At 63.9% G+C, this 54,785-nt stretch carries 56 protein-coding genes and 1 pseudogene; 31 read left to right on the forward strand and 26 right to left on the reverse strand.

Features of this window, described 5'->3' with window-relative positions; translation table 11 throughout:
- The 5 genes and pseudogenes from GKC28_RS19060 to GKC28_RS19080 all read right to left on the reverse strand — a co-directional run.
- Positions 1-979: tyrosine-type recombinase/integrase (locus tag GKC28_RS19060; RefSeq protein WP_174148585.1), on the reverse strand; the 979-nt coding region annotated here is incomplete at its 3' end.
- Complete coding sequence (locus GKC28_RS19065; RefSeq protein WP_174148586.1) at positions 976-1,881, reverse strand: tyrosine-type recombinase/integrase; 906 nt, start codon at positions 1,879-1,881, stop codon at positions 976-978. The genes GKC28_RS19065 and GKC28_RS19060, both read right to left, overlap by 4 nt.
- The gene (locus GKC28_RS26495) at positions 1,881-3,113 is read right to left on the reverse strand and encodes a tyrosine-type recombinase/integrase (protein WP_254604312.1); all 1,233 of its coding nucleotides are present in this window, start codon (positions 3,111-3,113) and stop codon (positions 1,881-1,883) included. The genes GKC28_RS19065 and GKC28_RS26495 overlap by 1 nt, the downstream gene beginning before the upstream one ends.
- A gap of 396 nt (positions 3,114-3,509) precedes the next feature.
- Positions 3,510-3,710: pseudogene (locus GKC28_RS19075) on the reverse strand (transposase zinc-binding domain-containing protein); the annotation flags it as partial.
- Positions 3,711-3,723: 13 nt separating this feature from the next.
- Positions 3,724-4,611, reverse strand: coding sequence for a site-specific integrase (locus tag GKC28_RS19080; protein ID WP_174148587.1), 888 nt, complete (start codon positions 4,609-4,611; stop codon positions 3,724-3,726).
- Between the two features lie 756 nt (positions 4,612-5,367).
- Here GKC28_RS19080 and GKC28_RS19085 point away from each other — a divergent pair.
- Positions 5,368-5,682: a hypothetical protein gene (locus GKC28_RS19085; RefSeq protein WP_174148588.1), complete on the forward strand. Its 315-nt coding sequence runs from the start codon at positions 5,368-5,370 to the stop codon at positions 5,680-5,682.
- Positions 5,683-6,121: 439 nt separating this feature from the next.
- Here the strand turns inward: GKC28_RS19085 and GKC28_RS19090 are convergent, their stop codons facing one another.
- From GKC28_RS19090 to GKC28_RS19120, 7 genes are all read right to left on the reverse strand, one after another.
- Complete coding sequence (locus GKC28_RS19090) at positions 6,122-6,628, reverse strand: DUF2165 domain-containing protein (RefSeq protein ID WP_174148589.1); 507 nt, start codon at positions 6,626-6,628, stop codon at positions 6,122-6,124.
- Positions 6,629-6,689: 61 nt separating this feature from the next.
- Positions 6,690-8,354, reverse strand: coding sequence for an ABC transporter substrate-binding protein (locus GKC28_RS19095; RefSeq protein ID WP_174148590.1), 1,665 nt, complete (start codon positions 8,352-8,354; stop codon positions 6,690-6,692).
- 92 nt (positions 8,355-8,446) lie between these two features.
- Complete coding sequence (locus GKC28_RS19100; RefSeq protein ID WP_174148591.1) at positions 8,447-9,331, reverse strand: TauD/TfdA family dioxygenase; 885 nt, start codon at positions 9,329-9,331, stop codon at positions 8,447-8,449.
- Positions 9,332-9,342: 11 nt separating this feature from the next.
- Positions 9,343-10,752: an FAD-binding oxidoreductase gene (locus tag GKC28_RS19105; protein WP_174148592.1), complete on the reverse strand. Its 1,410-nt coding sequence runs from the start codon at positions 10,750-10,752 to the stop codon at positions 9,343-9,345.
- On the reverse strand, positions 10,749-11,990 hold the full coding sequence (locus tag GKC28_RS19110; protein ID WP_174148593.1) for an amidohydrolase family protein: 1,242 nt from the start codon (positions 11,988-11,990) through the stop codon (positions 10,749-10,751). Before GKC28_RS19110 ends, GKC28_RS19105 begins: the two co-directional genes overlap by 4 nt.
- Positions 11,987-12,778 (reverse strand): creatininase family protein, encoded by a 792-nt coding sequence (locus tag GKC28_RS19115; protein WP_174148594.1) that lies wholly within the window; start codon positions 12,776-12,778, stop codon positions 11,987-11,989. Before GKC28_RS19115 ends, GKC28_RS19110 begins: the two co-directional genes overlap by 4 nt.
- Positions 12,775-13,470, reverse strand: coding sequence for a glutamine amidotransferase (locus GKC28_RS19120; RefSeq protein ID WP_174148595.1), 696 nt, complete (start codon positions 13,468-13,470; stop codon positions 12,775-12,777). Before GKC28_RS19120 ends, GKC28_RS19115 begins: the two co-directional genes overlap by 4 nt.
- Before the next feature lie 128 nt (positions 13,471-13,598).
- Here GKC28_RS19120 and GKC28_RS19125 point away from each other — a divergent pair, with 128 nt between their 5' ends.
- On the forward strand, positions 13,599-13,985 hold the full coding sequence (locus tag GKC28_RS19125) for a RidA family protein (RefSeq protein ID WP_174148596.1): 387 nt from the start codon (positions 13,599-13,601) through the stop codon (positions 13,983-13,985).
- 80 nt (positions 13,986-14,065) lie between these two features.
- Here the strand turns inward: GKC28_RS19125 and GKC28_RS19130 are convergent, their stop codons facing one another.
- Complete coding sequence (locus GKC28_RS19130) at positions 14,066-15,763, reverse strand: sigma 54-interacting transcriptional regulator (RefSeq protein ID WP_174148597.1); 1,698 nt, start codon at positions 15,761-15,763, stop codon at positions 14,066-14,068.
- Between the two features lie 203 nt (positions 15,764-15,966).
- Here GKC28_RS19130 and GKC28_RS19135 point away from each other — a divergent pair, with 203 nt between their 5' ends.
- The 10 genes from GKC28_RS19135 (at position 15,967) to GKC28_RS19180 (ending at position 26,772) form a co-directional block, all read left to right on the forward strand.
- The gene (locus GKC28_RS19135; RefSeq protein WP_174148598.1) at positions 15,967-17,625 is read left to right on the forward strand and encodes an FAD-dependent oxidoreductase; all 1,659 of its coding nucleotides are present in this window, start codon (positions 15,967-15,969) and stop codon (positions 17,623-17,625) included.
- Positions 17,626-17,638: 13 nt separating this feature from the next.
- Positions 17,639-18,943, forward strand: a complete 1,305-nt coding sequence (locus tag GKC28_RS19140) for an ABC transporter substrate-binding protein (protein ID WP_174148599.1) — start codon at positions 17,639-17,641, stop codon at positions 18,941-18,943.
- A gap of 77 nt (positions 18,944-19,020) precedes the next feature.
- The gene (locus GKC28_RS19145; RefSeq protein ID WP_174148600.1) at positions 19,021-19,917 is read left to right on the forward strand and encodes a branched-chain amino acid ABC transporter permease; all 897 of its coding nucleotides are present in this window, start codon (positions 19,021-19,023) and stop codon (positions 19,915-19,917) included.
- On the forward strand, positions 19,917-20,876 hold the full coding sequence (locus GKC28_RS19150; RefSeq protein ID WP_174148601.1) for a branched-chain amino acid ABC transporter permease: 960 nt from the start codon (positions 19,917-19,919) through the stop codon (positions 20,874-20,876). The genes GKC28_RS19145 and GKC28_RS19150 overlap by 1 nt, the downstream gene beginning before the upstream one ends.
- Entirely contained in the window at positions 20,869-21,675 is an 807-nt protein-coding gene (locus GKC28_RS19155) for an ABC transporter ATP-binding protein (protein ID WP_174148602.1), read from the forward strand. Before GKC28_RS19150 ends, GKC28_RS19155 begins: the two co-directional genes overlap by 8 nt.
- The gene (locus GKC28_RS19160; RefSeq protein ID WP_174148603.1) at positions 21,668-22,312 is read left to right on the forward strand and encodes an ABC transporter ATP-binding protein; all 645 of its coding nucleotides are present in this window, start codon (positions 21,668-21,670) and stop codon (positions 22,310-22,312) included. The genes GKC28_RS19155 and GKC28_RS19160 overlap by 8 nt, the downstream gene beginning before the upstream one ends.
- A 38-nt stretch (positions 22,313-22,350) precedes the next feature.
- Positions 22,351-23,340 carry an enoyl-CoA hydratase/isomerase family protein gene (locus tag GKC28_RS19165; protein WP_174148604.1) on the forward strand — a complete coding sequence of 330 codons (990 nt, stop codon included), beginning with the start codon at positions 22,351-22,353 and terminating at the stop codon, positions 23,338-23,340.
- A 187-nt stretch (positions 23,341-23,527) separates the two neighbouring features.
- On the forward strand, positions 23,528-23,986 hold the full coding sequence (locus tag GKC28_RS19170) for a (2Fe-2S)-binding protein (protein WP_174148605.1): 459 nt from the start codon (positions 23,528-23,530) through the stop codon (positions 23,984-23,986).
- Positions 23,987-23,989: 3 nt separating this feature from the next.
- Entirely contained in the window at positions 23,990-26,134 is a 2,145-nt protein-coding gene (locus GKC28_RS19175; protein ID WP_174148606.1) for a xanthine dehydrogenase family protein molybdopterin-binding subunit, read from the forward strand.
- 14 nt (positions 26,135-26,148) lie between these two features.
- Positions 26,149-26,772, forward strand: coding sequence for an Isoquinoline 1-oxidoreductase subunit (locus GKC28_RS19180; RefSeq protein WP_254604314.1), 624 nt, complete (start codon positions 26,149-26,151; stop codon positions 26,770-26,772).
- 90 nt (positions 26,773-26,862) lie between these two features.
- Here GKC28_RS19180 and GKC28_RS19185 read toward each other — a convergent pair whose 3' ends face one another.
- Entirely contained in the window at positions 26,863-27,666 is an 804-nt protein-coding gene (locus tag GKC28_RS19185; protein ID WP_174148607.1) for an MBL fold metallo-hydrolase, read from the reverse strand.
- 99 nt (positions 27,667-27,765) lie between these two features.
- Between GKC28_RS19185 and GKC28_RS19190 the strand changes: the two genes are divergently transcribed.
- The gene (locus tag GKC28_RS19190; protein WP_174148608.1) at positions 27,766-28,683 is read left to right on the forward strand and encodes a GlxA family transcriptional regulator; all 918 of its coding nucleotides are present in this window, start codon (positions 27,766-27,768) and stop codon (positions 28,681-28,683) included.
- On the opposite strand, the gene GKC28_RS19195 is transcribed toward GKC28_RS19190, so the two are convergent.
- The 9 genes from GKC28_RS19195 to GKC28_RS19235 form a co-directional block, all read right to left on the reverse strand.
- Entirely contained in the window at positions 28,652-29,374 is a 723-nt protein-coding gene (locus GKC28_RS19195; RefSeq protein WP_174148609.1) for an HAD family hydrolase, read from the reverse strand. The two genes, GKC28_RS19190 and GKC28_RS19195, sit on opposite strands and share 32 nt — an antisense overlap.
- 70 nt (positions 29,375-29,444) lie before the next feature.
- Positions 29,445-30,101 carry a DsbA family protein gene (locus tag GKC28_RS19200; protein WP_174148610.1) on the reverse strand — a complete coding sequence of 219 codons (657 nt, stop codon included), beginning with the start codon at positions 30,099-30,101 and terminating at the stop codon, positions 29,445-29,447.
- Between the two features lie 4 nt (positions 30,102-30,105).
- The gene (locus tag GKC28_RS19205; RefSeq protein WP_174148611.1) at positions 30,106-30,816 is read right to left on the reverse strand and encodes a glutathione S-transferase family protein; all 711 of its coding nucleotides are present in this window, start codon (positions 30,814-30,816) and stop codon (positions 30,106-30,108) included.
- A gap of 10 nt (positions 30,817-30,826) precedes the next feature.
- Positions 30,827-32,743 (reverse strand): monovalent cation:proton antiporter-2 (CPA2) family protein, encoded by a 1,917-nt coding sequence (locus GKC28_RS19210; protein WP_174148612.1) that lies wholly within the window; start codon positions 32,741-32,743, stop codon positions 30,827-30,829.
- Positions 32,743-33,357: an NAD(P)H-dependent oxidoreductase gene (locus tag GKC28_RS19215; RefSeq protein WP_174148613.1), complete on the reverse strand. Its 615-nt coding sequence runs from the start codon at positions 33,355-33,357 to the stop codon at positions 32,743-32,745. Before GKC28_RS19215 ends, GKC28_RS19210 begins: the two co-directional genes overlap by 1 nt.
- Positions 33,358-33,424: 67 nt before the next feature.
- Positions 33,425-34,141, reverse strand: coding sequence for a glutathione S-transferase family protein (locus GKC28_RS19220; protein ID WP_174148614.1), 717 nt, complete (start codon positions 34,139-34,141; stop codon positions 33,425-33,427).
- A gap of 58 nt (positions 34,142-34,199) precedes the next feature.
- Positions 34,200-35,003 (reverse strand): SDR family oxidoreductase, encoded by an 804-nt coding sequence (locus tag GKC28_RS19225; protein WP_174148615.1) that lies wholly within the window; start codon positions 35,001-35,003, stop codon positions 34,200-34,202.
- 15 nt (positions 35,004-35,018) lie between these two features.
- Positions 35,019-35,372, reverse strand: coding sequence for a cupin domain-containing protein (locus tag GKC28_RS19230; protein ID WP_174148616.1), 354 nt, complete (start codon positions 35,370-35,372; stop codon positions 35,019-35,021).
- Between the two features lie 41 nt (positions 35,373-35,413).
- The gene (locus tag GKC28_RS19235; protein WP_174148617.1) at positions 35,414-36,025 is read right to left on the reverse strand and encodes an NAD(P)H-dependent oxidoreductase; all 612 of its coding nucleotides are present in this window, start codon (positions 36,023-36,025) and stop codon (positions 35,414-35,416) included.
- A 305-nt stretch (positions 36,026-36,330) separates the two neighbouring features.
- On the opposite strand from GKC28_RS19235, the gene GKC28_RS19240 reads away from it, so the two are divergent.
- On the forward strand, positions 36,331-36,705 hold the full coding sequence (locus GKC28_RS19240) for a helix-turn-helix domain-containing protein (RefSeq protein ID WP_174148618.1): 375 nt from the start codon (positions 36,331-36,333) through the stop codon (positions 36,703-36,705).
- A gap of 1 nt (position 36,706) precedes the next feature.
- Entirely contained in the window at positions 36,707-37,573 is an 867-nt protein-coding gene (locus GKC28_RS19245) for a hypothetical protein (protein ID WP_174148619.1), read from the forward strand.
- Positions 37,574-37,694: 121 nt separating this feature from the next.
- On the opposite strand, the gene GKC28_RS19250 is transcribed toward GKC28_RS19245, so the two are convergent.
- The 3 genes from GKC28_RS19250 to GKC28_RS19260 are packed head-to-tail and all read right to left on the reverse strand — an operon-like array spanning position 37,695 to position 40,059.
- Entirely contained in the window at positions 37,695-38,174 is a 480-nt protein-coding gene (locus tag GKC28_RS19250) for a thioesterase family protein (RefSeq protein WP_174148620.1), read from the reverse strand.
- A complete protein-coding gene (locus GKC28_RS19255; RefSeq protein ID WP_174148621.1) occupies positions 38,171-39,058 on the reverse strand; it encodes an amidohydrolase in 888 nt (295 codons plus the stop codon). Before GKC28_RS19255 ends, GKC28_RS19250 begins: the two co-directional genes overlap by 4 nt.
- The gene (locus GKC28_RS19260) at positions 39,055-40,059 is read right to left on the reverse strand and encodes an ester cyclase (RefSeq protein WP_174148622.1); all 1,005 of its coding nucleotides are present in this window, start codon (positions 40,057-40,059) and stop codon (positions 39,055-39,057) included. The genes GKC28_RS19255 and GKC28_RS19260 overlap by 4 nt, the downstream gene beginning before the upstream one ends.
- A gap of 116 nt (positions 40,060-40,175) precedes the next feature.
- Between GKC28_RS19260 and GKC28_RS19265 the strand changes: the two genes are divergently transcribed.
- From GKC28_RS19265 to GKC28_RS19335, 16 genes are all read left to right on the forward strand, one after another.
- Positions 40,176-41,228: an ABC transporter ATP-binding protein gene (locus tag GKC28_RS19265; RefSeq protein ID WP_174148623.1), complete on the forward strand. Its 1,053-nt coding sequence runs from the start codon at positions 40,176-40,178 to the stop codon at positions 41,226-41,228.
- Positions 41,229-41,316: 88 nt separating this feature from the next.
- Entirely contained in the window at positions 41,317-42,561 is a 1,245-nt protein-coding gene (locus GKC28_RS19270; protein ID WP_174148624.1) for an ABC transporter substrate-binding protein, read from the forward strand.
- A 66-nt stretch (positions 42,562-42,627) separates the two neighbouring features.
- On the forward strand, positions 42,628-43,659 hold the full coding sequence (locus tag GKC28_RS19275) for a carbohydrate ABC transporter permease (protein ID WP_174148625.1): 1,032 nt from the start codon (positions 42,628-42,630) through the stop codon (positions 43,657-43,659).
- Positions 43,660-43,669: 10 nt separating this feature from the next.
- The gene (locus GKC28_RS19280; protein ID WP_174148626.1) at positions 43,670-44,590 is read left to right on the forward strand and encodes a carbohydrate ABC transporter permease; all 921 of its coding nucleotides are present in this window, start codon (positions 43,670-43,672) and stop codon (positions 44,588-44,590) included.
- 135 nt (positions 44,591-44,725) lie between these two features.
- The gene (locus tag GKC28_RS19285; RefSeq protein WP_174148627.1) at positions 44,726-45,256 is read left to right on the forward strand and encodes an ester cyclase; all 531 of its coding nucleotides are present in this window, start codon (positions 44,726-44,728) and stop codon (positions 45,254-45,256) included.
- Between the two features lie 10 nt (positions 45,257-45,266).
- Positions 45,267-46,580, forward strand: coding sequence for a histidinol dehydrogenase (hisD, locus tag GKC28_RS19290; RefSeq protein ID WP_174148628.1), 1,314 nt, complete (start codon positions 45,267-45,269; stop codon positions 46,578-46,580).
- Entirely contained in the window at positions 46,577-47,632 is a 1,056-nt protein-coding gene (locus tag GKC28_RS19295) for an ester cyclase (protein ID WP_174148629.1), read from the forward strand. Before hisD ends, GKC28_RS19295 begins: the two co-directional genes overlap by 4 nt.
- Position 47,633: 1 nt before the next feature.
- Positions 47,634-48,401, forward strand: coding sequence for an SDR family NAD(P)-dependent oxidoreductase (locus GKC28_RS19300; RefSeq protein ID WP_174148630.1), 768 nt, complete (start codon positions 47,634-47,636; stop codon positions 48,399-48,401).
- Positions 48,401-49,420, forward strand: coding sequence for a LacI family DNA-binding transcriptional regulator (locus GKC28_RS19305; RefSeq protein ID WP_174148631.1), 1,020 nt, complete (start codon positions 48,401-48,403; stop codon positions 49,418-49,420). The genes GKC28_RS19300 and GKC28_RS19305 overlap by 1 nt, the downstream gene beginning before the upstream one ends.
- Positions 49,417-50,391 (forward strand): ester cyclase, encoded by a 975-nt coding sequence (locus GKC28_RS19310; RefSeq protein WP_174148632.1) that lies wholly within the window; start codon positions 49,417-49,419, stop codon positions 50,389-50,391. The genes GKC28_RS19305 and GKC28_RS19310 overlap by 4 nt, the downstream gene beginning before the upstream one ends.
- Before the next feature lie 156 nt (positions 50,392-50,547).
- Positions 50,548-51,507 (forward strand): cupin, encoded by a 960-nt coding sequence (locus GKC28_RS19315; RefSeq protein ID WP_174148633.1) that lies wholly within the window; start codon positions 50,548-50,550, stop codon positions 51,505-51,507.
- 95 nt (positions 51,508-51,602) lie between these two features.
- Positions 51,603-52,721, forward strand: coding sequence for a cobalamin-independent methionine synthase II family protein (locus GKC28_RS19320; RefSeq protein ID WP_174148639.1), 1,119 nt, complete (start codon positions 51,603-51,605; stop codon positions 52,719-52,721).
- Positions 52,718-53,413, forward strand: coding sequence for an alpha/beta fold hydrolase (locus GKC28_RS19325; protein ID WP_174148634.1), 696 nt, complete (start codon positions 52,718-52,720; stop codon positions 53,411-53,413). Before GKC28_RS19320 ends, GKC28_RS19325 begins: the two co-directional genes overlap by 4 nt.
- Complete coding sequence (locus GKC28_RS19330; RefSeq protein ID WP_174148635.1) at positions 53,410-54,105, forward strand: RraA family protein; 696 nt, start codon at positions 53,410-53,412, stop codon at positions 54,103-54,105. Before GKC28_RS19325 ends, GKC28_RS19330 begins: the two co-directional genes overlap by 4 nt.
- Before the next feature lie 246 nt (positions 54,106-54,351).
- On the forward strand, positions 54,352-54,543 hold the full coding sequence (locus GKC28_RS26190) for a hypothetical protein (RefSeq protein ID WP_217434149.1): 192 nt from the start codon (positions 54,352-54,354) through the stop codon (positions 54,541-54,543).
- A 55-nt stretch (positions 54,544-54,598) separates the two neighbouring features.
- Positions 54,599-54,785, forward strand: a 187-nt coding sequence (locus tag GKC28_RS19335) for a transposase (RefSeq protein ID WP_174148636.1), incomplete at its 3' end; no start/stop codon positions are given.

Genomic DNA, 54,785 nt, shown 5'->3' on the forward strand with positions numbered 1-54,785 from the left:
GTTTGAGGAGCGCAATCAGCTTGTCGGACGGTTGGAACGCGCCGCGCCGCAGATGCGGTGGAACAATCGATTCCATTGCGTCGAGCTTCTCTGTCGGATCCCCACGTGTGTAGATCTCGGTGGTCGTCAGAGTGGCGTGTCCCAACCACAGCGACACTTTGCGGATGTCATTTGTTGCCTGGAGGATGATCATTGCGCATGTGTGCCTGAGCACGTGAGGCGAGATGCGTTTCTTTTTGAGGCCAGGAAGTGCTTGAGCGGCAGTCGCTGCATGCTGTTTGAGCAGATAGGCGAAGCCCCATCGGCTCAGCGGCTCTCCGCGTGCGTTGACAAACACCTCGGGCGCTGGAACCCGCCCGCGAATGGCGAGCCAGGCGCGCATAGCCGCGGCCGTAGTCTTCCACAAGGGGAGCGTCCGTTCCCGCCGTCCCTTGCCCAGGACACGAATGCTCATCGACGCCAGGTCGATGTCCTCGAGCTTCAATCCCGTCAGCTCGGACACGCGCAGACCCGCGCAAACCGCCAGATGCAGCATGGCCCGATCGCGGATGCCATCACGCGTGGTGGGATCCGGAGCGTCGAGCACCGCTTGCAGCTCCTCCCGCAGAAGATAGGGGACCAGACGTTGATCCGTCTTCTTGTATGGGATCGCCAGAACGCGCCGGATATGATCCAAGGCTGCCGGCTGCCTGTATTCGAGAAAGCGGAAGAAAGACTTTATGGCGGCCAGCCGGACATTTCGCGTCACTGGCGCGTTTTTGCGTTTATCCTCGAGATATTCCAGGAAGGCGGCGATGAGGTTGGCGTCGAGTTGCTCCAGCGTCAGCGCCGATGGCGAGACCTTCAGCCTCTTTGCAGCGAATATGAACAACAACTGGAAGCTCAGGGCGTAGGAGTCGCGCGTATGCTGACTGACGCCCCGCTGGCGGGCGAGTGTCTGATCCAGGAACGCTTCGATGAGGGGGGCAATCGGCGTCATGATTGCCTCCCTTCAGTGAGGAAGCCTTCTCCGGCCGCGGCGACATCGCGCATGAGGTCGGCGGTGGCCTCCAGGTACCAGTAGGTTGCATGGATATTGACGTGGCCCATGTAGGTAGCCAGCGCCGCCATATGTGCGCCGCTTCGGCTGCGATCCAGCGGTGTGCCTTGCAGCGCGCGAACCGCAAACGTGTGTCGTAAATCGTGCAAATGTGGACGACGCTTCGTCGCCGGTAATACACCAGCCCCGACGACCAGCCTGTCGAAGGTTTCTTTGACCGCAATGTAGCGCAGCGGCAGTCCTTGCGCGTCAGCGAACACCGGATCAGTCGCTGAACAGGGCCGACGAAGCGTCAGATAGTCCTTCAAGCCCGCCACTGCTGTGTCGTGCAGCGGCACCAGGCGGGTTTTCCGGAACTTGGTCTCACGGATCAGCAGGCCGTCGTGCGTCACGTCGGCGACCATCAACTTCAGAGCTTCGGAAATCCTCAACCCGGTGACCGAGAGCAGCGCGATCAATGTCGCATAGGTCCGTGAACGCAAGCCGCCTTTGGGTCGAAGCCGAAGCGCAGCCTCGATTAGGCGATCGATATCCGCTGCCGTGTAGATATGCGGCATGCGCCGCGTCCTGCGGGCGCCGAAGTGATTTGCCGGCGGCAACTCATGCCGGGCGTCTTCAACCCGGACATGACGTACAAAACGGCAGACGGCTTTCAATCGGGCATCACGTTGCGCGAGAGACGGTCCCAGCGCCGCCCATTCGATTGCGGTTTGCGTGTGAACATGCCTTTGCCCGCGCTTGATCGCGAAGGTGGCAAAGCTTCTGAGCAGGTATTCCGCATTCAACATTGCGAATCCGGTGGAACGGCGGAGTCCCAGATACGCCTCGATGGCCTTCAACATCACAGAACCTCCGGCCAGGGCTGCGCAATCTCCTTCAGGAGCTTGACATCGACCTTGGCATAATGAGCCGTCGTGTCGATGCCTCTGTGCCGCAGAACTAACCCGATCCTCTCGAGCGGAACGCCATGGCGCAGCATCTCGGTCGCCGCCGTGTGTCGCAGGACGTGCGCCCCCTTGACCGGAGCCACAATGCCGGCCCGCTGCATGAGGCGCTTCACCACCGATGAGACGCCATCACCGCTCCGGAAAGGCCGGAACGGCGCAATATTGCGGAGGAATACCTGATCGCTCTGGCATGTCGAAGAGCGGCACGCGAGGTAGGCTGCGATCGCATCCCCGACGTCTTGGGGAAGCGGCAAGCGCACCTCGTAGCGCGACTTGCCCGAGACCCGCAGCGAGCCCGTTTCCCACTCGATGTCGTCGAGGCGGAGCTGTGCCACGTCACCGGCCCGCAGCCCGAGGCGAGCCAGGAGAAGGACGATCGCGCGATCACGTCGACGCCCAGCAACTTCGCCATCGCATGCCGCAATCAGCCGGTTCACCTGCTCTGTAGATAAATATCGTGGCAAATCGGCAAGTCGCCAACGGGCATAGCCGGGAACAGCGTCGACGAGATCTGCCCGGGTGCGGCCTGTGACGGCAAGATATCGCAAAAACGCGCGCAGGCTGGTCGTCATCTTCTCGACGGTTCGATTGCCGCACTGCCTCGCGCGGTCCAGGAAGAAGCGGCGAACGGCAGCTGGTTCCCACCGTTCAGGATCGTCCCCAAGTGCTGCCATGAGGTGGGTGGCGTCACGGGCATAAAGCTTGATGGTGGGATCGGACGCCCCGCGATGCTTGTGCAGCCACACCTTGAAGTCAGCCACGAGAAACGGCTCGGCGTGTTGCAATGCGGGAGCAGCGGATTGGCAAACGCCGATTTCGATAAGGTACCGATGAAAGAGCCTGGCGCCGAAAATGGTGTGGTGGTTGCCTCGCCCTCCCATGGCACGGGGACATCGACAACTGCGCAAATGCTCGCTGAAAACGGCCAGATCAATGTCGCTCGGCATTGTCCCAGCCCGCGCCATGATATGGCCGAGATGCGCTGCCGCCCGCAAATATCTTACCGCCGTGTCAGCGCAATAGCCCTGATGATTGAGCGCGGCGGCAAAACCGTCAAGGTATGGTCCGCTTGGCCCAGCCCGCAAATGCCCCAGCATCTTCGGTGCCGAGAAATAGAAATCCAACATGTTCGTCCCCGTTTGTGACCGGCCATCAGTGGCCGCGTCGACGGAGACACAGGACCGTTCTGTTATGGAGACAAAAAAGCGCTGAAACTCAGCAAAAAACGCACNCTGCCGCCCGCAAATATCTTACCGCCGTGTCAGCGCAATAGCCCTGATGATTGAGCGCGGCGGCAAAACCGTCAAGGTATGGTCCGCTTGGCCCAGCCCGCAAATGCCCCAGCATCTTCGGTGCCGAGAAATAGAAATCCAACATGTTCGTCCCCGTTTGTGACCGGCCATCAGTGGCCGCGTCGACGGAGACACAGGACCGTTCTGTTATGGAGACAAAAAAGCGCTGAAACTCAGCAAAAAACGCACATATTGGCACGCCAACTCCCCATTACCGGATTTGCCCATAATGCAGGAATTGTAGGCGATGTGCCGGTGGCCGCATTTTCCGCACGCAGCGACATGCCCGCCGAGCACCTCGGTCCGGCAGGCCTCGATCGCCGACATCACCTTGAGCTGGGTTAGGCTGACATGCCCGGCATTGGCCCGCCGCCACGCGGGTCCGTGTCTTCGGAAGATGTCAGCAAGCTCCAGTCCCGGCCGCCCGGGCACCCCCGGCGTCCGGTCACTCCAGTCCGCGCCGGAGAGTGTGGTCCTGCAGCTCCTTCAGACGTTCGTACGGGCTGACGGTGGAGCGGATCGTCTTGGTGGCCACATGCGCGTAGCGGGCGGTGGTGCTGAGCTTGGCGTGGCCCAGCAAAACCTGGATGATCCGCACATCCGTCCCCGCCTCCAGCAGATGCGTCGCGAAGCTATGGCGGAGCGTGTGCAGGGTTGCGGGCTTGTTGATCCCTGCCATGTGTTTTGCGGACGTGAACGCCCGGTTCAGTTGCCGCAGTGACAGCGGGTTGATCTTCGGCTTGCCCGGGAACAGCCAGCCCTCCGGCCGCGCCTCGCGCCAATAGTCGCGCAAAAGCTCCAGCAGCCCCGGCGACAGCATCGCCTTGCGGTCCCGGCTGCCCTTGCCGTCCTCGACGTGGATCAGCATCCGGTCACTGTCGATATCCGTGACCTTGAGATTGCAGACCTCGGAGGCCCGCAGACCTGCACCGTAGCTGATACCCAGGGCCGCACGGTACTTCAGCCCGGGTCCGGGCACCGCGGCCATCAGGTCGCCCACTTCTTCGACGCTGAGGACGATCGGCAACTTCCGGGGTTTGCTTCGGAACTGCATGTACCGCTTCATCTCCTCGCGGCCGCATGTGATGCTGAAGAAGAACCGCAGCGATGAGATCCGCACGTTGAACGTCGAGGCCGAGACGCCGGTATCGGTCATATGCAACTGGTAGGCCCGAAGCTCTTCCGGCGTCGCTGTATCGGGCGCATGCCCGAGGTATCCCGCGAAATCCTTGATCGCCCGGATATGGGCTTTCTGGGCGCTCTCGCCCATGGCACGGATGCGCATGTCCTCGATCATCCGCGCGCGCAGCGGCGTGGTTCTATGATCCTTCATGGGACCCTCCTGTCTGTGGATTGAGAAGGTCCCAATCATCAGACAGATCCGGTCATTCCCAAATGCACAGGGGGGTCAGATCAGCGAGGTGCGCCCGCCACAGCCGCCCCTGCCGCGCGAGCGGCTTCGTCCTCCCGCCCGACCTGCATGTGCTGGCCCGCCAGGCTGGTCACCAGGCATGGGGCCGCTTTCGGCTGAGACCGGTCATCAGCAACCATTGAGCCTACGGCAACTTTGTCCGCACTTTGTGAGTTTGCCGGCTCCAGAGCCTCGCGGTCGCAGCGAACGGCAGAAACGGTAGCTCGAACTGATCAAGCGAGCGGCCGCGGGGATCTGCGACGTTCGCTGCCAGACCTGCCACAGCCGGAAGTAACAAGAGGGCGCCGCGGCCCAGGGGGGGACGCTGATCGGCGCAGACCCAGAAGGGGATCCGAATTACCGTAAGTACTCCTGCGCGCCATCGCCCGCGAAGCAGCCCGCGCCGACCACCGGGACGGAAAAGCTCCCGGTTAACATCAAACCACCGGAGAACCGCCAACTCCCAGCCCAAGCTCAGAGCAGCCATCTACGCCCGCTACTCGACAGACCTGCAGCGCGACACCTCTGTCGAGGACCAGATCCGCAACTGCACCGATTATGCCAAGGCCTAGGGGCTTGAGATCGTGGCCACCTATTCCGACCGCGCCATCTCCGGCGCCAGCCTGATGCGCAGCGGCATGCAGAGCCTGCTGCGCGATGCGCAATGCGGACGCTTCGATGTGCTTATCTCAGCTGGAGCACAGCCCTGCCCCGGACACGGTGGTGTTTCACCCGTCGATGGCAGGAGCCTACCGGGAGCGGGTGTCGCGGCTGATCCGGACCCTTGGCTCTGCAGAAGGCATGGAAGACGCCAAGGCGTCGCTGCAGGCGCTGGTGGAGCGAATTGTGCTGACGCCTGCGGCGGAAGGCATCGGCCTGGATCTGACCCTTGAGGGGGATCTGGCCGGGCTGCTGCGGCTGGCGGCGGGTGCGGAAGGCGCGAACACGGAGAAGGCCCCGGATGACTCATCCGAAGCCTTTGATATGTATTGATAATTAGTGTTGGTTGCGGGAGCAGGCAACCGCCGTATCCTACCTGCCCTCTCCGCAATCATATAAACGCATAATAGCGTACGGCCTCAAAAGGCGCCTATGTGAGACATTCCGCTACGGTCTTGCTTTTGTCGGGGCAATCCTCTCGGCGTTGTTCTCAAAGCTGCGTCGTCATGACCAGTCAGAAGCAATATCTGCGATAACGTCTATCTGCCTTGCTTCGTCTCTGATTTGCGGAGTTTGGTGGATGGCAAAAGGCGCGGGCATGCCAAAGCATATCCGGCCTTAGCCTTCCGGCCTGCGTTGTCACCGCAGAAATCTTACGGCCGCCTTCCACAACACAGGCAACCCTTGGGGCCGACAGAAGTTGCAGAAGATTTGATAGGTGCAGCCGGCCCCGCCCGGCAGGAACAGCCGCTCTTCACTTCAACCGCCTGCTTTAGAGAACAACAACGGCGCCGCCGACCAGCAGCACGGCATTGAGCATGCCCCACAGCGTCATCTGGAAATGCGTGTTCTGACCGCCTTCGTGCCCGAACCAGTAGCAAAACCAGTTCCCGACGATCAGAAACCCGCACCAGGTCGCGGTAAACATCAAGGTTCCGGCGAGCCCCAGGGCAATGGCCGTGTCCTGCGCCTGCCACCCGGCGGCGGACATGGCAAGCGCGGCTGATCCGGCCCAGAGCGCTGCAGTGGCCGCGATTTCCCAAACGACAATGCACCGGAACAGGCCCCGGCGCAGCCTGCTGCTGGTGACCCGGCGATAGGCGACAAAGCGGTAGGCTTCCGGGTACTCCTCCCGCATGCGGGTCATGTCCATGACCTCGGCGGTGTAGGTTTCATTCAGAAAGGGATGCAGGAGGTTTTCCAGCGCGCCGATTGTCAGCCAGGCGGCCATGAAGGCAACGCTGACGGCCTGCGCGGCCAGTACGGTGGTTTCCAGCAATGCTCTGCTCTCCGCTGCTGATTGCCCGCCGAATTCGGTCGGCGGGCAGAGTGTTCAAAGGTCAGGCTTCCCAGTACATGTACTGGGGGTACAGCTCGTTGGAGATGTGGATTGCAGCCCCCTTCAGGTTGCTCTTGGAGTGGTTGTAGAGCGACCGCCAGTAGGGCTGAATGATGACACCCTCATCCACCATGATCTGTTCGAGCTTGGCCATAATCCTGCTGCGGGCCGCCGGGTCGGCGGTTGCCAACGCTTGTTCAACCAACGCATCGAACTCGGCATTGGCAAAACCGGTTTCGTTCCAGCCTTGGCCGCTCCGGTAGGCCAGCGCCAGTGTCTGGATGCCCAGCGGACGGTGGTTCCAGTTGGTGACCGAAAACGGGTACTTCGCCCAATCGTTCCAGAATGTCCCGGTTGGATAAACTTTTCGTCTGACTTTGATGCCCGCATCGCGCAACTGCGCGGCGATAGCATCGCCCGTTGCCTTCCAGAACGCGGAATCGAGTGAGATCAGTTCATGCTCGAAGTTCGCCATGCCAGCCTCTTCCAGCAGTTTCAGGGCACCTTCGGGGTCACGCACCGGCGCGCCGATATCGGCATAGTCGGGATGCACAGGCGACACATGGTGGTTCTCTGCCGCGCGGCCTTGGCCGCCATAGGCGATTTCCAGCACCACCGCGTTGTCCACCGCCATTGCCAGCGCCCGGCGCACCCGCGCATCGGCATAAATGGCCGTGCCATCCACCTCGGTAGTCTGGTTGCAGCGGGCCAGAACCGTGGCCGCAGTGGTGACTTCATGCTTGGTCCAGCCGTCCAGCATGTCGAAGGATGCGATATAATCGCCTTCGGTGTCGAAGTTGACGTCGTATTCATCGGCGTCGGCACCGGCAAAAAACGCAGCCGGGTCGGCGCCCAGGTCGAGAAATTCGACCCGGTCCATGTAGGCGCCGTTGCCGGCGTTCCACCATGTGTGGTCCGGGTTGCGCACCAGTGCGGCACTGTCGCCGGTACTGTAGAATTCCGGCAGATAAGGGCCGGTGCCGATCGGATTGTCCAGCATCGTGACCTCGTCGAACGAAGAATGCACGATGGCGGCCGGGTAGTCGGCAAAGCCGGCGATCAGCGAAATATCCGGTTGCGGCAGTTTCAGCCGCACGGTATGGCTGCCGGTCACTTCGACCGCATCCGGCAGCAGTTTTTTTGTTTCCGGGTCGATGATCACCTGCAGCTTGCCGGCCATGGCATTGCCTTCGACGGTGCCGTCGCAGAAGCGTGCGATGTTGGCCGCAACATCTTCGGCGGTGAAGGGGTCGCCGTTGTTCCAGGTCACACCCTCGCGCACATGAAGCACATATTCGGTGGCATCGTCGCTGATCTCCCAGCTTTCCAGCAGGACCGGGGTGAACGTACCGTCCGAATTATACTGCACCAGGTATTCCAGCCAGCCGCGGGTAAAAGTTGCAAGGGAGTTGAAGTCGAACTTGCGCGGGTCGCGCATTGCCACGAGTTGCTGCTGAATGCGGGCGGTGCCGCCCATTTGCGCGTTGACCGCGGCCTGCACGGGCGCAGTCAGGCCCATCATCGCATAGGCGGTTGCGGCAGTTGCACCAAAGGAGCACACCGTTGCCAGGAATTCCCGGCGGCTGACAGGATCAGCTCCGAGGCGGCGGGCCTGCTGTGTAAGCGAATCCGGCAGCGGTTTTCCTGTGCTGGTAAAATAGGTCATTGTTTCCCTCTCTGTTGTGCCGTGAGGCTGGCCGATAGCGCTCTGCGGCGCAGTTTTGCGCTGGCCGGGTACGCGCCCGTCCAACGCGAGATTTAGGCAGGCATGCGGATGCTGCCGATCCCGTCGTCCTCTGTCACCGACGCGCAGATGCTGGACAGGGTGCGTGGCTGTTTGTAGGGCCAGGGCGTGCCGCGGTGCAGCACCGCGCGCTGATCCCAAATCAGCACATCACCTACAGCCCACTGATGAGAATAGGTAAATTCCGGCTGCGTGCAGAACGCCATCAGTTCATCCAGAAGCGCCTGGCTTTCGGTCTCGTCATAGCCGTCGACTTTGAAGGCATGGCTGGCGATATAGAGCGCCTCTCGCCCATTGACCGGGTTCGGCCAGACTGCGTTCCAATGCTGGTCGGGCCATTTGTTGAACATCGGCAATTCAGCCAGCTCAGGAGAGATCTTTCGCCGGGAATGGCTGTAGCGGTGCCAGATACCGCGGCCGCGGATCTTTGCCTTCAGCGCCTCCGGCATCGCCGCCCAGGCGGCGCGGGTGCTGGCCAGTTCAGTGGCGCCACCCTCGCTGGTGACAACCCGGCCGATCAGGATGTTGGTCAACGCGGGCGTAGGCAGGAAAGTGCTGTCCGAATGCCACAGGAAATTGGACTTGAGGTTCAGCGTGTGCAGATCCATCTCGCCCGACGTGGAGCCGTCTTTCTGCACGTTGGACACCTCGGGCACCTCAAATTTCTCGCCGGGCTTGCGCTCGTCCGCCTTGCGGTCCTCGATCGGGCCGAACAGCTGCGCCAGCGCCATATGCTCCGCGTTGCTGATGTCCTGCGCCCGGAACAGCAGCGCTGAATGTTCTTCGAACAGCGCGCGCAGCTCGGCGAAATTTTGCCCCGCGCTGACGGCGGAGAGGTTCATTCCGCTCACTTCGACACCAAAGTTCGGCGTCAGCGGTTTTGTCTGAATGGTCGTCATCTCGGGTCTCCTCAGCCCTTTGCCTTTGCTTCGATTTCTTCAGCGGAGAGATGCTTCACACCCTCCCAGGCCCGTGACTTGCCAGGGTTCAGCAGTCCCTTGGGGTCCATGCGCTTTTTCCACGCGAGGTGCCGGTAGTCGGCGTTCTTCAGCCCGCCGCCCTCGACGAAATAGGTGTGCGCGTCTGCTACGCTGTGTCCGTGCTGCTCGTAGATGCTGTCGATCTCGCGCAACCGCGCCTCGTCCGAGAACCAGATGATCGGCAGATCAAAGGCGACGATGCTGCCGTCCAGCCGGGCAAACTCATGGTGCTGCCAGACGTCATCACCCAAAGCCGCGCCCGCGGCGGCAACTGCATCCGCGTCCGACGGATCCGGCACCCCGATCTGCTGGTATGTGGCCGAGCGGTCCGCCTTCAGCACCTGCAGGGTCGTGTGGTTATACGCGAACTCAAAAACATGCGGCAGCTTTGCCGCCTGCCGCTCGGCATCACTCACCGCCAGATCCAGATGGCCGCCCTGCGCCGCAATGAGCGCGCGGAAGGCATCCATATCCTCCGCCGGGACAAGCGAGACCAGCAGGTGCCTGCCCTCCCGCAGGTGCCCTTTGAGGCGCGGGAAGTAGTCAACGATCCGCGCCTCGACTGTGCTGGCCAGCTTGCAGCCGATGTCCGGCGCAGCCGCCAGCGCATAGCCCGCGGCATAGCAGTCTCGGTAGCTGTCGAAGGTGGCCATGCAGCCGATCCAGTTGCGGTGCGGCACCGTGCGCAGGGTGACTTCGGTGATTACGCCGTTCAGCCCCCAGGCGTGGTGGATCTGCAGCGCCGCTTCAGCGTCAAAAACATGCTCCTGCGGCTCCGCTTCCAGCGACAGCGCCTTGAGCTGGATGATATTGCCCTTTTCCCGCAGGGCGCCGTTGGCGATCGACCCGATCCCGGCCGACCCGCCGGCCACGAAGCCGCCGATAGTGGCAATGTCCTGGGTCGAGGGGAACATCGCCATTTCCCAGCCCTGCTCAATCAGAGCAGCGTTCACATCGGCCATCAGCGCCCCGGCTTCGGCCCGCACATAGCCCTCACCGATCTCGAGGATGCGGTTCATCTTCGTGGTCTCGATGATCAGCCCGCCCTGCAGCGGCACCGCCTGACCGTAATTGCCGGTGCCGCCGCCGCGCAGGGTGACCGGCACATCTGCCGCATAGGCGCGCTGCAGGCAGTGGCGCATTTCATCCGGGGTCTTGGGCACCGCAACCAGATCGCCAAAGCACTTCTTCAGCTGCGCATTCAGAACCGGACTGTACCAGAAAAAGTCGCGCGAGCGTTTCTTCACAAGCACCGGCTCGTCAATCACCTCCACCGGCGACAGGCTGTCGGCAAATGCGGCCCAATCGGTGCGGGGGTGTTCCAGCGGCATCTCTGTCATTGTTGTTCTCCTTGCAAGGCCTCGGTCAAGGAGCGCGGTGCAGCACGACTGCCCAGAATGTCCGTGACCGAGAGAGCGTCGAACAGCTGCAGATCCCCGATTGCAGCCCCGTCGACGGTTACGGGCGCAAGGCCAAGCGCCTTGCGGGCGCCGGTGGTGATCATCGGAAGATGGCTGCCAAAAGGCGGGTCCAGATGCGCGGTCAGTGCCGCCAGCGAGAGGGTCGCCAGCGGATCGTGGCTGCCCAACGGGCAAAATGCGTCACGCACGTTGTCGGTGCCCAGCACCACATTGACACCTGCGGCCTGCAATTCATGGATTCGGGTCAGCCCGCGGCGGTCCGGGGTGCCTGCGCTGCGCCCTTGCAGGTACAGGTTGGTGGCGGGCAGTGCTGCCACCGAAATCCCTGCACGGGCCAGCTTCCCGGCGATACGCTGCACCTCTGCATCGGTGCGGTTCATCAGGCTGCAGGCATGGCCGCACAGAACCGGGCCCAGGAAACCGGTTTCCAGCGCCGCATCGGCGATCATCTCCAATCCGTCGAGGCCGGGCGCAAGGCCCTCGTCGACGTGGAAATCCAGCGCAAGACCGGCTTCCTCCGCGGCCCGGAATGTGTTGAGAATGCCGGCCTGCCGCTCAGGCTGGCCCAGCACGAAGGCGCCCAGAACGCCGCCGCTTTGAGCCACTCGGCGGGCGCAGGCACGGGCATAGCTGATGTCGGCCATCATGTCGGCACCGGTCAGCGCCGCCCGTTGCAGGATCACCCCTACCGGGGCCTCTTCCTTCAGTTCCCGCAGGATGTCCCAGGCTAATGGTGCAGCCGCCGGGTCCGGGCTGATACCCCAATCGACGTGCGTGCGAACAGTGGCACAGCCTGCCGACAGCAGCTCCTGCAGTCCGCGACCCGCCCGCCGATGGATGTCTTCGGCTGTCCATATCCTGCGGTCCTGCGCCTGTGCGGCGATTGCATCACCCAGCCCGCCGCCGATCCCCTGCATCCGGTCAATGGTGTGGCATTTGTCGAGATGCACATGCGGCTCGGTAAACTTGGGCAGCACCAACCGCTCTGGCGGAACCGTGGCCGGTTCAAGTCCAGCCGCCCGTCCGTCCCGCAGCACAAGGTCGCCCGCCAGGCAATCGCCGTACAACTGCCCGCCGAACCGGTCTGCCGCAGCGATCAGTGCAGCCGGGATAAGCACACCGGGCAGGCGCGCATCTGCAGGAAGGGTATCCCTCATGAGCCGTTCCTGTGATCAAAGCGGGCAAACTCCGCAAGAAACAGCGCGAAGTTGCGTCCGGCAGAGGCCAGCATCGCCTCCCCCTTTGCCACGGTGGCCGCGGAGGCATCGCCGCACACCCCCTCGGGGTTTAGATCGCCGGCAATCCAGCCCGGCGCAGCCGGCTGGCCGGTTAGTCCGATAAAACGGAAATTCCCGGCCCAGTCCTCCATTGCGGTGCGGAAATTCTTTGCCTTGCCCATGTCCACTAGATCGGGCCGGGCGGCCAGCATCGCCGAAGTCTCACTGTCGCCCGCGTGCAGGTCCACCGCATAAGCGCCGGGTTCGAAAAGACCCTCCGATTCAGCAAAGCCCGACCATGAGCAAACGGCCACGATCAGTTCGTGGCTGATGCGCAATTCACGCGCTGCCACCTGCAGCAGCGCGGTATTGCCGCCATGCCCATTGAACAACACCAGCCTGGCAACACCTGCACGAGCCACCGAGGCACCGATGTCACGCAGCACCGCCAGCAGCGTTTCCGGTGACAGGCTCAGCGACCCGGCAAAGCGGTCGTGCTCGTTGCTCTTGGTGATAGTCAGCGCGGGCAGCACCAGAACCGATTGCTCAGGGCTGAGATCCGCCAGCATCAGCCTAACCGCCGCCTGCGTCAGGTCCGTATCGACCGACAGCGGCAGATGCGGTCCATGCTGCTCGGTCGCGCCCAGCGGCAGCACCGCCACGCAATCCGCCGGCAAAGCCTGGAAATCCGGCGCTTTCAGCTCAGCCCAATGTCCCTGAACGCTCATGCCGCCTGCCCCAAAAAACTGTCAAGAAACCCGTTGAACCAGCGCGCCTGCTCCGCATCATGAGCCGCCATAAGCCGGTTCTGGGATTGCACGTCCTGAACCCCGGGCCGCCCGTAAACATGCGCCTTGCTGTCCTGCCAGCGGCGGAAGCCGGCCGGTGTCACTTCGGCGTGGAACTGGAAGCCAAAAACGTTTTCTCCATAGCGGAAGGCCTGGTTCGGGTATTCTGAATTTCCGGCAAGCCGGACTGCCCCCGCGGGCAGGTCAAATGTGTGGTAATGCGCCTGGGTAACAACCAGCGGTGCCTCCAGGAACTCTCCGGCCTCCTCAGCGGGTTCAACCGGGTAATAGCCGAACTCGAAAAATTCCCGCTCCGGCGCCCCCGCCCAAGCGCCAAGATGATAGGCGATCTGCTGGCACCCCTGGCAGATTCCGAGCAGCGGGATGCCTTTCTCCAGGCACTGCGCGATCCAGCGGTCTTCCTCCAGCAGGAACGGGTATTCTTCCCTCTCAAAAACGTCGAACAGACCGCCGTAGATCACCGATGCCGCGACCCCGCCCACATCATCCAGGCGGTCGCCCGCAAAAGGTTTCCGGGTCACGGCCTCATAGCCGTTCGCCGCCAGCCAGGTAACCACACGGTCATCGGCAGGCTCATCGCCATGGCGCACCAATAGGACACGCGGTGCCATATTCCCCCTCCTTCAGAGAATTGGTTTTGCGTGGCCCTGATGTTGATCTGTGCCAGAGAGTGTCTTTAGGCTTGCAAACTCTTTTCCCTCTTGCAAGCCTTTTAAGCGATCGGAAAAAAGGACATGAAATGAAAGCCTTAAACCCAACCACTATTCGACCGCCTTTCGCCGCCTATGCGCATGGCACTGAGATTCCGGCGGGGAAACGGGTCATTGTGACCTCGGGGCAGCTTGGCATCCGGGCAGATGATTCGATCCCCGAAAGCAGCTATGATCAGGCCCTCGTCTGCTTCGAAAACATTACGGAAATCCTGCGCGAGGGGGATATGAGGCCCGGTGATACCGCCCATATCTCCGCCTATGTCACCAGCCGCGACCACATGGCCGGCTATATGCGCGCGCGGGATGAATTCCTGGCCGGAACCGGGCGGGTCCCCAGCTCAACCCTGCTGATCGTTTCCGGGTTCACACGCGAAGAGTTCAAGGTCGAAGTAGAGGTCATCGCCGCGAAGTAGGCAGGTTTGCCCGCGGCCTAGGAGCATGATGTGGACCGAAGCCCGCTCTGCTGAAAGGCCGCGCCCGGCGCCAGGCGGGGTCATTCTGACAATTTTGTCCCGGCTGCCACCGAGACCTTCCTCCAGGCAAGCTTCCGCTTGATCGTGGAAACGCTGATACCGGTCGCATCGGCGGCCTTTTGAATACTGCCCGCGCGGGCTACCTGATCGTGCAGCAGATCAGCCTCAAAGGCCCGGACCCTGTCGCGCACTTCTTCGGCTGGCACCCGGCCTGACATCCCACCCTGCGGGATCACCGGATTTGTCGCTCCGGCAAAGGCGTCTTCAACCATGGCCGCTGATATGCGTGCCTCCTCCCCGGTGACAACCATCCGCTCGACCATGGTCCGCAGCTCCCGCACGTTGCCCGGCCAGGTCCAGCGCGCCAAACGGTTAATTGCCGCGCGGTCAAAGTATTTTTCCGCATCGTGCAGCTTGTTGAAAGCTTCCAGGAAATGCTGCGCAAGCCCGGCAATGTCCGCGACGCGGTCTTGCAAAGGCGGAATGCATATCTCAGCAACTGCAAGGCGGTAGTACAGATCTTCACGGAATTTGCCCGCGTTAACCATCGCGCTCAAATCGCCGCGGCTGGTTGCGATCAGCCGCAGGTCCCTGCCTTCGCGGCCAGGGCGTGATTTTCCTGTACGCAGCCAAGAGGACAGCCTTTCCTGAACCCGCGGCGGCATCAGGTCGACCCGCTCCAAGATCATGGTGCCGCCAACTGCCCGCGCCAGCAGACCCTCGTCACGGCCAGCCTCGGCTGCCTCCTTGCCGAACAGCTCCTCCATAACCGCGGCTTCCGGTAAGCCGCCAAATCCGAAGCGCAGCAGCCGCTTGCGGCTGCGCTTGCTGTAACGGAAGATCAAATCCGAGAGCTTGCGTTTGCCAACACCCGACGGGCCGCTGATAAGCACCGCCGCATCTGTGCGCGCCACCCGCATCGCAAGACGGACGGTCTCCTGCATGTCCTCGCTGGCCCAGAACAACTCACCATCCTGCGCCGCGTTCTCGCGGATTTCCCGCAGCTCGCTTTCGTAGTTTCGGATCTCCTGTTCAGCCGCCGTCAACTTACCCTGCATTTCAATCAGCTCAGTCGTGTCGCGCGAATTGATGATGACCCGCCGCACCGTGCCGTCCGGCGCCATCAGCGGGATGCCGGTGGCCAGCACCTTGCGCCCGGATTTCGTTGTTTGCAGCGCGGTCTGGCGCTTTTTGGTGGAGATGATCTTCCAGGTGATCAGCGGATCGAGATAGCCCTCACGCTCCAGCATGCTGGCGTCGCGCCCCAGGAAGTTGCGCGCGCTCAGGCCATAGCAGCGCTCGAAACCGGCGTTCATCCACAGGGTGCGTCCCGCCCCGTCCGCGACGTAGATGCCATCAAAGCAGTTTTCAAAGATCTCGGCGAAATCGTCGAAATTATCCTGCAGCGCCTTCAGCCCTTCGTCGGTGGCCGAGACGAACCAGCTGGGCAGGAAATAATGCTCCACCGCAGTGTCGCGCCGGACGCTGGCTACGCAAAACACCGAGGCGTTGATGGTGATCCAGGCCGGCGCCTGCTCCGCCCCGTCGCGGCGGCGCAGATCCTCCAGCTCCGGATAGCGGTCGGCGAGTTCAGACAGCGTCGTCAGCCCGCCGTCAAACAGGCTGCGCAGCATCCGGTTGGCATAGGTGATCCGCTCCCCCTGCAGCCTGAGCACCCCAAAGGGCAACATGTCCAGAATATCCGATTCGCGTTTCATGCCAGTGCCTCCCGAGCCCGACTTGGTGTCATTTTTGATATCATATAGGTTCAATTTTGACACCAATCACTTGCGCTAGTCAGGCGAAAGCTCCGCAAGTCACTAATAAATAAAGGATAATATTTCTGCCTCCTGCCCCGGTTCAGCAGCGGCCCCGCCGCCCCGCAGCCGTAGCCTTGAAGCTGACACATCAGGAGGAACAAGTGACTAATATCATCGAAACCGACGTTCTCGTCATAGGAGAAGGCAGCGCAGGCCAGGTCGCGGCCCTGGCGGCAAGCGAGGCGGGCGCCGATGTTGTCCTGCTGTTCAACGGGCAGGCCTCGTCGACCGCGATTTCCACCGGTTTCCTGACCTACGCGGCGCATAACGGCTTCCCGCAAAAGGACGTTTTTGCCGCCATGTCGGAGGTAACCGGCAAGGGGCTCTGCGACACCGCCCTGCTGCGCCGGCTGGTGGACGAGGCGCCCGCGGAGATGGGCGCGATCATCGAAAAATACGGCATTCCAGTCGACCGGGCCCCGCGCGGCGTGCGGGTGCGGCGCTCCACGGGCATGCGCGGCAAGGATATCCTGGACGAGACCTACGGCGCCGACGGGGCCGAGGACATGACCGGGCTGATGATGGAGTTCTCCTCTACCCACGGCACCGCGCTGTTCTCGCAGCTGCGCAAGGCGGTCAAGTCCAGCTCCGTGCGCCGGATCAAGGGCAGCGCCCTGTCGCTGCACCGCGAGGGGCCGAGCGTCTGGGCCGACGTGGACGGCGCGCCGGTCAGGATCGCCGCCCGCGCGGTGATCCTGGCGACCGGCGGGATGCAGGGCGTCTACGAGTTCACCGACACGCCGCAGAACCTCCTTGGCGACGGTCAGTCGATGGCGCTGGAAGCGGGTGCCGAGCTGGTCGACATGGAGTTCATCCAGTTCTACCCGCTGGCGGTGAACGAAGAAGGCGCACCCGCGATCTTCCTCTACCCGGACTACCCTTCCACCGCCAAGCTGGTGAATTCCGACGGCGAGGACCTGATCCTGAAACACATGGGCCCCGGCCAGTCGGCGCTGGCCGCGCTGCACAACTGGGACTTCCTCAGTTTCATCATCCAGTCGGAGATCATCGAGGGGCGCGAGGTCTTCATCGACTTCCGCGAAACCCAGGACGCCGAATGGGCGCCGGACTCGCTGACCGCGACCTTCCTGTCCAAACACGTGCCGGATTACCGCGAGCGCCCGGTCCGGATCTCGCCCTCGTCGCACTACACCATCGGCGGCGTGCGGGTGGACACCGACGGTCAAACTTCGATCCCCGGCGTCTATGCGGTGGGCGAGGTGGCCGGCGGTTTGCACGGCGCCAACCGCCACGGCGGCACCGCGCTGGTCGAGGCGATGACCTATGGCGCCATCTCCGGCCGCCACGCGGCCACCAATCTGCAGCCGCGTTCCAACATGGCGCGTTCCACCGACAATCCGCCCCCAACCCGGCGCGCGGGCAACGGCGCCCTCCCCGCGGACCTGCTGGCACAGGTGCGCCAGCTCACCCAGAAGGGCCTTGGCCCAGCCCGCTCCGACGAGCTGCTGACGGAAACGCTGGCGCAGATCCGCACCCTGCAGGGCGAAATTGCCGGACTGGGCTGGGACGATCTCAACGGCTTTACCGAGGTCCAACGCCTAGCCCGGGTCGCCCGTCTGGCCGAGGCCATGTGCCTGGCGATGCGGAGGCGGCAGGAATCCCGCGGCACCCACATGCGCAGCGACTTCCCGGAGGAGACCGGCGAATGGCAGCGCAAACAAGCCGTGCGCCTGAACGGCGCGGGGCTGGAAATCCATGACATCGCGCTGGGGGAGCAACCCCTGGCCGCAGCACTCTAAGGGAGGAAAATCCATGCAACCCAACCTGTTGAAACTGGCCTGCGTGTGCGGCCTCGCGGCCAGCACCGCGCTCAATGCGCTGCCCGCCGCCGCCAAGGAGGAGTTCAAGGTCGGTATCGTCACCTTTCTGTCCGGCCCCGCCGCCGGGCCGTTCGGGGTTCCGGGCCACCAGGGCGCCGAACTGGTCATCGAGGCCATCAACGCAGGTGCGCTGCCTGCCCCCTATGATACCCCCGGTTTTGCCGGGGCGCGGCTTGCCCCGGTTTTCGTCGACGAGGCCGGCGGCAATACCAAGCAGGTCGCTGAATACCGCAACCTCGTCCAGAAACAGGGCGTGGACGCTGTGATCGGCTATATCTCGTCGGGCTCCTGCCTGTCGGTGGCGCCGGTCGCCGAAGAGCTGAAGACGCTGACCATCATCCCGGTCTGCGGCTCGCCGCGCCTGTTCGAGGAAGGCGGCAAGGACTACGTCTTCCGCACCACCGGCCACGCGGTCGGCGATGGGGTGGCGGCGGCGCTTTACGTGCGCGACAAGTTCGGCGACGCCCCGGCCTATACCGGGATCAACCAGAACTACGCCTGGGGCCAGGACAGCTACAAGTTCTTCGACCTGGCGATGAAGACCATCAACCCGGACACCGCGGCGTCGGACAACCCGCAGTTCCCGAAGCTGTTTGCGGGCCAGTTCGGCACCGAGATCTCCACCCTGTCGCTCGACAAGGCGCCGCTGGTGCATTCCAGCTTCTGGGACGGCGACATGGAGGCCTTTGTGCTGCAGGCCAATGTGCGCGGCTTCTTCCGCCAGAAGACCTTCATCTCGACGCTCGGCGCCTCGGCGGTGGACCGTCTGGGCAAGGGCTTCCCCGAAGGCGTGGTGATGGGCACCCGCGGCGAATACGGCCTGCTGGTGCGCGGTCTGGACACGCCGCTGAACCGCTGGTTCGTCGACCGCTACAAGGAGAAATACGGCGAATACCCCCTGGGGCCGTCCTACCAGTACGCCCAGTCCGTCCTGGCGCTGAAGATCGCCATGGACAAGGCAGCAGAAGCGGCCGGCGGATTCCCGGAGCAGGCGCAGATCATCGACGCCTTGACGGGACTTGAATGGGACAGCTTCGGCGGCCGCGTCTCGATGGCGCTTGGCGGCGGCCATCAGGCGGTGCATCCGGTGGGCTATGGCATCACCGGCTGGAACAAGGAGACCGGCGAGCCGGAAGCCACCGGCGTCGTGTTCTACCCCGCGGACTGCATCATGCCGCCGGAAGGCCAGACCGGCATCGAATGGCTCGAGGCCGGCATGCCTGGCGCCAGCTGCTGACCCCGGTTCTCCCCGGTGGCGGGCGGGGCGCTTCTGCCCTGCCCGCTGCTGGAGAGAGAGGGAGGAGGAAAATACACATGCAACTGCTGTTTACCATACTGCTGGACGGGCTGGTCTATGCCTCGTACCTGTTCATCGTCGCGGCGGGTCTCACCATCATCTTCGGGGTGATGAAGATCCTGAACGTGGCCCATGGCGGCTTCTACGCCTGGGGCGCTTACACTGCCGCCTATTTCATCGGCGCCGCCTCCGAGATGGGGCTGCCCGATTGGTTCGCCTTCCTGATCATCGCCGGATCGGCGCTGGCGGTCGGCATCGTGCTGGGCCTGCTGATCGAGCGGATCGTGCTGCGCCGGCTCTACGATCACGAGGAGATCCTGATCGTGCTCGCCACCTTCGGGGTGTTCCTGATCCTCGAGGACCTGATCCTGCTGATCTTCGGCGTGAACCCCTATTTCGCCTATCAGCCGATGGTGGCCCTGGGCAGCGTCGAGATGGGCGGCATCTTCCGCGACGTCTATTCGCTGACCCTGTTCGGCGTCGCGCTGTCCGTCGCCGCGGGAAGCTGGTGGATGCTGACCCGCACCCGCTGGGGCAAGCTGATCACTGCCGTCATCCATGACCGCGAGATGGCGCTGATCGTCGGCATCAACGTGCGCCGCCTGTTTGTCGTCACCTTCTGCGCGGGCGCCGTGCTGGGCGCGCTCGGCGGCGCCTATATCGCGCCCACCGTGTCGGTGGCGCCCGGCTTTGCCGTCGATGTCATCGTGCTCAGCTTCGCCGTCGTCGTGATCGGCGGCATGGGCTCGATCCCCGGCGCGCTGATCGGCGCGCTGCTGGTCGGCCTGCTGCGCGCGCTGGCGGTTCACAAGCTGCCGGAGCTGGAGCTGTTCGTGATCTTCCTGGTGATGTCCGCGGTTCTGATCGTGCGCCCCGAGGGGCTGTTTGCACCGGCCAAGGCGAGGAAAATCTGATGCTGCACGCAATTCTATCCGACAAGACGGTGCGGCTGACCGCACTGGCACTGCTGGCGCTGGCCGCCGCCGGGCTGATGCTGCCGGCCTGGGTCGTCAACAACATGATGTTCGGCCTGGCGCGCGGCGCCGCCGTGCTGGGGCTTCTGGTGCTGTGGCGCACCGGGCTGATGTCCTTCGGCCACGGGCTCTACTTCGGGCTGGGCGCCTATGCGGTGGCGCTGTCCGAGCACTGGCTGGGCCTCAGCGATTTCGCCCTGCGCATCCTCGCCGCCATTCTTGTTGCGGTGGTCGCGGGATTTGCTCTCGGCTTCATCCTGCGCCGCTACCGCGACATCTTCTTTGCGATGCTGTCGCTGGCGTTTTCGATGGTGCTCTACGGCATCCTGGTCAAGACCGAGGCGCTGGGGTCCACCGATGGGTTCTCGGTGTCGCAGACCACCTTCCTGGGCTGGGCGCCCGAGGGCAAGCAGGTGCTGTTCACCGCCATCATAACCGTCTGCCTGGCGCTGGCGGTGCTGGTGCAGATGTACCTGCGCTCGACCCTCGGGCGGCTGACCACGGCGATCCGCGACAACGAGATCCGGGTGGAATACCTGGGCTATTCGGTGGCCCGCGCGATCCACATCAAATACGTGATCTCGGCCGCCCTGGCCGGCGGCGCGGGCGGGATGATGGCGATGGCGCTGGGGCAGGTCGACCCCGACAGCATGGTCTACTGGACCGTCTCGGGCGAGCTGGTCTTCATCACCATCATGGCCGGGCCGGGCAGCGTGCTGGCGCCCTTCATCGGTGCCATCATCTTCGAGTTCCTGCGCACCTACGCCTTCGAAATCGCCCCGCACGCCTGGCAGCTGATCGTCGGCGGCACGCTGCTCTTGATCATCTTCTTCCTGCCCGGCGGCATCTGGTCGCTGCTGGAACGCATCCCCTTTTTTCGGAGGCTCCGTCATGACTGATGTGCCTATCCTCTCCGTCAAGGACCTGCAGAAATCCTTCGGCGCCGTGACCGCGGCCAAGGACATCAACGTCGACATCCCCGCAGGCCAGGTGGTCGGCGTGATCGGTGCCAACGGCGCGGGCAAGACCACGTTCGTCAACATGGTCACGGGCTACCTGAAACCCTCAGGCGGCACCATCCGCTTCCGGGGCCGCGACATCACCGGCATCGCGCCGCGGCTGGCGGTGCACCAGGGGCTCACCCGCTCGTTCCAGGTCAGCCAGGTGTTCATGACCCTCAGCGTGAGGCAGAACCTCCTGTCGGCACTGGCCCTGGCCCGGCGCAAGGGCGGCGCGCTGCTGCGCCCCATCGCCGGGCCGGAGCTGCTGGCGGAATGCGACGCGATCATGGCCCGCTACGGCCTCACGGATGTGGCCGAACACGAGGCCAGCGCGCTGTCGCAGGGCTCGCGCAAGCTGCTCGACATCGCCATGGCGGTGGTCAGCGGCCCCAGGATGCTGCTTCTGGACGAACCCACCTCCGGTGTCGCCGCAGAGGAGAAGTTCGCCATCATGGACACGGTGATGTCGGCGCTGAAGGCCTCCGGCACCACTGTCCTGTTCATCGAGCACGACATGGAAATCGTCGAGCGCTACGTCGACCGGGTGCTCGCCTTCTTCTCGGGCGAGGTGATCTGCGACGCCCCGCCCGCCCGGGCGCTGATCGACCCCAAGGTGCGGGAGCTGGTGATCGGCGACACCCGCGCCCCAACCGCCCCAACAGCCGCAACCGGACAAGCGGAGGCAGCCTATGCTTGAGATCAACAACCTGAACGTCTCCATCGGCCCGGTGCCGATCCTGCGCGGCAGCGCGCTCACCGTGAACACCGGCGAGATGGTGGGCCTGATCGGCCCCAACGGCGCGGGAAAGACCACGATGATGCGCGCGATCATGGGGCTGCTCGCAGCACAGTCCGGCACGATGAACTTTGACCACTGCCAGCTGTCCGCCACCCCGCCGCAGGACCGCGCCCGCATCGGCATCGGCTACATGCCCGAGGACCGCAAGCTGGTGCCGCAGCTGTCGGCCGAGGAAAACATCATGATGCCGGTCTGGGCGGTGGACATCCCCGACTATCAGGACCGGCTGAAATGGATCTATGACCTGATGCCGGAGGTGCGCGAGTTCCGCGGCCGCAGCGCCACCTCGCTGTCCGGCGGCCAGCAGAAACTGGCGGCGCTGGCGCGGGCGCTGATGATGGGCGGGCGGCTGATCCTGCTGGATGAGCCCTCCGAGGGCATCGCCCCGGTGCTGGCCCGGCGGATCTCGGAAATCCTGCGGGACCTGAAATCCGAGGGCATGTCGATCCTGATCGCGGAATCCAACGACCACCACTGCGCCGACCTGCTGGACCGCAGCTACCGCATCGAACGCGGGGCCACGCATCCCGCGTGACCCCTTCCCGCCACAGGCTCAAGCCAAAGGAGACCGGAATGCTGGAACCGGAGATCACCGAAACCAAAGCTGGCGCCGCCGCGCGGATCACCCTGAACCGGCCCAAGGCGCTGAACGCCCTGACCCGCGGCATGGTGCAGCGCATGTCGCGCGTCCTGTCCGAGTGGGAGGCCGATCCGGGGGTGACGCTGATCGTGGTGGACGCCGCCGGCGGCAGGGCCTTCTGCGCCGGCGGCGACGTGGCCCGGCTTTATGCGGAGGGCACGGCGGGCAACTTTGCCTATTGCACCGGATTCTGGGCGGAAAACTATGCATTGAACGCCCAGATTGCCGAACTCGGAACCCCCTACGTGGCGCTGATGGACGGCATCGTGATGGGCGGCGGCGCAGGTATCTCGGCCCACGGGCGGCACCGCGTGGTCACCGAACGCACGGTGCTGGCGATGCCCGAGTGCGGCATCGGGCTGGTGCCCGACGTGGGGGCCAGCCACCTGCTGGCACGGGCGCCCGAGGGGCTGGCCCGGCTGGTTGCGCTGACCAGGGTGCGCCTTGGCGCCGCCGATTGCATCGCGCTGGGGCTCGCGGACAGTTTCGTGCCCTCGGACCGGCTGCCCGCCCTGGCCGGCGCGCTGATGGAAGCGGCGGACGCAAGCCCGATTGCGCAATTCAGCACCCCGCCCGGGCCGGGCACCCTGCCCGATCCGGAAGACGCGGCGGCGATGTTTGCGGGGCAATCGCCCGCCGCGATGGCCGCCCGGCTGGAGCGGCGGCCCGACGCCTGGGCGCAGGACGCCGCCGCCGCGCTGCGCCGGGCCTCGCCGCGCTCCCTGCGGCTCACGCTCGATCTGCTGGATGCCGCGCGCCCCTGCCCGAGCCTGCGCCGCTGCCTGGAGCGTGACCTTGATGCAGCGGCATACTGCCTGACCGAAGGCGACTTCCTCGAAGGGGTGCGGGCCGCGATCATCGACAAGGACCGCAAACCAAACTGGAAGCCAGACACTGGCCCGCGGCCGGATCCCGGACCCTAGCCGATAACCCCGCCGGGCAGCGCCTGCCGGGTCGTCAGGTTACTAAAAGTATACCGGTTGCGATTCGAAACCTGAAGTGAAACGGTAAGCGCGACCCGGCCCTACCCGACCTTTTTCACTCCCAACAACGCAGCACCAAACAGCGTTGAAGCCACTCTCCAGGACCAGCCAAAGGAGGAGACCCGAAATGACAGACCTCACCATCAACGGAAAGGACGTCACGCTTGACGTTCCCGGCGATACGCCGCTGCTCTGGGCGCTGCGCGACGACCTGCGCCTGACCGGCACCAAATTCGGCTGCGGCATCGCCCAGTGCGGCGCCTGCACAGTCATGGTGGACGGCATGCCCGTGCGCTCCTGCGTGACCCCGGTGGAGGCGCTCGAAGGCTCCGACATCATCACCATCGAGGCGCTTGAAGGCCCCGAGGCCGACGCAGTGCGCAAGGCCTGGGTCGACATCGACGTGCCGCAATGCGGCTACTGCCAGTCCGGCCAGATCATCGCCGCCGCAGCCCTGCTGACCGAAATCCCAAACCCAACGGATGAGGATATCGACTTTGCGATGGCCGGCAACGCCTGCCGCTGCGCCACTTACGTGCGCATCCGCAAGGCGATCCACAACGCAGCCAAGATGCTGGAGACCTGATCCATGACCAAGTTCTCGCCCACCCGTCGCGGCTTCCTGGCCGGCAGCGCAGCCCTTATCATCGGCGCGCATCTTCCTGTTGGCGGCAAGATGGCGGCCAAGGCGGCCTCCGGCCCGATCAGCCTCAACGCCTTCGTCCGCATCGCCGAGGACAACACAGTCACGGTAATCGTCAAGCACATCGAATTCGGCCAAGGGCCCTTTACCGGCTTCGCCACCCTCGTCGCGGAAGAGCTGGACGCCGACTGGTCGCAGATGCGCGCCGAACACGCGCCTGCGGACACCGCCACCTATCAGAACTTCGCCTTTGGCATCCAGGGCACCGGCGCCTCCACCGCGGTGCGCAATGCCTTTACCCAGATGCGCCAGGCCGGCGCAGCGGCCCGCTCCATGCTGGTGCAGGCCGCCGCCCGCGAATGGGGTTTGCCCGAGGATGAGATCACCGTCGCCAAGGGCGTCGTCAGCCACGCGGCCAGTGGCAATTCGGCGCAATTCGGCGAGCTCGTTGCCGCCGCTCATGACAGCACCCCGCCCGAAGAGCCCAAGCTCAAGGACCCGGCAGATTTCGTGCTGATCGGCAAGGACGTCCCGCGCCTCGATTCTGCGGACAAGACCACCGGCGCAGCACAGTTCACGCTCGACGTCTACCGGGAGGGGATGCTGACCGTTGCCGTCGCCCACTCTCCCTGGATTGGCGGCAAGGTAAAATCGGTCAATTCCGCCGCCGCGCTGGCCATCGATGGCGTCGAGAAGGTCGAGACGATCCCCACCGGCGTCGCGGTCTATGCCAAGAACACGTACAGCGCTTTCAAGGGCCGCGATGCGCTGGAAATCGACTGGGACCTGAGCGAAGCGGAAACCCGCTCTGCCGAGGAACAGATGGAAGAGGTCGCCGCCGCCGCTGCGACGGGTGAAGGTGTGGTTGCCGAAACCTATGGCGATCTGGACGCGGCCTTTGCCGGTGCCGCTGAGGTGATCGAGGCCGAATACCGCCTGCCCTACCTGGCCCATGCCCCGCTGGAGGTGATGGACGGGGTGATCGAGAATCGCGGCGACGCCGCTGAGATCTGGATGGGCAGCCAGATGCAGACCGTCGACCAGCAGGTGACCGCCAATATCCTCGGCATCGCGCCCGAGCAGGTGGCGATCAACACCCTGATGGCCGGCGGCAGCTTTGGCCGCCGCGCCCAGTATGACTCGCAGTTCGCCCAGGAGCTGGCCCAGGTGGCCAAGGCCGGCGGCCAGGGCACCTTCAAGCTGGTCTGGAGCCGCAAGGACGACATCCAGGGCGCCTATTACCGCCCGCAGGCCGTCCACCGCCAGCGCGCCGCGCTGGACGAAACCGGCCGCATCATCGGCTGGCAAGACAAGTTCGCCACCGAAAGCATCATGGGCGGCTCCGCCTTCGAAGTGGTGATCCAGAACGGTGTCGACCCCTTTTCGGTTGAGGGCTCAATCCACAAACCCTACGACTTTGGTGCCTTCGAGGCCCGCTGGGTGCGCACCGACAGCAAGGTGCCGCACCTGTGGTGGCGCTCAGTCGGCCACTCGCACACCGCATTCGCCAACGAGGTGTTCCTGGACGAGGTGCTGCAGGCCAAGGGCAAAGACCCGGTCGCGGGCCGTCTGGAGCTGCTGGGCGACAAGTCCCCGCGCGACCGCAAGGTGCTGGAGCGCGTGGCGGAAATGGCCAACTGGCAGGGCGTGAACGGTTCTGACGGCAAGGCCTACGGTGTGGCGCTGCATCCCAGCTATGACGCCCATTTCGCCTATATCGCCGAGGTCTCGGAGGTGGCCGGTGAACCCCGCGTGAGCAAGGTCTGGGTGGCCGCAGACGTCGGCATCGCCATCAACCCCGATGTGGTTAAGGCGCAGATCGAAGGCGGGCTCGGCTATGGGCTCAGCGCCGCGCTGTTCAACGAGATCACCTTTGCCGAAGACGGCCAGGTCGCGCAGGAGAACTTCGACAGTTACCGCCTGCTGCGGATCCACGAGATGCCCGAGGTCGAGATCGATCTTGCCGTCAGCAGTGAAAAACCCGGCGGCATCGGAGAAGCGGGCACCCCGCCGATTGCGCCGGCCGTCAGCAACGCCTGGCGTGTCCTAAAAGGCCAGCCAGTGCGCCGCCTGCCGCTGGTGCGCGCGTAAAAGGAGACCGGACAATGAACTTCATCAAACGCGCTGCGGCCCTGACCGTTGCGGCCCTGCTCGCGCAATTCACCGCCGACGGCACAGCCGCCGCCCAGGAGGTGAATGGCCTGAAAACTGCCGAGGCTTTCGAAGGCATTGCCCCCGAAGAGGCGCGCTCTGCCGCGATCTTCGGCGAAATGGCCAAGGTCATCACTCACCCGCGCTGCATGAACTGCCACCCGGTCAACAGCGGACCGCTGCAGGGCGACGAGCGCAAACCGCACTCGCCGCCCGTGCCGCGTACCGAGGACAACTTCGGCGTTGTCGCGATGCGCTGCACCACCTGCCACGGCGAAGAAAACCGCCCGTTTCTGGGGGAAAGCGGCTCGGTGCCTGGCAATGGGCACTGGCAGCTGGCACCCGCCAGCATGGGTTGGGTCGGCATGACCGTGCCGGAGATCTGCGCCCAGTTGAAGGATCCAGAGCGCAATGGAGGCCGCACCATGGCCGAGGTGGCGCACCACATGGGCCATGACTCCCTGGTCGGCTGGGCCTGGACCCCCGGCGAAGGCCGCACCCCGGCCCCGGGCACCTGGGAGGCTTTTGCCGAACTCGCGGAAAACTGGGTCGAAACCGGCGCCGCCTGCCCCGGTTGAGTCAACGGCTTGCGCGAAAGATAAAACCGGCGGCCCCTCGGAGCCGCCGGATTTTCCGTTCAGACCATTGTCAAACCCGGATAGACCCGCTCAGAGCGGCACGAACCGCCAGACATCGCCCTCCGTCTCGACCCGGCCCAGACCCGGGAACGGCAGGTGGGTGGCGGCGATCGGTGTGCCCGACTGCGCCGCATCAGCCAGCAGCGCGCGGCGGGTGGCGGCGGCGGCATCAGCGTCGCTGTCCAGCGCATAGCCTGCGTCAGGCTCGGAAAAATGCACCTGTCCCGAGATCACCGCGTCACCGACAATCAGCAGTTCCTCGCCGCCAGACCTAAGGCGCAGCCCTGTGTGGCCTGGGGTGTGGCCCGGCAGCGGCACCAGCGTCAGCCCCTCGCCAAGGTCGGCGGCCCCCTCATGGGTCACCACACGGTCCGCGAAAGATGCGGCCACTGCCTGCACCATTTCGATCATCGGGCGCTGTTCCTCCGGCAATGCATCGGCCAGCCCGGCCTGCGTCCAGAACTCCCATTCCGGCTTCGACACATGCACCCGGACCCCAAAAAATTCGCCGCCCAGCAACCCGCCAAGGTGGTCAGCGTGCATATGGGTCAGCACGATGTCGGAGACCTCCGCGTCCGAGACAGCCTCCAGAGCTTGGCCTGTCGCGGGAAACCTCTGCTCGAGCGCCTGGCCGGACCCGGTATCTACCAGGAACCGTCGGCTGCCCGTATCAATCAGCCACAGGTTGGCACCGATGGTCAGCGGTGCGCTCAGTCGTTGGGTCAGATCGCCGGACAGGCCGGAAAAATACTCCAGCGGCAGATCAAAATGACCGTCGTCGAACACCGTAAGGCTGATCTGGCCGACGGACAGTGTATGAGGGGCATTGGGCATGGGCGCTCTCCTTTTCGCGTGTGATGATCCGGATATGGCGCAAAGCTGAGGTGGCGGGTATTGTCGCCCGTGACAAACTATTTGCCAGTTACGCCAATCATGCCACTTCAACAGCCCACAGTGATCCTGAACTATCCCGGTTCCATGCCCTCTGCTGTGCTGGGGCTGAATGACATTCTGAGCCACGCCGGACTGGCCCCGCTAACGGTCACACAGCCGGACCTGGCACCCGCCCATACCCGCGCCGTGATCCTGCCGCCTTCCGCGTGTGAAGTGCATCCCTCGGATGCGCCCTGGGTCACCGGCTGGCTAGCGGAGCAATCCGCCCAGGGTGCGCTCATCTGCTCTGCCTGCACCGGGCTGCACTGGATTGCCGCCGCAGGGATCGACCGGGGCCGTCCAGTAACCACCCATTGGGGGCTAGAGACGCGCATACGGCTGGAATACCCCGCGCTTCAGCTCGATACTGCCCGGCTGGTGATCGAGCACACGGATTTGGTGACCGCTGGTGGGCTTATGGCCTGGATCGACCTGGCGCTGGTGGTGATTGAGCGGCTAGCGGGCCGCGCCGCAATGCTGGACACCGCCCGGCATTTCATCATCGACCCCGGCCGCCGCGACCAGCGCCGCTACCGCCGCTTCCTGCCGCCGATGGACCACGGAGACCGGCCTGTTCTAGCCGCGCAGCAACGGATCGAGGCTCAGTTGGCTGAGCCGCTGAGTGCCGCCGATCTTGCTGCCGCTGTTGGCCTGTCGCTGCGCAGTCTGCAGCGGCGGTTCACCCGCACCACCGGTCACAGCCTGACTGCCTACCAGCAGAACTTGCGTATCGAACGCGCCCGCGACCTGCTGACCACAACTGGACGCAGCGTGGCAGAGATCGCGGCAGAGGTGGGCTATTCCGACCTGCCAGCCTTTCACCGGGTTTTCTCACGTCAGGCCGGAATGACCCCCGGCCGCTTCCGGCGCACGCATTGGAACGCGCCTAGCCCTGCAACGCCGCCGCCAGTTCGTTGAAACTGTCCACTTCTAGATCATAAGCACCGGTTTCGCCCCGTGCAGGCGTCTCCGGCATCCGGTCTCCCCATTCCCGAGGCCGCCGCACCAGCGCGGTGCGGAACCCCACCTGCCGCGCAGCGTCCAGGTCATAGGGGTGGCAAGCCACCATCAGGCATTCCTCAGGCGCCAGCTGTAGCCGCCTTGCCGCCCGCCGGTAGGCTTCTGGCAGCAGCTTGTAGAGGCCCAGCCCCTCGCATGACAGCACCGCATCCCAGACCAGCCCGTTCCGGCGCGAGCTGTCGATGATCAGCCGGTAGGAGAGCAGCGAGAACGACGCCACGATGCGGTCCAGGCGAAGCGCCGCCAGCCCTTCCTGCACGTCGGGCCAGGCATCGAACCCATGCGGTGCATCCCAGGCTATCGCCTGCCGGTCTCGCGCGTCAAAGGTCTCCAGCCCTTCTTCGTTCAGCAGCGCTTCCAGACAGAACCGGTGCGCTTCGTCGAAGTTGTATGCCGGCGGGCCATCCTCACCAAGGTTCAGCATCGCCTGCATCGACCGCCGCCGCAGGTCATTGGCCAGCGCCGCCCAGTCACGGCTGATCCCGTGGCGCTGTCCCGCCGCGGCGAATGCATCGCGGAACCCGCTGTGCCAGTCCAGCACGGTGCCGCCGGTATCAAATGTCAGCGCCTTGATGTCTTGAAGTCTCATGTGGTTTCTCCCTCATCAGCAATTCCGCACCAGGTCGGGCTAGCACGCGCCGGCTACCCTTAACTGCTGTTCAGGCCGCCTGCGCGGCCTTCAACTGCTGCAGGATACTGGCATAGTTTTCTTCGCCCTGCGCGCCGCTCACCAGATGTTGGCGCTCAAAGATCATCGCGGGCACGCCCTGGACGCCGCGGCTGGTCCAGAATTGCTCTTTGGCGCGCACCTGTTCGGCGCGACCGCCGCTTTCCAGCATGGCGCGGGCCGCATCGCCATCCAGCCCCGCGCCAGCGGCAACCGAGGCCAGAACATCAATGCTGAAAACATCCTCGCGCCGGGTAAAGAAGGCCGCAAACAGCGCCAGCTTTACGTCATGCGCCTTGCCCTGCTCCTCCGCCCAGCCGATCAGCTGATGGGCGCGGAAGGTGTTATACATACGCATGTCGTCAGCATAGTTGAAGGTGAACCCCAGCGCCGCGCCCATCTCTGTCAGCCGCGCCCGCGCCTGGCGCGAACCCTCCGGCGTGGTGCCGTATTTCGCAGCCAGATGCTCGCGCAGGTTCTCACCCTCCGGCGCCATCTGCGGGTTCAGCTCGAACGGGTGCCAGTGGATGTCCACCCCGATGCCGGTCTCGCGCACCGCCTTGGCCAGTTGGTAATAGCCGATGGCGCACCAGGGGCAAACAACGTCCGAGACGATATCGACGCGGATCGGCTGGGTTTCTGCGGTCATGGGATCACTCCTTGTAATTGGCGGCATTGGCGGCCGCCGCAGCTTCGGTGTCGCCTTGGCCAAAGACGGCAGGTCGCGGTTTCGGCAGCTGCAACGCCGCCTGGGTGGCAGGCCGCACGTCAATGCGAGCGAGCCAGGCGTTCAGATGGTCCAGGCCGGAGACATCAACTCCGGCCCAGAAATAGGACCGCGCCCAGGGGTACGTGGCGATATCGGCAATCGACATCTCCTCCCCTACCAGCCAGGCGCGCCCTTGCAGGCGGCTGTCGAGCACCTCCAGCAGGCGGCGGGACTCGTCCACATAGCGCTTGATGGCATAGGGGTCGTCATGGCCGTTGGGCCGGGCGATGCGCTGGAAATACATCGCCTGCCCCATCATCGGCCCGAGGCCGCCCATCTGGAACATCAGCCACTGATGCACCTGCGAGCGTTCCTTGGGATCCTCGCTCAGGAACCGCCCGTATTTCTCAGCCAGGTACCACAGGATCGCACCGCTTTCGAAGACCGCGAAATCATCGTTTCCGCGGTCGACAATGGTGGGGATGCGGCCATTTGGGTTGAGCTTCAGGTACTCCGGCGCCTTCTGTTCCCGCTTGGAGAAATCCACCGCCGACAGTTCGTACGGAATACCCGCCTCATGCAGAAAGATCAGCGGCTTCCAGCCGTTCATCGTCGGCGCCGTATACAGAAGGATATCCGGTTTACCCTCGTTCATAACCTCGGTCTCACAGGCTCGCATCGCCCTTGGGCGGCGGGGTCCAGCCGCGTTCCGAACGGTCGTGAGTGTCATGGCGGTCCGCCTTCATCAGCTCGAACAGAGTCTGCGAATGCGCCCGCATCGCATCGATATAGCTTTTCGACACCCCGCTTTCATTCCAGCTCTCCCGCAGCCCGTCCAGCGCCTCGCGGTCATGGCTGCGGAAGGTGCGGCTGGCGGCCTCGGCCCGGAACGGGTGGTAGCCGATGGCGGTCATCGCATCGCGACCCATTGCCAGCGCACCCTCGAAGGTTTCCCGCTGGGCCAGATGGGCGCCCGCCCGCTCCAGCTCATAGACATGGTGCCGGTCATGGGCACGGGCGTGGATGGTGACCTGCGGATAGGTCTTGGCAACATGATGCACCAGTTCCGTCTGCTTTTCCCGGTCATCCAGCGCGGCGATGAAAAGCTTGGCATCCTCCAGCCCTGCGCTGTGCAGCAGGTCCGGGCGGGTGGCATCGCCGTAGTAGGCGCGGAAGCCGATCCGCGACAGGTTCTCGATGGTTTCGGGATCGTGGTCCAGCACCGTCACCTTGTGGCCGTTAGTGACCAGCATCCGGGTGATGATCTGGCCGACCCGGCCAATGCCCGCCACCACGATGCTGCCCGCCTCGTCGATCTCATCCGCCGCGCGGTCCTCTGTCCGGACCGCACGCGGCGCCAGCACCTTTTCATAAAGGATGAACAGCAGCGGCGTCAGCAGCATGGTCAGCGCCACCACCAGCGTCATCGGCTTGACCACCTCTGCCCCCAGGATACCGGCCCCGGCGGCAAAGCCGAACAGGACAAAGGCGAACTCTCCCGCCTGCGCGAGCCCCAGGGTGACCAGCCAGCGGTCGGCGCCGCGCAGCCCGAAGCCGGTGACCAGCACGTAGAGCAGCCCCGCCTTGAGCGCCATCAGCGCAACCGCGAGCCCCACGAGGCCGAAGGGGTTGGACAGCAGCAGCCCGAAGTCGATGCCCGCCCCGACGGTGATGAAGAACAGGCCCAGAAGCAGCCCCTTGAACGGTTCGATGTCGCTTTCCAGCTCGTGCCGGTATTCGCTGTCCGACAGCACCACGCCGGCCAGGAATGTGCCAAGCGCGGGGGACAGACCGACGTAATTCATCAACAGCGCAATGCCGATCACCAGCATCAGCGCGGCGGCGGTGAAGATCTCGCGCAGGCGGGCCTCGGCGATGAAGCGGAAGACCGGCCGGATCACCGTCCGCCCCGCCACGACGATGCCCGCAATGATGATCAGCACCGCCGCCGCCTGCGCCCAGTCGGGCAGCGTGTCGAACAGCGTCGGCGCGCCGTGACCGTGCCCGTGCGTATCCGCCGCGGGCGCGCCATGGCCCGCATCGCCATGCCCGTCATGTCCGCCCGCCGCCGCGTTCACCGCCAGCAGCGGCATCAGCGCCAGCATCGGGATCACCGCGATGTCCTGCGTCAGCAGCACCGAAAAGGCGCTCTTGCCGCCCGCTGTCTGCATCAGCCCCTTTTCGCCCAGCGTCTGCAGCACGATCGCGGTGGAGGACAGCGCCAGGATCATCCCCAGCGCCAAGGCCGCCTGCCAGGCCAGGCCAAAGGCCAGCGCTGCCGCGGCGATCAGCGCGGCGGTGCCCAGCACCTGCAGGCCGCCCAGCCCGAGAAGCTGCGCCCGCATCCGCCACAGCATTGCGGGCTGCAGTTCCAGGCCGACCAGGAACAGCATCATCACCACGCCGAACTCGGCAAAATGCTGGATGTCGGCGGTTTCGCCGCCGACGACGCCCAGAACCGGGCCGATCACCACCCCGGCGATCAGATAACCGAGGACGGAGCCGAGGCCGAGACGCTTGGCCAGCGGCACCGCCAGTACGGCAGCGGCGAGATAGACAAAACCGGCAGCGAGCAGTTCCATCACACGGCCTCCAGCTTGGCGGCCCCTGCCGCCGCGATCCCGTTCAGCGTAAGCGCCGCACGCGCCGCCGCGATGTCCAGCGTATCGTCGCGCAGCGCCTGCAGCAGCGCCTGCCATTCGGCGAGGTGAGACTTGTCCCGTCCCTCGTCCACCGCACGCCCCGCGCCGAACAGCACGAAGGGCGCCAGGTAGCGCATCCGGCACAGATCAGCGGTTTTCTCGAACGGCATCAGCAAGTCACGAAGATGCGCGCCATTTGCACCCTCGGGTGTGTAGACCTCGGCGGCGGCCCCGCAGGTGACTGCGTTGAAGGTCACCTTGCCGTCGAGCGCGTGGCCCGACTGGCCATAGGCAAAGCCGTGCTCCAGCACCAGGTCCTGCCATTCCTTCAGCAAGGCCGGCGCGGAATACCAGAACACCGGGTGCAGGAATACGATGGCGTCATGTTCGGTGAGCCGCTGCTGCTCGCGGTCGGTATCGATGCCGAACGACGGGTATTCGCCGTAGAGATCGACACAGGTGACCCCCTCGATCGCCTGCGCGGCCCTGAACATCGGCGCGTTGATCTCCGAGCGGCCGGGCCGCGGATGCGCCAGGTATACCAGTGTCTTCATGCCATCGCTCCTTGCCGGCAACCGGCCCCGCGGGCGGCGGCGCTGCACACGCCCCGCCCTGCAAGGCTCATGCCTTCTTTACATCGCCCGCAAAGCGCGCGGCGTTTTCCCTCAGGAAGGCCTCCGCATCCGCGTTTTCGTCCCAGAACTGAGGCTGCGCCTTGGGGATGGTCAGCGCCTTCTGCACCGCCGGGCGCGCGCCGATGCGGCCGAACCAGGCCTTCAGGTGCGGCAAGTCGTCAACCTCGACCCGCGCCCAAGGGTAGGCCCGCGCCCAGGGGTAGATCATCATGTCGGCGATGGAATATTCGCCCGCGATATAGCCGCGTCCCTCAAGGCGCGTGTTCAGCACTTCCATCAGGCGGCGGGATTCATCCACGTAGCGCTTGATCGAGAACGGCTCCTCCTGCCCGTTCGGCGCCGCGATGCGCTGGAAATACATCGCCTGCCCCATCATCGGGCCGACGTGGCCGACCTGGAAGAACAGCCACTGCAGCGTTTCCGACCGGGTAACCGGATCGTCCGACAGGAACCGGCCGTATTTGTTGGCCAGATGCCAAAGAATGGCGCCGGACTCAAAAATGGCCCGATCTTCGGCCCGGTCATAGATCGTGGGGATCTTTCCGTTCGGGTTCAGCTTGAGGAAATCGGGGGTTTTCTGCTCCTGCTTGGAGAAATCGATGAAAGTCAGGTCATAGGGGACACCAGCTTCTTCCAGAAAAATAACCGGCTTGTAACCGTTCATAGTGGCAGCGGTGTAAAGGTGAATGTCCGGTTGGGTCATGATTGTCTCCTGAGGGCAAGTGTCCGGGCCCGCTCGGTGCCGCGCAGGCCCGAAGGGTTCAGATTTCCAGCGTCCAGTGTTTCTGCTGGTAATCCAGCACGTCCTTGATCGCCTCTTCCGGGAAGACAGTGCGGAACTTGTGGTGATCCGCCGCGATGACCTCGGCCATCTTGTCGATCATCGGCTGCGGATCCATCTGCAAGCCGTCGCCTGCAAACAGGTCGCGGACCTTGCGGATCGCTTCCGGCGGCGTAATGCTCTTCTCCGGATCATACCACTCGTCCATCTTGTCATACATCCGGTCGTTGAACCCGGTCCGGTACGCGCCCGGGTTGAGGGTCGCAACCTGGACACCCATCGGTTCAAGCTCTTCCCGCATCAGTTCGGCGATGGCCTCCAGCGCGTGTTTGGACGCGGTATAGGGGGCCAGATAGGGGAAGGTCAGGAACCCGGCGATCGACGAGACGAACACCACCTTGCCGCGCCCGCGGCGGGCAAAGGCCTGCGCATAGGGCTGCACGAACTCGACGGTCGAGAACACGTTGGTTTCAAACACATTCCGGATGCGGTCGACGTCAACCTCGGCAATCGGGCCGGTATCGCCGATGGCGGCATTTGCCACCACAACATCCACATCGGCGCCAAAGCGGTCAAAGGCGGCCTGCCGGTCCTCGGCGCTGGTGATATCCAGCTTGACGGTTTCCAGCGCTAGGCCCAGCTCAGCCGCTTCTGCCTTGAGCGTTTCCGCCCCTTTTGCGCCGTGGGTCGTCGCAATCACGCGATGGCCCTGCTTCGCCAGTTCGAAGGCCGCACCCTTGCCAAGCCCGGAGCCGGCACCAGTGATCAGAATAGTCTTGCTCATCTGCCGTTCCTCGCCTCAGTTGTGCGGTTCCAGGTCATTGTCCAGACGCTCGAACAGCACGGCCTCAACCGTGGTGGTTCCGACATTGCTGACCTGATGCGTCCAGGGTCCGTTGTGCATGAAGTCGCCATCAGCCACCTCTTTCTCGACGATCGAGCCGTCTTCGAGCTTGATGGACAGCGTGCCGCCCTTGATGAAGTAGACGATCTCCTCGGGGTGGCGGTGCGGCTCATCCGTCGCACCCGGCGGCATCTTCATGCGGACCAGACGCGTAATGCCGGTGTTCACCAGCTCTTCATACATGTCGGGCGACGCCTCGTCGGCCAGCGGCGCGCGCTGGCCTTCGGTGATCAGGGGAGAGTTGCTCACCTCATGAGCCTCCTTTTTGGAATGAGTTCCACAAACGTGGATCAGGCCACTTCCGATACGGAATTGGCACCGAAGACATGGGCCAGATGCGCGTCAAAACGGGCGAAATCCGAGTCCACATCGGCGTTCTTCATCACGTCAAAGGCGCCAAAGGTGGGCAGCGGCGACATGCCGAAGAACTTGGCGTTCAGGTGCATCGGGCGCAGCAGATCGTCGAGCGACGCGCCTTCGAAGAACGGCTCAGCCGGGTTGTCGAAGGATTCGGCCGGGGCGTTCAGCGTAACGGACAGCATGTAGGTGGTGCCGGTCAGCGAGCCGCCCATGCCGTAGTTTTCTTTCGGGGCTTCGGCGATGCGGCCATCACCATTGGTCAGGCGGCCATCCATACCTGCGGTATAGACCTCATCCATGTATTTCTTGAACGACCACGGTACACCCATCCAGTTTACCGGGAACTGCATGATGACGGTGTCGGCCCATTGGTGGCTGGCGATTTCCTGCTCGACATCATAGCCTTCGGCGATCTTAGTCACACGCACGTCGTGTCCGGCGGCTTTCAGGTACGCGGTGGCACGGTCAATCAGCGCTGCGTTCAGTTCACCCTTGGCAAAGGGATAGGGCTGGTGGCCGTTGAGGATCAGAATATTGCTCATGGTGTCTTCCTTGCGATTTCCTGCGGCGTGGCGGGATCAGCCGCCGCACAGCCTGCAATCTGGACACGACGAAACATTCCGCAACTAGTATACTTTTGGTAACCTCCACCAAAATCAGCACGGAAGGATGGGGCGGTTTCGCAGATGACCCGACTAAGGCCATGAAATAAGACCGGAAAACTTCCGCGCCCCGCCCGCGTTGACAAATTTGGACATTTGTGAAATTTGTTTCTCAAGCAACGAAAAGAGACCTGATCACTTTTCCTGTCCGCCCGAATCCTCTCCGGAACCTCATGGAGGCAATGATGCGAGCACGCGTGGAAGAAGACGACCAAGGCCGCCGCAACGCCTACGACGCCTGTTTTGAACCCTGCGCAATCGAGCGCGGCATGCGGATCATCGGCGGCAAGTGGACTGGCTCCATCCTGTGGCACCTGAAAGACGAACCCGTCCGGTTCAACGATCTCGCCCGCATGGTCGGCGGTGCCAGCAAGAAGATGATCACCGAACGCCTGCGCCAGCTCGAAGGACAGGGTCTTGTGACCCGCCAGGTTCTGGATACCGCTCCGGTGTCGGTGCAATACGAGATTACGGATCTGGGCCGCACCGCGCTGGGTTTCCTGGACGAGTTGCGCAAATGGAGTGAAGGACTGCCGCAACACATAAGGGAAGAGGCCTGACGTGCTGAAGCGGCTGAAACCGTCCCCGCTGCCACCCATCCGCCCCGTGCCCGAACGCGCCGCAACCGGCGAACTGGCGGAAATCTACGAGCGCACCAAACGCGGGCTAGGCGTACCTTGGATGGGGGTCGTGGCGATGGCCTTTGCCCGTTATCCAAGCTTCTACAAAACGTTCTGGCAAGCGCTGGAGCCGGTGACCGCGACAGATGCCTTCACCGCGGCCTGCCAAGACTTGCGCAACTTCGCGGAAATGCGGGCCGGCTCGTTCTCCCCGCCGCCCATCAAGGCACGGCTCGAGGACGCGGGCTATGACGCGGCGGAACTGGAGCAGATCATCGCCTGCAACGAGGTCTTCTCTGCCGGCAACATGCCCTATCTGCTGATGGCGTCGCTGGCCCGGACGCTGCTGGAAGGCCAGGCCTGGACCGCGCAAGGCGAGGCCGCGCCCCGGTCCGCGCTGGCGGCAGCAGGCGAACACCCGGTCCTGATGGAGGCCCATCATGCCAGCCCGGACACCGCGGCGCTTTACGCCGACTTGCGCGAGACGCTTGGGTTGCCGTTTGTAAATACCGATTACCGCGCCTTTGCCCGCTGGCCGAGTTATTTTGCGGCGGCTTGGGAAGATCTCAAGCCCGTGATCCGGTCCGGCGGGTACGAACCCGCGGTCCAGGACATTCACGAACGGGCGGTGGAACTGGCACTTGGCCTGCCAAACGCCACCGGTCTCACGCCGGATGCTCTGGAAGCCGCTGCGGCACAGGATGCGGACCCGAATGAAGTTCTCGCCGTCGTGCGGTTGTTCCAATGGCTTCTGCCTGGTCTTGCGTTCAACGTCGCCTTCCTGCGCGCGCAGCTTGTGACCGGCTGACCACCGCCAGACGGCATGTCTATTGCGTCGGGCTAAAATCGGTGACGGCAACAGAGGCGAGCGTCATTCAAGCGACCTTGCCGGCTGTTTCCCAGGCTGGTGAAGCAACTTTACGGTGCCCTCATCCCGCCTGCCGCCCGCCTTGCAGCCCAATCGAGCGCGAGCGGTGTTTCAATTCATGGCGCTCCGACGCTGGTATCTTGGCAGCTTGCAGGCGGCGCAGGATATCAGACGGGATCGCCGTCGCGTGCGGTTCCGGCTTCTGCTGAACGTGAAGCTCCATGAACTCACCTGCGGCTGCAATTTTGTCGCCGGCTAGCATTTGCATGTGCAGGTGAAAACGCTTGCCGTCGCAGTCCAGCAGCCGCGTTTCGACACGGACACGGTCCCCTTCCTTCACTTCGCGCAGGAAAAACTTGTGATCCTCAAGCAGATAGATCGTGCAGCCGGTCCGTTCGCGATAGGCGGCGTCGAACCCGATCTCATCCTGCATCGCATCAACGGCCAGGCTGAACACCAACCCATAGTAGCTGTCCCGCATATGGCCGTTATAGTCGATCCATTCGGGCATAATCTTGGTCTCAAAGGCAAAGATCGTCACTGTGGTGCCTCCAGATTGTAGAACCGGGCCGCGGTGCCGCGAAACACTGCGCTGTGCATCTCTGCCGGGACCAACCCGCGATAGGCCTGCGCCAGAGTGCGGTAATCAGAATACAGCCTGTCGACCGGGAAGTTCGACCCGAACATCACCCGATCGGCGCCGAACTGCGCCAGGCAGGTCTCGACAATCGGACGGATGCTGGCCACTGTCCAATTGTGTTCGAACATGCCCAGGCCTGACAGTTTGCAAGTGACATGGGGCAGACGCGAGAAGTGCTTCAGTTCCTTCCCCCAAGCCGTCAGCCCCTCGGCGGAGCGGTCATGGGGTGAGCCTGCATGACACAGCGCCACCGGGGTATCCGGGGCCTGCGCCAGAAGCCTTGCGGTTTTCTCCATCAGTTCCGGGATCAGCTGCAGATCAAAGCTGAGCCCCCGCTGTCCCGCCTCCTGCAATCCTGCCAGAAACCGCGGGTCATCCAGCAGCGCATTGGTGCCGGTTTGCGCGTCTTCGCCCGGTGCGCGGCCGATGATCTGGCGCACACCGCGCACGGTTGGCAGGCTCTGGAACCGGTCGAGCTGTTCGGACAGGTCCGGCGCGGTCAGGTCACAAAACACCACTTGTGCCATCGGCCAGTCCGGATTCGCTTCTGCCACCGACTGCACCCAGCGCGCCTCTGCCAGACCGTCCTCGGCGCCCACCTGGATATGCACCGATGCAATGACACCTTCGGCTGCGGCCTCGGTGCGGAATTCTTCCAGCAGGTAATCCCGCTGGATCGGCGCCGGATCGCCAAAGAACCGTGTCTCCCCCTTGGCCATCAGCCAGGGATAGCGAACCGCCCCAAGATCCCACAGGTGGTGATGCGCGTCGATCCACCCGGTCATGTACGCGGCACCTCTGCCATGCGGGCCAGAATGTCGACGCCCTGCTGGTTCCAAAAATGCAGCAGATCGATGAAAATCCAGTTCTCGGCGAGTTTATCCCCCTCGCGGCGGTAGATGTCGATCACCCGGAACTCCCCGGCCTTGCCGGTGGCGGGCATGCCCATGAAGCCCCCGGTGGGACGGGCGGTGAAATTCGGCCAGCCGAAGAAGCCGCCAAAACTGCCCTCGGCCAGACGGCAGATGTGATTGGTCTTGGAGCGGTCTGTGAAACCCGCACGGAACGGCCCCGAGTGCTGCTTGGCATAGCGTTCGATCGTATAGGTGGCGCCGATCCCCGCAGGGCCCCACCAGATCATGTCCTCGGCCCAGGTCCGGCGCAGCTCATCCTCTAGGCTCAACCCGCTTTTCCACTGCCCGAGGTCGGAGATCATCGCGTTGATTGTTGCCAGGGTCTTCTCCCCCTCCTCCGCAGGCTGCGAATCGAACATCAGCCCGTCATGCGTCATCGGTCCGGGCTGCACCAGATGCGCGGCGGTCTGCGGCGGGAACGGCTGCAAACCCGCCTGCATCATCAGATGCGGGATGTCGAAATACATCGCCGTTTCGGTGACCTTGCCATCTTCAACCTTGTTGAACTCGCAATAGCGCAGGAACGCCATCTTGCCGGTCGGGGCGATCCCCAGCCAGGGCGCGTCGAACAGCCCCATCAGATGCCCCATCGAGACCACCCAGACCGAAGCGAACCCGTCCATCTCGTTGGCGCCCGCCATAAAGATGTCCTCACGCCTCTGCATATTCTTCAGTGACCCGCGCAAGGGGGTCCAGAACACGTCAGCGACGGCTTCGGCGCCCTGCTGCTCATGGAACGGATGGTAGCCGCGCCAGATATGATTCGAGGCGTAGTACCGCGCAAGCACCTCGCCTGCTTGCCCTGCCTTCGACCCGTCCAGATCGGCGTAAAGGTTTCGGATCACTTGCTTTTCCGCTGAAAAGTCAATCATGAGAGGTTGCCCCTTGCATACGTGTGCAAAAAAGTCTTGCCAAAAAGTCATCTATAAGTCTACCCTCTTTGCATTCGTATGCAAAACGGCCGGTCACAGCCGGCAGAGGGGAAGCCATGGCCGAGATACAATTGCAGAATGTTGGCAAGCGCTGGGGGTCGTTCGTCGGCGTCGACAACTTCGACCTGACCATCGCCGACAAGGAGTTCCTGGTCCTTCTGGGGCCTTCGGGCTGTGGCAAGACCACCACCATGCGGATGATCGCAGGGCTGGAAGAAGCTTCTGAGGGCGACATTCTGATCGACGGTCAGCGCGTCAACGACATGGAGCCCAAGGACCGCGACGTGGCGATGGTGTTCCAGTCCTACGCGCTCTACCCCAATATGAACGTCTACGAAAACATCCGTTTTCCGCTGAAGGTGCGCGGCATCGACCCCAAGACTCATGACGAGAAGGTCCGCCGCGCCTCGGCGATGGTGGAACTGGACGACTTCCTGCACCGCAAACCGGCCGAACTCTCCGGCGGCCAGCGCCAGCGCGTTGCTTTGGCCCGCGCCATTGTGCGCGAACCCAATGTCTTCCTGATGGACGAGCCGCTGTCAAACCTCGATGCCAAGCTCCGCGTCTCCACCCGCGCCCAGATCAAGAACCTCAGCCACGAGCTGGCTGTGACAACGATCTACGTGACTCACGACCAGATCGAGGCGATGACCCTGGCCGACCGCGTCGTGGTGATGAAAAAGGGCGTGGTTCAGCAGGTGGGCTCACCGACCGAAATCTACGACCGGCCCGCCAATACGTTTGTCGCCAGCTTCATCGGCAACCCGGCGATGAACCTGATGGAGGGCGAGATCCAGGGCGGCACCTTCCGCGCAAAGAACGTGGAAATCAGCGGGCTGAACGCCCCGAACGGACCGCTCACACTGGGTTTCCGGGCCGAGGACGCCAGCATCGCGGCACCCGGCGAAGGCCAGATCAACGCGCCGATCTACACGATGGAACTGCTGGGCGACGCAACGATGATCTCGGTGCGCGTGGGCGGGGCTCTGGTTTCGGTAAAGGCGGACAAGACCTTCCGGGCTGAAATTGGCCAGACGGTGTCGATCTCCGTGCCGCAGGGCATCTGCCACCTGTTTGACGGTCAAACCGGCGCGCGGATCGGGGGTTGAACGCTCCCTGCCGGCGCATCCGCCACTGCAGTCCACAGGACGGGCGCAAACCGCCTGCATCCATTCCAGAAAAACCAGGGAGAATGATATGTTACTGAAACGACTTGCCGCAGCATCGCTGTTTGCCGGGCTGATGGGCTCGGCAGCTTTCGCGGCCAACTGCGGCCCCGAAGGCCAGTCAATCCGCATCCTGGCGAGCGACTTTCCAGCAATCCACGCGGTTGTCAATGCGGCCCGGGCCAATTGCGCAGACGCCGCAGCGGAATTCACCGCCAACCACACCACCGAGGCGCGCCAGATCATGAACGCGGCGCTGACGCCGAACCCGGCGGAATACACTTCGGTGATCCTCGCCAACGCCACGCTGACCCAGCTGATGAACGATGGTCTGGTCCGGCCGCTCAATGACCTGGTGGAGAAGTACAAGGACAGCATCCCGCCGAACGTGCTGATCACCATCGACGGCAACGTGATGGCGGTTGCCTTCATGGCCAACTCGCAGCACCTGTTCTCGCGCAAGGATATCCTGGAGCAAGCGGGTGTTGACAGCATCCCCGCATCCTATGAGGAAGTGCTGGAGGCCGCAGAGAAGATCCGCGCCGCGGGCATCATGGAACATCCCATCGCGATGAACCTGCAGACCGGCTGGAACGTGGGCGAAGTCTTCAACATGATCTATCTCGGCCACGGCGGCGAGTTCTTCGCACCCGGCTCTGCCGAACCCTCGATCAACAATGAGCAGGGCATCGCCACGCTGGAAACCATGAAGGCGCTGGCCGAATACGCCCACCCGGACCACCTGACCCATGCCTCCAACGAGACCCAGGGCCTGTGGGAATCCGGCCAGGCGGCGCTGGCCGTCATGTGGGGCTCGCGCGGTGCGCCGATCCTGGATGACGAAGGTTCCACCGAGGAAGTGACCTCTAACACCGTCCTGTCCGCGGCCCCTACCGTCGGCGGCGGCTCGATCCCGGCGGCCACCCTGTGGTGGGATGGCATCTCCATTGCCTCCAATGTTTCCGATGAAGAAGCTGAGGCAACCTTCGCCGCGCTGATCAGCGGCCTGACCCCCGAAATGGTGGCGGAGAACAACGACGACGCGGTCTGGCTGCTGCCGGGTTTTGAACCCGGACCGGCAGCAGCGGGCGTGGCCGGAACCGTGCAGGGCGGGGCCCGGCCCTATCCGATGATCCCGCAGATCGGTCTGCTGCACGCAGCACTCGGTTCCGAACTCACCGACTTCCTGAAGGGTGGTGAAAGTGCCGAGCAGGCGCTGTCAGATGTCGAGACCGCCTACCGGACCTCGGCCAAGGAAGCCGGCTTCCTCAAGTAAACCTCCCCGACTGGAGGGGGCTCCGGCCCCCTCTCTTTTCCCGGACTGAATACCGAGACCCACACCATGAAGCACCGCACATTTTTCTGGTTCATCCTGCCGACTCTTTCCGCGATGATCCTCTTCATCGCGCTGCCCATCGTCTCGGTTTTCATCCAGTCGCTGTTTGTCGAGCACGAGCAGGTTCTGGTGGTTTCCGAGAGCTGCGGCCCGTTCGGCTGCACGCCCACGACCACTGTTGATACCGCGGCCACAGCCGCACTGCAGGAAGAGCAGCCGCTAGGCCGGTACAACGGGCTCAACACCTACATCAACCGCTCGCACCTGGCCTTCGTCGAAGTCGGCGAAGCCTGGCGCAGCACGGAAACTTTCGGCGCGTTCTGGAAACAGATCATCAACCTGCCCTTCTACCGCGCGCTGATCTTCACGCTGACTTACACGGCGGTGGTCACTCCGGTCGTTATCGCGCTTGGCCTGGCAATTGCAGTGGGCGTCAACAACCTGCCCCGCATCCTCAAGGGCCCGTCGATCTTCATCTCGCTGCTGCCGTTCCTTGTCACACCGCTGGTTGGTTCCCTGATCCTGTTCTGGATGGTCGACAGCGACGGCGTCATCGGTGCCACCATCCAGCGCATCTTCAACGATCCCTCGCTGAGCCTGAAGGCTTCCACCGCGCTCACCTGGACCATGCTGATTGTCTATGGTGTCTGGCACACCCTGCCGTTCAGCTTCATCACCTTCTACGCAGGCCTCCAGACCGTGCCCGAGGACACCATGGAGGCGGCGATGATTGACGGCGCGTCGAAGTGGCAGCGCATGATCCATGTGGTCGTGCCGCATCTGGCACCGCTGATGTCCTTCGTGACGCTGATGCTTTTGATGGACAACTTCCGCGTCTTCGAGCCGATCGTCAGCTTCAAGGCCGAGGCCCACGCCACCTCGCTCAGCTGGATCATCTACAACGACCTGCGCGAAAGCGGTAATCCGCTCTACGGCTCGGCCGGGGCGACCTCGATGATGACCATCATCGGCGTGGTCATCCTGCTGACCCCGGTGCTGATCCGCACCTGGCGCGACTTCAACCGCAAAGCACACTGAGGGCACGATCATGGCAACCAATGCACAATCCTCCATCGCAGTCCCGGCAGTGAACCCGAAATCCCGCTCCCGCGTCCCGCTGCTCACGGTGGTTTCGCTGGCGCTCGTGGCGCTCTGGCTGATCATCGCTGCTTTCCCCTTCTTCTGGACCTTTTGGGGCAGCTTCAAGGTGCAGTCGGACTTCTTCTCCAAGACCGACTGGCAGAACGCCATCTACGGGGTCAACACGATCCGGCAGACCGGCAGCGCCTTCACGCTCGAAGGCTACCAGGGCGCCTGGGTGGACGAGGAATTCTGGCGCAACGTCATCAACTCCGGGATCGTGGTGTTCTTCACCGTGGTGATCTCACTCACCTTCGGCACTCTGGGCGGCTACGCCCTCGCCCGCTCCGGCCGCCGCTATGCCTTCTGGCTCCTGATGGCCGCGCTAGTGTTCCGCGCCATGCCGCATATCACCCTGGTTTCGGGCTACCTGCTGCCGTTCTTCGAGTGGAACATCTGGGGCATCCTGCCGACCACAATCATCGTGCTGGTGGCAATCAACCAGCCTTTCACCCTGTGGATGCTGCACTCCTTCTTCCTCAACATCCCCAAGGACATGGACGAAAGCGCCATGGTCGACGGCTGCACCCGCTTCCAGGCCTTCCGCCACGTGATTATTCCGGTGATGTGGCCCGGCGTTATCACCACCGGCCTGTTCAGCTTCCTGCTCGCCTACAACGACTTCGCGGTGACCGCGATGCTGCTCAGCTCGGAAAACGAGACCATCATCCCCGCGATCAACAGCTTCCTCGGTACCACTCAGGTCGAGGGCAAGGTGATGTACGCCGTCGCCGCCGTGGTCTCCGCCACCGCCCCGCTGTTCGTGCTGATCCTGTTCTTCCAGCGACAGATCGTCAGCGGGCTGACCGCAGGCGCGGTGAAGGGCTGATGAGCAGCGCCGCAAGACATAATGCCGTTGCGCGCCACCCGGCGCTCAACCGGATGCCAAGGGATTTTCTGACAGGCGGCCGTCTCCTCCTCGTCTGATCACATCATCCCTTGGCAACAAATTAAGGAACAGAGCATGAAAGGCTCCCGCCCCGAACAAGCCGTGCTGACCAAAGACACGGACCTGAGCAAGACCGAAGAAACCCGCGCCGTGATCGAGAACATGGTGGACGGGTTGAATGACCACCGGATCAGCGACATCGGCGAATTCTTCTCCGAAGGCTTCCGCTGGATGGGCAATCAGGGCTGCGGCACCAAGACCGGGCTGAAGGAATTCCAGGACAACTGGCAGCGCCCGTTCCAGGCTGCGTTCTCTGACAAGGTCTGCATCGACGAGGCCCGCCTCTACATGGGCGAATGGGCCGCCGCCTTCGGCCGCCAGGAGGCCACCCACAGCGGCACCTTCCTCGGCATCGAACCCACCGGCAAGCGTGTCGAGATCCGTTACATGGACTTCTGGAAGGTCCAGGACGGCAAGATCGTGGACAACTGGGTGAACGTCGATTTCGCCCATGTCGCCGCCCAGCTCGGCGTTGACCTGTTCAACGGCGAGGGCTGGGAAGCTTTTGACCGCGGGGAGAAAACCCCTCCGCGCCCCGACAATTGAGGACCTGACCATGACCATCGAATACCTGAAACGCGGCAAGTCCGATGCCGACCGCGCCGAGGATGACGCCAAGACCCGCGCCGTGGTCGAAGCCACGCTGAAGGACATCGAGGCCCGCGGCGACGCCGCCGTGCGGGAGCTGTCCGAGAAATTCGACAACTACAGCCCCGAAAGCTTCCGCCTCAGCCAGCCGGAAATCGACGCGCTGATCGCCTCGCTGAGCGACCGCGAGCTGGAGGACATCAAATTCGCACAGAAGCAGGTGATGAATTTCGCCCAGGCGCAGCGCGATTCCATGCTGGACATCGAGGTGGAGACCCTGCCGGGCGTGATCCTCGGCCACAAGAACATCCCCGTGCAGTCGGTCGGCTGCTACGTGCCCGGCGGCAAGTTCCCGATGGTCGCCTCGGCGCATATGTCGGTGGCCACCGCCAAGGTCGCGGGCGTGCCGCGCATCATCGCCTGCACCCCGCCTTTCAACGGCAAGCCCAACGCCGCTGTGATTGCCGCGATGCACCTGGGCGGTGCCCATGAGATCTACGTGATGGGCGGCATCCAGGCGATCGGCGCCATGGCGATCGGCACCGAGACCATCGACCCGGTGCACATGCTGGTCGGCCCCGGCAACGCCTTCGTGGCGGAGGCCAAGCGCCAGCTGTTCGGCCGCGTCGGCATCGACCTCTTTGCAGGCCCGACCGAGACAATGGTGATCGCCGATGAGAGTGCCGCGGACGCCGAGCTCTGCGCCACCGACCTCTTGGGCCAGGCCGAGCACGGCTACAATTCTCCCTGCGTGCTGCTGACGAACTCCCGCAAGCTGGCCGAGGACACCCTGAGCGAGATCGACCGCCTGCTCGGCATCCTGCCGACCGCGGGAACCGCCAAGGTCTCCTGGGAGGTTTATGGCGAGGTGATCGTCTGCGACACCTACGAGGAGATGCTGCAGGTCGCCGATGATATCGCCTCCGAGCACGTGCAGGTGATGACCGACCGCGACGACTGGTTCCTGGAGAACATGACCTGCTACGGCGCGCTGTTCCTCGGGCCCCGCACCAACGTGGCCAACGGCGACAAGGTGATCGGCACCAACCACACCCTGCCGACCAAGAAGGCGGGCCGCTACACCGGCGGGCTGTGGGTGGGCAAGTTCCTGAAAACCCACAGCTACCAGAAGGTCACCACCGACGAGGCCGCCACCATGATCGGCGAATACGGCTCGCGGCTCTGCATGCTCGAAGGCTTCGTCGGCCACGCCGAGCAGTGCAACATCCGTGTCCGCCGCTATGGCGGCAAGAACGTGGCTTACGGTGAGGCCGCAGAATGACCACCGATACCCACACCCAAAACAAGGCGCTGATCGCGCCGATGCGGGAGGCGATGCGCGACTTCAGCGAAAAGGGCGTGCGCGCCGCGCTGGAGGAGCTGATCGCGCCGGACGCGGTGGTGCATATGTGCCACCCGTTCGGCGACCTGACCGGGCCCAAGGAGCTCTATGACACCTGCTATGCGCCGCTGCTGCAGTCCATGCCGGACCTGGAGCGCCGCGACTGGATCGTCATGGGCGGGCGCACCGAGCATGGCGGCGACTGGATCGGCTGCGGCGGCCATTACTACGGCACCTTCGTGCAGCCCTGGCTGGACATCCCGCCGACCGGCCACCTGACCCACATGCGCTTCCACGAGTTCTACCGGTTTGAGGAAGGCCGCGTGGTCGAGGTCCAGACCATCTGGGACATCCCCGAGGTGATGATGCAGGCAAACGCCTGGCCGATGGCGCCCTCGCTCGGCCTCGAGTTCTGCATCCCCGGCCCGGCCACACACGACGGCATCGTGCCGGGGCCCTGGGACGAGGAGAAATCCCAGGCCTCCTGCGCGCATATCGTCGACATGCTGACCCACCTGAAGAAACACCCGAGCCAGGGCGGCCCGGAGGTGATGGAGATGCCGAAGTTCTGGCACGAGCGGATGAACTGGTACGGGCCTGCGGGCATCGGCACCGGCCGCGGCATCTCGGGGTTCCGCAACTGGCACCAGATCCCGTTCCTGAACGGCATGCCCGACCGCGGCCAGTATCTGGACGAGATCACCTATCATTTCTTCGGCGACGGCGAATACGCCGCGGTGACCGGCTGGCCAAACATGATCCAGACCGTGACCCACGACGGCTGGATGGGCATCGCGCCCTCGGGCCAGCGCATCACCATGCGCAGCCTCGACTTCTGGCGGCTGGAGAACGGCAAGATCCGGGAGAACTGGGTGACGGTCGACCTGCTGGACGCCTACCGCCAGCTGGGCGTAGACGTCTTTGCGCGCCTGCGCGAGTTCAACAAGGCCCGCGTGCCAGGCGGCATTCCATTTCCCGTCGGCGAGGCATGACATGACCCAATTCCCCAGCACCCCCAGTTTCAGCCTGAAGGGCAAGCGCGCGCTTGTCGCGGGCGCCTCCTCCGGCATCGGCATGGCCTCTGCCGTGGCACTGGCGGAGCATGGGGCCGAGGTCACCCTTGCAGCGCGCCGCACGGACGCGCTGCAGGAGGTCGCCGCGGAAATGGCCGCGCGCGGCTGGGCCGCCAAGGTGCTTCAACTGGATGTGGGCGACGTTGCAGCCACGGCAGAGGCGGTGGCGGCAAACGGGCCCTTCGACATCCTGGTGAACTCCGCCGGCACCGCCCGCCACGGCAAGGCCGTCGACACCGCGCCGGAAGATTTCGACGCGGTGATGGATGTGAATGTCCGCGGCGCCTACTTCCTGACCCAGGCCGTCGCCAAGGGGCTCATCGCCGCGGGCCGCCCCGGCTCGCTGATCAATATCTCCAGCCAGATGGGCCACGTCGGCGGCCGCGAGCGCGCGGTCTACTGCGCGTCCAAGTTCGCGGTCGAAGGCTTCACCAAGGCGATGGCGCTGGAATTCGGCCCCGGCAAGATCCGCGTCAACACCATCTGCCCGACCTTCATCCTCACCGACCTCACCCGGCCCACCTTCGATGATCCGGAAAAACGCGCCTGGGTGCTCGACAAGATCAAGCTCGGCCGCCCGGGCGAGATCGAGGACATCATGGGCGCGGTGGTCTACCTCGCCTCGGACGCTTCGGCCCTGGTCACCGGCACCGCAATGCTGGTGGACGGCGGCTGGACGGCAGACTGATGGGCGCGAGCAAGGTCACTTCCATGGACGTCGCCCGCCGCGCAGGCGTCAGCCAGTCGGCGGTCAGCCGGGTGTTCACGCCCGGCGCTTCGGCCTCGAAGAAGACCATCGAGAAGGTGCGCAAGGCGGCTGACGAACTGGGCTACCGGCCCAACGTGCTGGCCCGCGCAATGGTGTCCGGCAAGAGCGGCATCATCGGACTGGTGGTCGCCTACCTCAACAACCAGTTCTACCCCGAGGCGCTGGAGAAGCTCACCAACGCGCTGCAGGAGCGCGGCTATCACGTTCTGGTCTTCCTGGCCTCCCATTCGGCCGGCAACATCGACCGCGTGGTCGAGGAGATCCTGGATTTCCAGGTCGACGGCATCATTGCGGCCTCGGTTGCGCTGTCCTCGGACCTCTCCGCCCGCTGCCAGGCGGCCGGCGTGCCGATGGTGCTGTTCAACCGGGCGCAGGACGATGCCTCGATGTCGGCGGTGACCTCCGACAACGTGGCGGGCGGACGCAAGGCAGCCGAGTTCCTGCTCGCGGGCGGGCACCGGAAGATCGGCTATATCGCGGGCTGGGAAGGCGCCTCCACCCAGCGCGACCGCGAGGCGGGCTTCCGCGCCGGGCTGGAAGCGGGCGGCGCCACGCTGCATGCCCGCGAGGTCGGCAATTTCGTCACCGAACAGACCCAGGAAGCCACCCGCCGCATGTTCGCAAGCGACCCGCCGGATGCGGTTTTTGTGGCCAATGATCACATGGCCATCGCGGTAATGGACACCCTGCGTTTCGAACTCGGCCTCAGCGTGCCCGACGATGTCTCTGTCATCGGCTACGACGATGTCACTGTCGCCGCCTGGCCTACCTATAATCTCACCACTGTGCGGCAGCCCGCCAACCGCATGGTGGCCGAAACCGTCGACATCATCCTGGCCAAGATCGAGGACGCCGACGTGCGCCCGCGCCGGGTCGAGATCGACGGCCCACTCATCGTCCGCGGCTCTGCCCGCATACCTGAAGGATGGAAGACATGAAGGGTTTTAACCCCAAGTTCAAAGACTTCCCGGATTACATCATTGGCATCACCAAGGAGATCTGGGAAGACCGCGGCATCGCCACGCTGCATGACTACTACGCGCCCGACATCGTCGTGCGCTCGCCCGCCTCGGTGGTGACCGGCAACGAGGGCGTGATCGCCGCAACCATGGCGACGCTTGCCGAGTTCCCCGACCGCACCCTCCTGGGCGAAGATGTCATCTGGTCCGGCACCCCGGAGGAGGGCATGTTGTCCTCGCACCGGCTCCTGTCCACCGCGACCCACCTGGGCGACGGGGTCTACGGCAAGGCGACCGGCAAGAAGCTCACCTACCGGATCCTCGCCGACTGCCACGCGATCAACAACCAGATCAACGACGAATGGCTGATCCGCGATCAGGGTGCCATCGTGCGTCAGATTGGGTGGGACCCCAAGGAATACGCCCGCGATCTGATCGCGCGCGAGGGCGGCCCTGAGGCCTGCGTACAGCCCTACACCCCAGCCAACGAGCAGCCCGGCCCTTACAAAGGCAACGGCAACGACAATGAATGGGGCCAGAAATACGCCGATATCCTGACGCGGATCATGAATGCCGACATGCGCGCGATTGAATCCGAATACGACCGCGCAGTGCAGTCGGAATATCCCGGCGGCATCACCGGCCACAGCTGGGGTCCGGTGGACCGCTTCTGGATGGGGCTGCGCGCCTCGTTCCCGAACGCCGAGTTCAAGATCCACCACCAGATCGGCCGCGACGATCCAATGATGCCGCCCCGCGCTGCGTTGCGCTGGACGCTGCATGGCAAGCACGACGGCTGGGGCGTCTTCGGCAAACCGACCGGCGCCGAGGTCTTCGTGCTGGGCGCCAGCCACGCCGAATTCGGCCCCTGGGGACTGCGCCGCGAATACGCGCTGTTCGATGAAACCTCGGTCTGGAAACAGATCCTGCTGCAGACCGGCGATCTCTGAATGCGGCCCGGTGCCTCTCCTCTGAACGCCAGTCAGGCGGCGCGGCGGTATCACGCCCACCGCGCCAGCCTGCGCGCCCGGCGGCTGAACAACCACCCGCCCGGTTGCGGGCGCTGACTCAGCCGTTTCAAACCAGATTTCAAGAGGATACCAGCCATGAGCACCATCCAAGAACGCATCGTCCGCTACGGCGAACTGAAACCCTGTAAGACCGCCTTCATCGACGCCCACACCCCGGGCTCGGACCAGAAGGAAAACTTCACCATCATCGGCGGCGGCGTCAGCGAAAGCCCCGACCAGCACGTCCACATCACCGACAAGATCGGCTTCAACATCGGCGCCGCGGGCCAGCCGCCGAAATGCCGCAACTCGCTGCACAGCCACACCACCGCCGAAGTGTTCTTTGTCGCCAAGGGCCGCTGGCGCTTCTTCTGGGGCCGCTATGGCACTGCGGGGGAGTTCATCGCCGAGGAAGGCGATATCTTCAACATCCCCACCGGCATCTTCCGCGGCTTCGAAAACGTCGGCCAGGACTATGGCATGATCATGTCGATCCTCGGCGGCGACGATGCTGGCGGCGGCGTCACCTGGGCGCCGCAGGTGATCGAGGACGCGCAGGCCCACGGGCTGATGCTGGGTAACAATGGCGTGCTGTATGACAGCAAGAAGGGCCAGGACCTGCCGCACAACGTGCAACCTATGCCAGTGCTGACCGAAGAGCAGATGAAGGCTTACCCCGAGGTCCCGGTCGAGGACGTCGTTGGCAAATACGTCGCCCGCTACTGGGACCTGATGGCGCTGGCGGCGGACAAGCCTGCCAAAGTCATCGGTGAAGATGCGCTGATCAAGGACAAGCCCGGTTTCGAGGTCGATTTCCTGGGCCGCGGCTCTGCCGTGACGGATCAGGTCAAGGCGGAAAAGCCGGTGGTTCTGATGCCCGCCAGCGGCCATTGGCGCATCACCATCAACGAGGTCGAGACCACCTTGTCAAACGGCGACACCGCGCTGGTGCTGCCCGGTGAAAGCTACAGCGCCGAACCGTCGATGACCGGAAACGCGGGCCTCTACCGCATCACTGCAACCGACGATCCGGCCGGCGCCACCTGGCAGGGCTGATGACCGCAGTTACCTCCTGTGGGGCGCCGTCCGCTGCACAGGGGGTGTACAGGGGGTGTACGCATGTCACCCCCTGAAATCAGGGAGATTGGATGATGGTCAAGACAACCCATGTCGGCTCGCTGCCCCGGACCCAGAAGGTGGTGAATTTCATCTTCGCCCGCGAGCGGAAGGAACCTTTCGACCAGGCGGAATTCGACGCCTGCATGTCGGCTGCCGTTTCTGAAACTGTCCGCAAACAGGTTGCCGCGGGGGTAGATATCGTCAGCGACGGCGAGACCTCCAAGATCTCCTATGCCACCTACGTCAAGGACCGCTACACCGGCTTTTCCGGCGACAGCCCGCGCAATGCGCCTGCCGATCTGAAGATGTTTCCGGGCTTCCTGCAACGGCTGTCAGACGACGGCGGCACGCCGCAATATGCCCGCCCCATGTGTACCGGCGAGGTGCGCTCCAAAGGCCAGGCTGAGCTGGAAAAGGACATCGCCAACCTCAAGACTGCCTTGGCAGAGCACGGCATGGGACGCGGTTTCATGAACGCGGCGTCGCCCGGGGTCATCTCGCTGTTTTTGCAGAACGATTTCTATCCCACACGCGAGGCGTACCTGGCCGCGCTGGCCGATGCGATGAAGGCTGAATATGAGACCATCGTGGCCGCCGGGCTGGATCTGCAGCTGGACTGCCCCGACCTGGCGCTGTCGCGGCACATGCTGTTCAATGACTTGTCCGACGCGGAGTTCATCAAGATTGCAGACTTGCATGTGGAGGCATTGAACCACGCGCTGCAAAACGTGCCGCAGGAGCGCGTCCGGGTGCATATCTGCTGGGGCAACTACGAAGGCCCGCATTGCTGCGACATTCCGATGGACACAGTGTTCACCACTCTGATGAACACCAAATCGCGCTATGTTCTGTTTGAAACCTCCAATCCGCGCCACGCCCACGAGTGGACCGTGTTCCGCGACCGCAAGGCAGAGATCCCGGAGGACAAGGTGCTGGTGCCCGGCGTGGTAGATACTACCACCAATTTTGTAGAACACCCGGAACTGGTCGCGCAGCGCATTGAAAGATTTACGGAAATTGTCGGCTCTGACCGGGTGGTCGCGGGCTCGGACTGCGGCTTTGGTACCTTTGCAGGCTTTGGCTCAGTGGACCCGGACATCGCCTATGCCAAGCTCGCCGCGCTGTCGGAGGGGGCTCGGCGCGTCAAATGACACCGCTTGTCCTGATCCCCGGCATGATGTGCGATGCGCGGCTGTTCAACCCCCAGATTGCGGCGCTGTCCGGCAGCGTTCCGATCGTGACCGCGCCAATCGGCGGTCATGGCACAATGGCGGCGCTGGCGGCGGAGCTGCTCTCTTACGCGCCGCCGCGCTTTGCACTGGCGGGCCTGTCGATGGGCGGCATCCTGGCGATGGAAATCCTCCGCCAGGCGCCAGAGCGGATCGCAGGCTTGGCGCTGATGGACACCAACCCGCTGGCCGAAAGGGATGAGGTCAAGGCCCGCCGCGCGCCGCAGATCGAAGCCGTCCGCCAAGGCGGGCTGCGCCGGGTGATGGCCGAGGAGATGAAGCCGAACTACTTGACGGAAGGGCCCAACCGGGCCGCGATCCTTGATCTGTGCATGGACATGGCCTTGGATCTGGGTCCGGACGTTTTCATCAATCAGTCCACAGCCTTGCGCGACCGCATCGACCAATGCGAAACGCTGCGCGCCTTCACCGGCCCGGCGCTGGTGCTGTGCGGTCGCGGCGACATCCCCTGCCCCGTCGCCCGGCATGAGCTGATGCACGAATTGATGCCGCAAAGCCGGCTGGAAATCATCGGAAACGCCGGCCATCTGCCGGTTCTGGAACAACCTGAACAAACCACGGCGGCACTAAACCGCTGGCTGGAGACGATATGAAACCATCGCTGCTAAACCTGCTGAATAAGGTCGACACGCCCACCGTCTGCAACGCCATCGAAGTGGCTGAGGGAAAGCGCGGTTTCAACGCCTTCACCCGCGGCACCATGCTGTGTTCGGACCCGGATGCCGGCGCCATGGTGGGCTATGCCCGCACCGCCAAGATTGCCGCGGTGAACCCGCCGGAAGAACCGCCCGAAGTGATCCGCAAGCGCCGCATGGACTACTACCGGCACATGGCTCTCGGCACCGGGCCTTCGATCACCGTGGTCGAGGATCTGGACTTCCCCCATTGCATCGGCGCCTACTGGGGCGAGATCAACACCACCGTGCATAAAGGCTTCGGCATCAACGGCGCGCTGACCAACGGCGTGATGCGGGATCTGGGCGATCTGCCCGAGGGCTTCCCGGTTGTTGCTGGCTCCATTGGCCCCAGCCACGGGTTCGTACACGTCAAGGAAGTCGGAACACCCGTCAGCATCTTCGGCCTGGAAATCAATGACGGCGATCTGGTGCATGCGGACCGTCACGGCGCACTGGTGATCCCCCCAGAGGTGTTGGGTGATCTCGAACAGGCCATCCTCAAACTGCTCGAAACAGAGAAACTGATCCTGGAGCCTGCGCGCAAGCATGGGTTCGACTTCGACGCATTCGAGGAAGCATGGCAAGCGTTTGAAGCGGCCAGGACTTAGGTTAGGACCCATTAATCCTGCACCATTGCTTTCGCCGCTTTCGACTTGGCTGCGTAACAGCTACTGGCCGCAGAACAAGCGGTCCGCGGAGGCCGTTTCTGACCTTGGAGTTGTTGGGCAGGCAGCGAGGCCTATGGCTGGGCTCGTTGGCGTAAGGCACCTTCTGCGTTTAATCGCGATGGTACCACACAGCTGCGCTGTGACCGGCTTGGCCTGATTTGGTCCCATTGCCGCAGTCTGAATTTAGTGTGCGAGCACAGCCTTTTCGAAACGGGGAGTGCCCTGCGGCTGCACCCGAGCCTGTCGGCGCGGTACCGGGAGCTGATCGAAGATCTTGCTGGCGCCCTGAATGCACCAGAGGTGCGGCGGGAGGCGGCGGCGTCGCTGGTGGTATTGATTTCGGAGGTGCAGATGGTTCCGGATGCTGATGCGCCGTAAGGCTCCGGCGGCGGCCGCCTGATCCCGGGATCGATCCGATGGTAAGTCCGGCCTTATGTCCGACTTCAATAACCGCCCTCAAATCGAAGTTCTTTCCGCTGCCGATGGTGATCGCCGCCGGTATTGGTCAGATGATGATAAACTGCGCATCGTGGAGGAGAGCTTTATCGGCCACCGACAAGCGGCTGCCACAGCGCGGCGGCATGGCATTTGCCGGTCGCTGCTGACCACCTGGCGGCGGC

It is taken from the genome of Leisingera sp. ANG59, from assembly GCF_013317235.1.
Taxonomy (GTDB): Bacteria; Pseudomonadota; Alphaproteobacteria; order Rhodobacterales; family Rhodobacteraceae; genus Leisingera.

Coding starts and splice junctions, on each gene's coding strand:
- GKC28_RS19065 (WP_174148586.1), bottom strand. CDS start 1,881: ATGTTGAAGGCCATCGAGGCGTATCTGGGACTCCGCCGTTCCACCGGA.
- GKC28_RS26495 (WP_254604312.1), bottom strand. CDS start 3,113: ATGTTGGATTTCTATTTCTCGGCACCGAAGATGCTGGGGCATTTGCGG.
- GKC28_RS19080 (WP_174148587.1), bottom strand. CDS start 4,611: ATGAAGGATCATAGAACCACGCCGCTGCGCGCGCGGATGATCGAGGAC.
- GKC28_RS19085 (WP_174148588.1), top strand. CDS start 5,368: ATGTGCTTATCTCAGCTGGAGCACAGCCCTGCCCCGGACACGGTGGTG.
- GKC28_RS19095 (WP_174148590.1), bottom strand. CDS start 8,354: ATGACCTATTTTACCAGCACAGGAAAACCGCTGCCGGATTCGCTTACA.
- GKC28_RS19100 (WP_174148591.1), bottom strand. CDS start 9,331: ATGACGACCATTCAGACAAAACCGCTGACGCCGAACTTTGGTGTCGAA.
- GKC28_RS19105 (WP_174148592.1), bottom strand. CDS start 10,752: ATGACAGAGATGCCGCTGGAACACCCCCGCACCGATTGGGCCGCATTT.
- GKC28_RS19110 (WP_174148593.1), bottom strand. CDS start 11,990: ATGAGGGATACCCTTCCTGCAGATGCGCGCCTGCCCGGTGTGCTTATC.
- GKC28_RS19115 (WP_174148594.1), bottom strand. CDS start 12,778: ATGAGCGTTCAGGGACATTGGGCTGAGCTGAAAGCGCCGGATTTCCAG.
- GKC28_RS19120 (WP_174148595.1), bottom strand. CDS start 13,470: ATGGCACCGCGTGTCCTATTGGTGCGCCATGGCGATGAGCCTGCCGAT.
- GKC28_RS19125 (WP_174148596.1), top strand. CDS start 13,599: ATGAAAGCCTTAAACCCAACCACTATTCGACCGCCTTTCGCCGCCTAT.
- GKC28_RS19130 (WP_174148597.1), bottom strand. CDS start 15,763: ATGAAACGCGAATCGGATATTCTGGACATGTTGCCCTTTGGGGTGCTC.
- GKC28_RS19140 (WP_174148599.1), top strand. CDS start 17,639: ATGCAACCCAACCTGTTGAAACTGGCCTGCGTGTGCGGCCTCGCGGCC.
- GKC28_RS19145 (WP_174148600.1), top strand. CDS start 19,021: ATGCAACTGCTGTTTACCATACTGCTGGACGGGCTGGTCTATGCCTCG.
- GKC28_RS19150 (WP_174148601.1), top strand. CDS start 19,917: ATGCTGCACGCAATTCTATCCGACAAGACGGTGCGGCTGACCGCACTG.
- GKC28_RS19155 (WP_174148602.1), top strand. CDS start 20,869: ATGACTGATGTGCCTATCCTCTCCGTCAAGGACCTGCAGAAATCCTTC.
- GKC28_RS19160 (WP_174148603.1), top strand. CDS start 21,668: ATGCTTGAGATCAACAACCTGAACGTCTCCATCGGCCCGGTGCCGATC.
- GKC28_RS19165 (WP_174148604.1), top strand. CDS start 22,351: ATGCTGGAACCGGAGATCACCGAAACCAAAGCTGGCGCCGCCGCGCGG.
- GKC28_RS19170 (WP_174148605.1), top strand. CDS start 23,528: ATGACAGACCTCACCATCAACGGAAAGGACGTCACGCTTGACGTTCCC.
- GKC28_RS19175 (WP_174148606.1), top strand. CDS start 23,990: ATGACCAAGTTCTCGCCCACCCGTCGCGGCTTCCTGGCCGGCAGCGCA.
- GKC28_RS19180 (WP_254604314.1), top strand. CDS start 26,149: ATGAACTTCATCAAACGCGCTGCGGCCCTGACCGTTGCGGCCCTGCTC.
- GKC28_RS19185 (WP_174148607.1), bottom strand. CDS start 27,666: ATGCCCAATGCCCCTCATACACTGTCCGTCGGCCAGATCAGCCTTACG.
- GKC28_RS19190 (WP_174148608.1), top strand. CDS start 27,766: ATGCCACTTCAACAGCCCACAGTGATCCTGAACTATCCCGGTTCCATG.
- GKC28_RS19195 (WP_174148609.1), bottom strand. CDS start 29,374: ATGAGACTTCAAGACATCAAGGCGCTGACATTTGATACCGGCGGCACC.
- GKC28_RS19200 (WP_174148610.1), bottom strand. CDS start 30,101: ATGACCGCAGAAACCCAGCCGATCCGCGTCGATATCGTCTCGGACGTT.
- GKC28_RS19205 (WP_174148611.1), bottom strand. CDS start 30,816: ATGAACGAGGGTAAACCGGATATCCTTCTGTATACGGCGCCGACGATG.
- GKC28_RS19210 (WP_174148612.1), bottom strand. CDS start 32,743: ATGGAACTGCTCGCTGCCGGTTTTGTCTATCTCGCCGCTGCCGTACTG.
- GKC28_RS19215 (WP_174148613.1), bottom strand. CDS start 33,357: ATGAAGACACTGGTATACCTGGCGCATCCGCGGCCCGGCCGCTCGGAG.
- GKC28_RS19220 (WP_174148614.1), bottom strand. CDS start 34,141: ATGACCCAACCGGACATTCACCTTTACACCGCTGCCACTATGAACGGT.
- GKC28_RS19225 (WP_174148615.1), bottom strand. CDS start 35,003: ATGAGCAAGACTATTCTGATCACTGGTGCCGGCTCCGGGCTTGGCAAG.
- GKC28_RS19235 (WP_174148617.1), bottom strand. CDS start 36,025: ATGAGCAATATTCTGATCCTCAACGGCCACCAGCCCTATCCCTTTGCC.
- GKC28_RS19240 (WP_174148618.1), top strand. CDS start 36,331: ATGCGAGCACGCGTGGAAGAAGACGACCAAGGCCGCCGCAACGCCTAC.
- GKC28_RS19255 (WP_174148621.1), bottom strand. CDS start 39,058: ATGACCGGGTGGATCGACGCGCATCACCACCTGTGGGATCTTGGGGCG.
- GKC28_RS19260 (WP_174148622.1), bottom strand. CDS start 40,059: ATGATTGACTTTTCAGCGGAAAAGCAAGTGATCCGAAACCTTTACGCC.
- GKC28_RS19265 (WP_174148623.1), top strand. CDS start 40,176: ATGGCCGAGATACAATTGCAGAATGTTGGCAAGCGCTGGGGGTCGTTC.
- GKC28_RS19270 (WP_174148624.1), top strand. CDS start 41,317: ATGTTACTGAAACGACTTGCCGCAGCATCGCTGTTTGCCGGGCTGATG.
- GKC28_RS19275 (WP_174148625.1), top strand. CDS start 42,628: ATGAAGCACCGCACATTTTTCTGGTTCATCCTGCCGACTCTTTCCGCG.
- GKC28_RS19280 (WP_174148626.1), top strand. CDS start 43,670: ATGGCAACCAATGCACAATCCTCCATCGCAGTCCCGGCAGTGAACCCG.
- GKC28_RS19285 (WP_174148627.1), top strand. CDS start 44,726: ATGAAAGGCTCCCGCCCCGAACAAGCCGTGCTGACCAAAGACACGGAC.
- hisD (WP_174148628.1), top strand. CDS start 45,267: ATGACCATCGAATACCTGAAACGCGGCAAGTCCGATGCCGACCGCGCC.
- GKC28_RS19295 (WP_174148629.1), top strand. CDS start 46,577: ATGACCACCGATACCCACACCCAAAACAAGGCGCTGATCGCGCCGATG.
- GKC28_RS19300 (WP_174148630.1), top strand. CDS start 47,634: ATGACCCAATTCCCCAGCACCCCCAGTTTCAGCCTGAAGGGCAAGCGC.
- GKC28_RS19305 (WP_174148631.1), top strand. CDS start 48,401: ATGGGCGCGAGCAAGGTCACTTCCATGGACGTCGCCCGCCGCGCAGGC.
- GKC28_RS19310 (WP_174148632.1), top strand. CDS start 49,417: ATGAAGGGTTTTAACCCCAAGTTCAAAGACTTCCCGGATTACATCATT.
- GKC28_RS19315 (WP_174148633.1), top strand. CDS start 50,548: ATGAGCACCATCCAAGAACGCATCGTCCGCTACGGCGAACTGAAACCC.
- GKC28_RS19320 (WP_174148639.1), top strand. CDS start 51,603: ATGGTCAAGACAACCCATGTCGGCTCGCTGCCCCGGACCCAGAAGGTG.
- GKC28_RS19325 (WP_174148634.1), top strand. CDS start 52,718: ATGACACCGCTTGTCCTGATCCCCGGCATGATGTGCGATGCGCGGCTG.
- GKC28_RS19330 (WP_174148635.1), top strand. CDS start 53,410: ATGAAACCATCGCTGCTAAACCTGCTGAATAAGGTCGACACGCCCACC.